The 56,400-nt window shown below is 73.1% G+C and carries 50 protein-coding genes and 1 pseudogene (1 of these 51 only partly in view); 29 read left to right on the top strand and 22 right to left on the bottom strand.

All coding sequences use genetic code 11. The annotated features are described in order from the left end of the window. From OTB16_RS02345 to OTB16_RS02330, 4 genes are all read left to right on the top strand, one after another. Positions 1-977: the 3' portion of an extracellular solute-binding protein gene (locus OTB16_RS02345; RefSeq protein WP_267717999.1), read on the top strand. The gene continues 307 nt to the left of window position 1, outside the view; the window shows 977 of its 1,284 coding nt (coding positions 308-1,284); its start codon lies beyond the left edge, outside the window; its stop codon occupies positions 975-977. A 127-nt stretch (positions 978-1,104) separates the two neighbouring features. Further along, entirely contained in the window at positions 1,105-2,127 is a 1,023-nt protein-coding gene (locus tag OTB16_RS02340) for a carbohydrate ABC transporter permease (protein ID WP_267717997.1), read from the top strand. Between the two features lie 92 nt (positions 2,128-2,219). Next, positions 2,220-3,023 carry a carbohydrate ABC transporter permease gene (locus tag OTB16_RS02335; RefSeq protein ID WP_267718381.1) on the top strand — a complete coding sequence of 268 codons (804 nt, stop codon included), beginning with the start codon at positions 2,220-2,222 and terminating at the stop codon, positions 3,021-3,023. Between the two features lie 8 nt (positions 3,024-3,031). Continuing rightward, positions 3,032-4,513, top strand: coding sequence for a glycoside hydrolase family 3 protein (locus tag OTB16_RS02330; RefSeq protein WP_267717995.1), 1,482 nt, complete (start codon positions 3,032-3,034; stop codon positions 4,511-4,513). A 217-nt stretch (positions 4,514-4,730) separates the two neighbouring features. Here the strand turns inward: OTB16_RS02330 and nagB are convergent, their stop codons facing one another. Next, positions 4,731-5,516, bottom strand: a complete 786-nt coding sequence (nagB, locus tag OTB16_RS02325) for a glucosamine-6-phosphate deaminase (RefSeq protein ID WP_267717993.1) — start codon at positions 5,514-5,516, stop codon at positions 4,731-4,733. A gap of 140 nt (positions 5,517-5,656) precedes the next feature. Continuing rightward, the gene (locus OTB16_RS02320; RefSeq protein ID WP_267717991.1) at positions 5,657-6,418 is read right to left on the bottom strand and encodes an SDR family oxidoreductase; all 762 of its coding nucleotides are present in this window, start codon (positions 6,416-6,418) and stop codon (positions 5,657-5,659) included. A gap of 84 nt (positions 6,419-6,502) precedes the next feature. Between OTB16_RS02320 and OTB16_RS02315 the strand changes: the two genes are divergently transcribed. Together OTB16_RS02315 and OTB16_RS02310 are read left to right on the top strand one after the other, a co-directional pair. Beyond that, complete coding sequence (locus OTB16_RS02315) at positions 6,503-7,099, top strand: TetR/AcrR family transcriptional regulator (RefSeq protein ID WP_267717989.1); 597 nt, start codon at positions 6,503-6,505, stop codon at positions 7,097-7,099. 374 nt (positions 7,100-7,473) lie between these two features. Continuing rightward, a complete protein-coding gene (locus tag OTB16_RS02310) occupies positions 7,474-8,943 on the top strand; it encodes a sensor histidine kinase (RefSeq protein ID WP_267718380.1) in 1,470 nt (489 codons plus the stop codon). Positions 8,944-9,095: 152 nt separating this feature from the next. Here the strand turns inward: OTB16_RS02310 and OTB16_RS02305 are convergent, their stop codons facing one another. Together OTB16_RS02305 and OTB16_RS02300 are read right to left on the bottom strand one after the other, a co-directional pair. Next, positions 9,096-9,353, bottom strand: a complete 258-nt coding sequence (locus OTB16_RS02305; protein ID WP_003953983.1) for a WhiB family transcriptional regulator — start codon at positions 9,351-9,353, stop codon at positions 9,096-9,098. Positions 9,354-9,669: 316 nt separating this feature from the next. After that, on the bottom strand, positions 9,670-10,635 hold the full coding sequence (locus OTB16_RS02300; RefSeq protein WP_267717915.1) for a diacylglycerol/lipid kinase family protein: 966 nt from the start codon (positions 10,633-10,635) through the stop codon (positions 9,670-9,672). Positions 10,636-10,719: 84 nt separating this feature from the next. Here OTB16_RS02300 and OTB16_RS02295 point away from each other — a divergent pair, with 84 nt between their 5' ends. Further along, positions 10,720-11,169, top strand: a complete 450-nt coding sequence (locus tag OTB16_RS02295; protein ID WP_267717914.1) for a hypothetical protein — start codon at positions 10,720-10,722, stop codon at positions 11,167-11,169. Positions 11,170-11,206: 37 nt separating this feature from the next. Here OTB16_RS02295 and OTB16_RS02290 read toward each other — a convergent pair whose 3' ends face one another. The 3 genes from OTB16_RS02290 to OTB16_RS02280 all read right to left on the bottom strand — a co-directional run bounded on the left by OTB16_RS02290 (position 11,207) and on the right by OTB16_RS02280 (position 13,110). Continuing rightward, a complete protein-coding gene (locus tag OTB16_RS02290; RefSeq protein WP_420717608.1) occupies positions 11,207-12,214 on the bottom strand; it encodes an RNA polymerase sigma factor SigF in 1,008 nt (335 codons plus the stop codon). Positions 12,215-12,231: 17 nt separating this feature from the next. Then, positions 12,232-12,645 (bottom strand): ATP-binding protein, encoded by a 414-nt coding sequence (locus tag OTB16_RS02285; protein WP_033218654.1) that lies wholly within the window; start codon positions 12,643-12,645, stop codon positions 12,232-12,234. 204 nt (positions 12,646-12,849) lie between these two features. Beyond that, a complete protein-coding gene (locus tag OTB16_RS02280; RefSeq protein ID WP_267717912.1) occupies positions 12,850-13,110 on the bottom strand; it encodes a UBP-type zinc finger domain-containing protein in 261 nt (86 codons plus the stop codon). Between the two features lie 65 nt (positions 13,111-13,175). On the opposite strand from OTB16_RS02280, the gene OTB16_RS02275 reads away from it, so the two are divergent. Further along, on the top strand, positions 13,176-14,759 hold the full coding sequence (locus OTB16_RS02275; RefSeq protein ID WP_267717911.1) for a Na+/H+ antiporter: 1,584 nt from the start codon (positions 13,176-13,178) through the stop codon (positions 14,757-14,759). A gap of 22 nt (positions 14,760-14,781) precedes the next feature. On the opposite strand, the gene OTB16_RS02270 is transcribed toward OTB16_RS02275, so the two are convergent. Both OTB16_RS02270 and OTB16_RS39810 read right to left on the bottom strand, forming a co-directional pair. After that, positions 14,782-15,732 (bottom strand): 1-aminocyclopropane-1-carboxylate deaminase/D-cysteine desulfhydrase, encoded by a 951-nt coding sequence (locus OTB16_RS02270; protein WP_267717910.1) that lies wholly within the window; start codon positions 15,730-15,732, stop codon positions 14,782-14,784. Between the two features lie 132 nt (positions 15,733-15,864). Beyond that, a pseudogene (locus tag OTB16_RS39810) lies at positions 15,865-15,981 on the bottom strand (DUF7848 domain-containing protein); the annotation flags it as partial. Between OTB16_RS39810 and OTB16_RS02265 the strand changes: the two are divergent. Continuing rightward, a complete protein-coding gene (locus tag OTB16_RS02265) occupies positions 15,937-16,509 on the top strand; it encodes a transcriptional regulator (protein ID WP_476470153.1) in 573 nt (190 codons plus the stop codon). The pseudogene OTB16_RS39810 and the gene OTB16_RS02265 overlap by 45 nt on opposite strands. 4 nt (positions 16,510-16,513) lie before the next feature. Beyond that, positions 16,514-16,984, top strand: a complete 471-nt coding sequence (locus OTB16_RS02260; RefSeq protein WP_267717907.1) for an NUDIX hydrolase — start codon at positions 16,514-16,516, stop codon at positions 16,982-16,984. 21 nt (positions 16,985-17,005) lie between these two features. On the opposite strand, the gene OTB16_RS02255 is transcribed toward OTB16_RS02260, so the two are convergent. The 3 genes from OTB16_RS02255 to OTB16_RS02245 form a co-directional block, all read right to left on the bottom strand. Then, positions 17,006-17,596, bottom strand: a complete 591-nt coding sequence (locus OTB16_RS02255; RefSeq protein WP_267717906.1) for an N-acetylmuramoyl-L-alanine amidase — start codon at positions 17,594-17,596, stop codon at positions 17,006-17,008. 178 nt (positions 17,597-17,774) lie between these two features. Beyond that, positions 17,775-18,971 (bottom strand): globin domain-containing protein, encoded by a 1,197-nt coding sequence (locus OTB16_RS02250; protein ID WP_267718379.1) that lies wholly within the window; start codon positions 18,969-18,971, stop codon positions 17,775-17,777. Positions 18,972-19,169: 198 nt separating this feature from the next. Beyond that, positions 19,170-19,625 carry an RrF2 family transcriptional regulator gene (locus OTB16_RS02245; protein ID WP_267717905.1) on the bottom strand — a complete coding sequence of 152 codons (456 nt, stop codon included), beginning with the start codon at positions 19,623-19,625 and terminating at the stop codon, positions 19,170-19,172. 223 nt (positions 19,626-19,848) lie between these two features. On the opposite strand from OTB16_RS02245, the gene OTB16_RS02240 reads away from it, so the two are divergent. From OTB16_RS02240 to OTB16_RS02225, 4 genes are all read left to right on the top strand, one after another. Next, positions 19,849-21,255 (top strand): family 2B encapsulin nanocompartment shell protein, encoded by a 1,407-nt coding sequence (locus OTB16_RS02240; RefSeq protein WP_267717904.1) that lies wholly within the window; start codon positions 19,849-19,851, stop codon positions 21,253-21,255. Next, positions 21,246-22,301 carry a family 2 encapsulin nanocompartment cargo protein polyprenyl transferase gene (locus OTB16_RS02235; RefSeq protein ID WP_267718378.1) on the top strand — a complete coding sequence of 352 codons (1,056 nt, stop codon included), beginning with the start codon at positions 21,246-21,248 and terminating at the stop codon, positions 22,299-22,301. The genes OTB16_RS02240 and OTB16_RS02235 overlap by 10 nt, the downstream gene beginning before the upstream one ends. 131 nt (positions 22,302-22,432) lie before the next feature. Then, a complete protein-coding gene (locus OTB16_RS02230) occupies positions 22,433-23,026 on the top strand; it encodes a GNAT family N-acetyltransferase (protein WP_267717903.1) in 594 nt (197 codons plus the stop codon). A gap of 151 nt (positions 23,027-23,177) precedes the next feature. After that, a complete protein-coding gene (locus OTB16_RS02225; protein ID WP_267717902.1) occupies positions 23,178-23,762 on the top strand; it encodes a dihydrofolate reductase family protein in 585 nt (194 codons plus the stop codon). Between the two features lie 142 nt (positions 23,763-23,904). Here the strand turns inward: OTB16_RS02225 and snpA are convergent, their stop codons facing one another. Then, positions 23,905-24,561 (bottom strand): snapalysin, encoded by a 657-nt coding sequence (gene snpA / locus OTB16_RS02220; RefSeq protein WP_267717901.1) that lies wholly within the window; start codon positions 24,559-24,561, stop codon positions 23,905-23,907. Between the two features lie 214 nt (positions 24,562-24,775). Here snpA and OTB16_RS02215 point away from each other — a divergent pair, with 214 nt between their 5' ends. Beyond that, the gene (locus OTB16_RS02215) at positions 24,776-25,711 is read left to right on the top strand and encodes a LysR family transcriptional regulator (protein ID WP_267717900.1); all 936 of its coding nucleotides are present in this window, start codon (positions 24,776-24,778) and stop codon (positions 25,709-25,711) included. A 96-nt stretch (positions 25,712-25,807) separates the two neighbouring features. On the opposite strand, the gene OTB16_RS02210 is transcribed toward OTB16_RS02215, so the two are convergent. Beyond that, positions 25,808-26,620 carry a hypothetical protein gene (locus tag OTB16_RS02210; protein WP_267717899.1) on the bottom strand — a complete coding sequence of 271 codons (813 nt, stop codon included), beginning with the start codon at positions 26,618-26,620 and terminating at the stop codon, positions 25,808-25,810. 150 nt (positions 26,621-26,770) lie between these two features. Between OTB16_RS02210 and OTB16_RS02205 the strand changes: the two genes are divergently transcribed. Both OTB16_RS02205 and OTB16_RS02200 read left to right on the top strand, forming a co-directional pair. Continuing rightward, positions 26,771-27,697 carry a DUF4097 family beta strand repeat-containing protein gene (locus OTB16_RS02205; protein WP_267717898.1) on the top strand — a complete coding sequence of 309 codons (927 nt, stop codon included), beginning with the start codon at positions 26,771-26,773 and terminating at the stop codon, positions 27,695-27,697. 1 nt (position 27,698) lies between these two features. After that, on the top strand, positions 27,699-28,637 hold the full coding sequence (locus OTB16_RS02200) for a PadR family transcriptional regulator (protein WP_267717897.1): 939 nt from the start codon (positions 27,699-27,701) through the stop codon (positions 28,635-28,637). 111 nt (positions 28,638-28,748) lie between these two features. On the opposite strand, the gene OTB16_RS02195 is transcribed toward OTB16_RS02200, so the two are convergent. The 4 genes from OTB16_RS02195 to OTB16_RS02180 form a co-directional block, all read right to left on the bottom strand. After that, a complete protein-coding gene (locus tag OTB16_RS02195) occupies positions 28,749-29,345 on the bottom strand; it encodes a Clp protease N-terminal domain-containing protein (RefSeq protein ID WP_267717896.1) in 597 nt (198 codons plus the stop codon). Further along, on the bottom strand, positions 29,345-29,554 hold the full coding sequence (locus tag OTB16_RS02190) for a helix-turn-helix domain-containing protein (protein ID WP_267717895.1): 210 nt from the start codon (positions 29,552-29,554) through the stop codon (positions 29,345-29,347). The genes OTB16_RS02195 and OTB16_RS02190 overlap by 1 nt, the downstream gene beginning before the upstream one ends. A gap of 92 nt (positions 29,555-29,646) precedes the next feature. Then, positions 29,647-30,609, bottom strand: a complete 963-nt coding sequence (locus tag OTB16_RS02185; protein WP_267717894.1) for a zinc-binding dehydrogenase — start codon at positions 30,607-30,609, stop codon at positions 29,647-29,649. 164 nt (positions 30,610-30,773) lie between these two features. Further along, entirely contained in the window at positions 30,774-31,976 is a 1,203-nt protein-coding gene (locus OTB16_RS02180) for an NAD(P)-dependent malic enzyme (protein ID WP_267717893.1), read from the bottom strand. Between the two features lie 524 nt (positions 31,977-32,500). On the opposite strand from OTB16_RS02180, the gene OTB16_RS02175 reads away from it, so the two are divergent. The 3 genes from OTB16_RS02175 to OTB16_RS02165 are packed head-to-tail and all read left to right on the top strand — an operon-like array spanning position 32,501 to position 35,205. Continuing rightward, positions 32,501-33,460, top strand: coding sequence for an ABC transporter substrate-binding protein (locus OTB16_RS02175; RefSeq protein ID WP_267717892.1), 960 nt, complete (start codon positions 32,501-32,503; stop codon positions 33,458-33,460). Between the two features lie 39 nt (positions 33,461-33,499). Further along, positions 33,500-34,441, top strand: a complete 942-nt coding sequence (locus tag OTB16_RS02170; protein WP_383911097.1) for an amino acid ABC transporter permease — start codon at positions 33,500-33,502, stop codon at positions 34,439-34,441. Beyond that, positions 34,441-35,205, top strand: a complete 765-nt coding sequence (locus tag OTB16_RS02165; protein WP_269289373.1) for an amino acid ABC transporter ATP-binding protein — start codon at positions 34,441-34,443, stop codon at positions 35,203-35,205. Before OTB16_RS02170 ends, OTB16_RS02165 begins: the two co-directional genes overlap by 1 nt. A 93-nt stretch (positions 35,206-35,298) precedes the next feature. Here the strand turns inward: OTB16_RS02165 and OTB16_RS02160 are convergent, their stop codons facing one another. Then, a complete protein-coding gene (locus OTB16_RS02160; RefSeq protein ID WP_267717891.1) occupies positions 35,299-36,066 on the bottom strand; it encodes a class I SAM-dependent methyltransferase in 768 nt (255 codons plus the stop codon). An 81-nt stretch (positions 36,067-36,147) separates the two neighbouring features. On the opposite strand from OTB16_RS02160, the gene OTB16_RS02155 reads away from it, so the two are divergent. Next, on the top strand, positions 36,148-36,777 hold the full coding sequence (locus tag OTB16_RS02155) for a CGNR zinc finger domain-containing protein (RefSeq protein ID WP_267717890.1): 630 nt from the start codon (positions 36,148-36,150) through the stop codon (positions 36,775-36,777). On the opposite strand, the gene sodX is transcribed toward OTB16_RS02155, so the two are convergent. After that, positions 36,681-37,106 (bottom strand): nickel-type superoxide dismutase maturation protease, encoded by a 426-nt coding sequence (gene sodX, locus OTB16_RS02150; RefSeq protein ID WP_267717889.1) that lies wholly within the window; start codon positions 37,104-37,106, stop codon positions 36,681-36,683. The two genes, OTB16_RS02155 and sodX, sit on opposite strands and share 97 nt — an antisense overlap. A gap of 171 nt (positions 37,107-37,277) precedes the next feature. On the opposite strand from sodX, the gene sodN reads away from it, so the two are divergent. After that, positions 37,278-37,673, top strand: a complete 396-nt coding sequence (gene sodN, locus OTB16_RS02145) for a superoxide dismutase, Ni (protein ID WP_267717888.1) — start codon at positions 37,278-37,280, stop codon at positions 37,671-37,673. A gap of 132 nt (positions 37,674-37,805) precedes the next feature. Here sodN and OTB16_RS02140 read toward each other — a convergent pair whose 3' ends face one another. After that, positions 37,806-37,994: a DUF6104 family protein gene (locus OTB16_RS02140; protein ID WP_267717887.1), complete on the bottom strand. Its 189-nt coding sequence runs from the start codon at positions 37,992-37,994 to the stop codon at positions 37,806-37,808. A 142-nt stretch (positions 37,995-38,136) separates the two neighbouring features. On the opposite strand from OTB16_RS02140, the gene OTB16_RS02135 reads away from it, so the two are divergent. The 7 genes from OTB16_RS02135 to fxsT all read left to right on the top strand — a co-directional run bounded on the left by OTB16_RS02135 (position 38,137) and on the right by fxsT (position 52,141). Continuing rightward, a complete protein-coding gene (locus OTB16_RS02135; protein WP_267717886.1) occupies positions 38,137-40,221 on the top strand; it encodes a VMAP-C domain-containing protein in 2,085 nt (694 codons plus the stop codon). Between the two features lie 22 nt (positions 40,222-40,243). Further along, positions 40,244-41,356 carry an AAA family ATPase gene (locus OTB16_RS02130; protein WP_267717885.1) on the top strand — a complete coding sequence of 371 codons (1,113 nt, stop codon included), beginning with the start codon at positions 40,244-40,246 and terminating at the stop codon, positions 41,354-41,356. Positions 41,357-41,362: 6 nt separating this feature from the next. Continuing rightward, positions 41,363-45,109, top strand: a complete 3,747-nt coding sequence (locus tag OTB16_RS02125) for an SAV_2336 N-terminal domain-related protein (protein ID WP_267717884.1) — start codon at positions 41,363-41,365, stop codon at positions 45,107-45,109. Between the two features lie 654 nt (positions 45,110-45,763). Beyond that, a complete protein-coding gene (gene fxsA, locus OTB16_RS02120; RefSeq protein WP_267717882.1) occupies positions 45,764-45,955 on the top strand; it encodes an FxSxx-COOH cyclophane-containing RiPP peptide in 192 nt (63 codons plus the stop codon). 192 nt (positions 45,956-46,147) lie between these two features. Beyond that, positions 46,148-47,689 (top strand): FxsB family cyclophane-forming radical SAM/SPASM peptide maturase, encoded by a 1,542-nt coding sequence (locus OTB16_RS02115; RefSeq protein ID WP_267717881.1) that lies wholly within the window; start codon positions 46,148-46,150, stop codon positions 47,687-47,689. Continuing rightward, the gene (locus OTB16_RS02110; RefSeq protein ID WP_267717880.1) at positions 47,686-48,951 is read left to right on the top strand and encodes an HEXXH motif domain-containing protein; all 1,266 of its coding nucleotides are present in this window, start codon (positions 47,686-47,688) and stop codon (positions 48,949-48,951) included. The genes OTB16_RS02115 and OTB16_RS02110 overlap by 4 nt, the downstream gene beginning before the upstream one ends. 64 nt (positions 48,952-49,015) lie before the next feature. Beyond that, complete coding sequence (gene fxsT, locus OTB16_RS02105) at positions 49,016-52,141, top strand: FxSxx-COOH system tetratricopeptide repeat protein (RefSeq protein WP_267717878.1); 3,126 nt, start codon at positions 49,016-49,018, stop codon at positions 52,139-52,141. 165 nt (positions 52,142-52,306) lie between these two features. On the opposite strand, the gene OTB16_RS02100 is transcribed toward fxsT, so the two are convergent. Next, positions 52,307-56,242 carry a multifunctional oxoglutarate decarboxylase/oxoglutarate dehydrogenase thiamine pyrophosphate-binding subunit/dihydrolipoyllysine-residue succinyltransferase subunit gene (locus OTB16_RS02100; RefSeq protein WP_267717877.1) on the bottom strand — a complete coding sequence of 1,312 codons (3,936 nt, stop codon included), beginning with the start codon at positions 56,240-56,242 and terminating at the stop codon, positions 52,307-52,309. Positions 56,243-56,400 lie beyond the last annotated feature (158 nt).

Here is a 56,400-nt window from a genome sequence, read left to right as displayed (position 1 = left end):
CCGCCGGTTACGCGGTCACCGGCGGGCTCGCCGACCTGTCCGGCGACAAGGCCAAGCTCGGCGCCGACGCCTGGCAGAAGAGCATGCTCTCCTCCGCCGAGGTCGACGGCAAGCTCTACTCCGCCCCGTGGTACGCCGCCAACCGCGTCGTCATCTACGACAAGAAGGCCTACGCCAAGGCCGGCATCACCCCGCCCACCACCCGCGACGAGTGGGTCGCCGGCCTGGAGAAGCTGAAGGCCTCGGACCCGGCCTCGCAGCCGATCTACCTCCCCGGCCAGAGCTGGTACGTCCTCGCGGGCTTCGTCTGGGACGAGGGCGCCGACCTCGCCGTCAAGGACGGCGACAAGTGGAAGGGTCAGCTGGGCACCCCGCAGGCCGCCTCCGCGATCGAGTTCTACAAGAAGATCCAGGCGTTCTCCACCGCGCCCAAGGACAAGGACGAGGCGAGCCCGCAGCAGTCCACCGACATCGTTCCCAAGGGCGGCGTCGCCTCCTGGATCGGTCTCGGCTGGGAGGCCGGCGGTGCCGAGAAGGCGCTGAAGGACGCGGGCAAGGAAGCCGACTTCGGCTACTTCCCGATCCCGGGCAAGACCGCCGACAAGTCCGGCACCGTCTTCCTCGGCGGCTCGAACCTCGCGGTCGCCGAGCGCTCCAAGAACAAGGAGCTCGCCAAGGAGTGGCTGGCCCTCGCCGCAGGCAAGGACCAGATGACCAAGTACGCCGCCGAGACCAAGGGCGCGCTGCTCCCGAACCAGGCCGGCGCCAACTTCGCCGCCCCGGCGGGCTCCTTCGCCGAGGCCATGGCCAAGGCCGGCCTCAACGGCAAGATCACCCCGGTCACGGCCGGCTGGGCGAACGTCGAGACCGAGCCGAACCCCATCAAGGAGTTCATGACCAAGGTCCTGAAGGGTGAGGACGCCGCCAAGGCGGGCGCGGAAGCGGACAAGGAAATCGCGAGCCGCATCAACAAGTAGTCCCACCCGGCAGTACCCGCACGATCCAGCAGTGTGAACGCACCGGGGGGTGCGGCAGGCGCCCGGGCGCCTGCCGTGCCCCCGGTCGCGCATTTGACTCCACAGTCAACCGCGAGGAAGCCAAGCCATGACCGTGCACTCCCAGGGAGCGACGACCAGCGCTCCACAGGACGCACCACCGAAGTCCGCCGGACGGCCGCCCAAGGTGCCCGCGACCGCACCCGGCTCCAGCCATACGTCTCCTCGCGGTGGCAGAAGGTCGCTCCCCACGGGGTGGCTGCCCTACCTGCTGGTCGGGCCCGCGGTGCTCAGCCTCGCGACGCTCCTGCTGTACCCGCTGATCAAGAACGTGATCCTGTCCTTCCAGGACATCAACAAGATCGAGTTCATCCAGCGGAAGTACCCGTTCGCGGGGTTCGGCAACTACACCGAGCTGCTCGGCGACACGACCTTCTGGACCGTCGTCGTCCGAAGCTTCGCCTTCACCTTCGCCAACGTCCTTCTGATCATGGTGTTCGGCAGCCTCATCGGCGTCCTGCTCAACCGCCTCGGCAAGTGGATGCGCCTGGTCCTGTCGATGGCACTGGTCATGGCCTGGGCCATGCCGATCGTCGCCTCCGTCCAGGTCTTCCAGTGGCTGTTCGACGAGCAGTTCGGCGTCATGAACTGGGTGATGCGCACCGCCGGCTTCTCCGGCTACGAGCAGCACAACTGGTTCGAGTCCGGCCTCTCCACCCTGACGATCGTCACGATCCTGGTGGTCTGGGGCTCCATCCCCTTCGTGGCCCTCAACATGTACGCCGGACTGACCACGGTCGGCGGCGAACTGTACGAGGCCGCCCGGATGGACGGCGCCAACGGCTGGCAGACCTTCTGGAAGATCGTCTTCCCGAACCTCAAGCCGTTCTTCCTCATCACCACGTTCCTCGAGGTGATCTGGGTGTTCAAGGCCTTCACCCAGGTGTACGCGATGAAGAAGGGCGGCCCGGACCGCGCGTCCGAGATCCTCCCGGTCTTCGCCTACGTCGAGGGCCAGAGCCAGGCCCACTACGGCCTCGCCGCCGCGATCTCCGTCCTGACGATCCTCATCCTCGTGATCGTCATGTCCTTCTACTTCCGCCTGATCCTGAAGCAGGAGGAGGAGCAGTGAGCACGACCACCGCCCCGAAGCCCGCGCCCGCGGCCCCGTCCCCGCAGCCCGCGCAGCGGCTCCGCACCCGCCGGCCGGTCCGCCCCGCAGCCGTGGCCAAGAACGCCGGCGCGCTGCTCCTGGCCCTCGTCTTCGTCTTCCCGGTCTACTGGATGTTCTCGTCGGCGCTCAAGCCCGCCGACCAGATGCTCACCAAGGACCCCGTCTTCTTCTTCGCCCCGACGATGGACAACTTCACCAAGGCCACCGGGGTCGAGAACTTCTGGACGTACGTCTCCAACAGCGTCCTGGTCACCGTCGGCGCCGTCCTGCTCTCCCTGCTCGTCGCCCTCGCCGCGAGCTTCGCGATCGCCCGGATGAAGTTCAAGGGCCGCAAGGGCCTCGTCCTCACCGTGATGATGGCGCAGATGGCCCCCTGGGAGGTCATGGTCATCGCGATGTACATGATCGCCCGCGACAGCGAGATGCTGAACAGCCTCCCGCTGCTCACCGCGATCTACTTCGTGATGATCCTCCCCTTCACCATCTGGACCCTGCGCGGCTTCATCGCCGCCGTCCCGGTGACGCTGGAGGAGGCCGCCCAGATCGACGGCTGCACCCGCGGCCAGGCCTTCCGCAAGGTGATCTTCCCGCTGCTGGCCCCCGGTCTGATGTCCACCTCGCTCTTCGGCTTCATCACCGCCTGGAACGAGTTCGCGATGGTCCTGATCCTCAACAAGGACAAGTCCGCGCAGACCCTGCCCCTGTGGCTGACCGAGTTCATGAGCGCCTTCGGCAACGACTGGGGCGCCACGATGGCCGCCTCCTCGCTCTTCGCGGTCCCGGTGCTCGTCATCTTCATCTTCCTCCAGCGCAAGGCCGTCGGCGGCATGACCGCCGGCGCCGTGAAGGGATAACGGCCGCCATGACTGTCCTTGCGCACCGCACCGATACGGTGACCCGCGACGCGCTCGCCGTCCTCCAGCCCGGCTTCGAGGGCACGACCGCCCCCGCCTGGCTGCTGCGCCAGGTCGCGGAAGGCCTCACCGCCGTCGGCCTCTTCGGCCGCAACATCACCTCGCCCGAGCAGCTGGCCGCGCTCACCGCCCAGCTGCGCGCCGAGCGCGGCGAGGTCCTGGTGGCCATCGACGAGGAGGGCGGCGACGTCACCCGCCTGGAGGCCCGCGGCGGCTCGTCCTTCCCCGGCAACCTGGCCCTCGGCGTCGTCGACGACACCGGCCTGACCCGCGCCGTCGCCCACGAGCTGGGTCTGCGGCTCGCCGAGTGCGGGGTCAACCTCAACTGGGCCCCGTCCGCGGACGTCAACTCCAACCCGGACAACCCGGTGATCGGCGTACGCTCCTTCGGCGCCGACACGCACCTCGCCGCCCGGCACACCGCCGCCTACGTCGAGGGCCTCCAGGCCGCCGGCGTCGCCGCCTGCACCAAGCACTTCCCGGGCCACGGCGACACCAACGTCGACTCGCACCACGCGCTGCCCCGCATCGACGTGGACCTGGGCACCCTCCAGGCCCGCGAGCTGGTCCCCTTCAAGGCGGCCGTCGCGGCCGGCACGAAGGCCGTGATGAGCGCGCACATCCTGGTGCCCGCCCTGGACCCGACCCGCCCGGCCACCCTCAGCCCGCAGATCCTGACCGGCCTGCTGCGCAAGGAGCTCGGCTACGAGGGCCTGATCGTCACCGACGGCATGGAGATGCACGCCATCGCCGGGACGTACGGCATCGAGCGCGGCTCGGTCCTGGCCATCGCGGCCGGCGCCGACGCCATCTGCGTGGGCGGGGGCCTGGCCGACGAGGCCACCGTGCTCCGGCTGCGCGACGCGCTGGTCGCCGCCGTGCGCGAGGGGACCCTCCCGGAGGAGCGGCTCGCCGACGCCGCAGCCCGGGTCCGCGCGCTGGCCGAATGGACCGGCGCGGCCCGTCCGGAAGCGCGGCCGGAGGGGAGCCGCGCGGCCGGTATCGGGCTCACGGCGGCCCGCCGCGCGGTGGCCGTCACCGGCTCGGCGGCCCCGCTCACGGCGCCGTACGTGGCCACGCTCGCGCCCGTCGCGAACATCGCGGTCGGCGACGAGACCCCGTGGGGCGTGGCCGCCGAACTGGCCGCGCTGCTCCCGGGAAGCGCCTGTGGCGTCTATCCGCAGGGGGCCACCGCCGCGGACGTCCTGGCGGCCGCGGGGGACCGTACGGTCGTCGCCGTGGTCCGCGACGCCCACCGCCACCCGTGGATGACCGAGGCCGTGGACGCCCTGGTCGCGGCCCGCCCCGACACGGTCGTCGTCGAGATGGGCCTGCCGCGGGCCGAGCCCCGCGGGGCCCTGTACATCGCGACGCACGGCGCCTCGCGCGTCTGCGGCCGTGCGGCGGCCGAGGTCATCGCCGGCGTGTAGCACCTCGTACGCGACGAAGCCGGGCAGCCCATTATGGGGGGTGCCCGGCTTCGCCGCTCTCCGCGCGGGGCGCGGGAGGCGTCCGCGGCCCGTTGGGGGACGGGAAGGGCCGTCGGGGGACGCCCAAGGCCCGCCAGGGGACGCGCAAGGCCCCCAGGGGACGCGAAAGGGCCGGGCGTCCCCTGGCGGGGGGCCCGGCCCTTGGGCGCCGTACGGGCTACAGGCCCTGCCAGGAGGGCTTGTTCGCGTACGTGTGGCGGAAGTAGTCCGCCAGCTTCAGCTTCGAGGCGGCGGCCTCGTCCACGACGACGGTGGCGTGCCGGTGCAGCTGCAGCGCGGAGGCCGGGACCAGCGCGGAGAGCGGGCCCTCCACCGTCTGCGCGACGGCCTCGGCCTTGCCCTCGCCGGTGGCCAGCAGCACCAGGTGGCGGGCGTCGAGGATGGTGCCGATGCCCTGGGTGATGACGTGGTGCGGCACCTGGTCTATGTCGTTGTCGAAGAAGCGCGCGTTGTCCACGCGGGTCTGCTCCGTCAGCGTCTTGATGCGGGTGCGGGAGGCCAGCGAGGAGCACGGCTCGTTGAAGCCGATGTGCCCGTCGGTGCCGATGCCCAGCAGCTGGAGGTCGACGCCGCCGGCCGCCGCCAGGGCCCGGTCGTAGGCCTCGCAGGCCCCGACGATGTCCTCGGCGGAGCCGTCCGGGCCGATGAAGGAGGACTCGGACAGGCCGAGCGGCTCCACGACCTCGCGCAGGACGACGGCGCGGTAGGACTCGGGGTGCCCGGCCGGCAGGCCCACGTACTCGTCGAGCTGGCAGATCCGGGCCTGGGAGGCGTCCACCCGGCCCGCCGTGACCTGGGCCGCGAGGGCCTCGTAGATCGGCAGCGGGGTGGAGCCGGTCGCCACGCCGAGCAGGGCGTCGGGCTTGCGGCGGACCAGTGCGGCCATGGCCTCCGCGATGAGCTCGCCGCCTGCCTTGGCGTCCGGGACGATGACAACTTCCACGCGGGGCCTGCCGATCTGAGAGGTGTGGGCGTGTTGTGGTATAGACCAATCTAGCAGAGCTGGGCCCCCCGTGTCCGGCTCCGCGCACTCCTCCCATGGTGGTCCGGAAGTCCGGCCGCGGCCTCCCGGAGTCCCGTCGTCTAGAGCAGCGCCAGCTGGAGGCCGCCGGTCGCGTCCAGGTGCTGGCCCGTCATCCAGCGGGAGTCCGGAGAGGCGAGGAACGCCACCACGTCGGCGACCTCCTCCACGGTGCCGACGCGGTCGAAGACCGAGCGGGAGGCCGCGTGGGCCCGGGCCGCCGGATCCGCCAGCCAGGCCGCGTTCAGGTCGGTCTCGGTGATGCCCGGGCCCACCGAGTTCACGGTGATCGCGCGCGGGGCGAGGGCCGCGGACAGGGACCGGGTCAGGGCGTTCACCGCGCCCTTGGCCATGACGGTGGCCAGGATCGCGGGCAGGGCGATGTCGGGCGTGCCGGTGACGTTCACGATCCGGCCCCCGTCGCGCAGCCGGTCCAGCCCGTGCTTGATCACGAAGAACGAGGCCTTGGCGTTCAGCGCGTGGATCTGGTCGTACGCCTCCTCGTCGGTCTCCTCGATGCCCGCGAAGGTGGCCGCCCCCGCGTTGTTCACCAGGATGTCGACCCCGTCGGTGTGCGCGGGATGGGCCTCGTACGCCGCCCAGAGTGCCCGCGCGTCCCCCGGCACCCCGAGCACCGCCCGGACCGCGAACGCCCGCCCGCCGGCCGCCTCGATCAGCTCCACCGTCTCCCGCGCCGCCGCCGCGTCGTGCCCGTAGTGCACGGCCACCAGCGCCCCGTCCCGTGCGAGGCGCCGGGCGACCGCCCGCCCGATGCCCCGGCTGCCGCCCGTGACCAGTGCCGTCTTCCCCTTGAGCACGCCCATGGCGCGCCCCCCTTCAGTAATCTTGAGTGGTCGCTACAGAAAGGAACGTACCAGATTCCCTAGCGGCCGCTATAGAATCAGCGCATGGTGACCGGACAGCGCGGCAGGCCCCGCTCCTTCGACCGCGACGCCGCCCTCGACAAGGCGATGCTCGCCTTCTGGGACCGCGGCTACGAGGCGACGTCCATCGCCGACCTGACCCGGGCCCTGGGCATCGGCGCGCCCAGCCTCTACGCGGCCTTCGGGGACAAGCGCAAGCTCTTCGACGAGGTCGTGGTGGTCTACGGCAGCCGGTACGCGGACTTCGCGGCCGTGGCGCTCGCCGAGGAGCCCACCGCCCGCGCGGCCGTCGGACGGGTCCTGCACGAGGCCGCCGAGGTCTACACCGACCCGGCCCACCCGCCCGGCTGCATGGTGATCAGCGCGGCGGTCAACACCACTTCCGACGAGGTCGCGCAGGCTCTGCGCGAGCGGCGCGACGCCAGCCTGGCGATGTTCGAGAGCCGTATCCGGGCCGATGTGGCCACCGGAGTCCTCCCCGCGGACACGGACGCGCGGGCGCTGGCCCGCTACGCGGGAGCCGTCCTCCAGGGGATGTCCCAGCAGTCGCGCGACGGGGCTACCCGGGAGGAGCTGGAGGCGGTGGCGGCACTGGCGCTGCGGGCCTGGCCCGAGGAGTAGCGCGGCGATGGCGCCGACGGTCTTGCCGGGGTTCCTCTGGGCCACGGTGCAGGACGGGACCCTCAGCCCATCCGGCACCGTAGCCCGGAGTACTTACGGCCGTCGGGTGTGCGGTTCCCGGCGGCCGGTGGGAGGAGCCTGCGCGGTCAGGGCAGAGCGCGCGGCTTACCTCGATCCGTCCTCCTGTGCGGGGAGGGCGGAAGCTTAAGTCAATTGTGGACTAGACCATTCTGTTCTGTCCATCCAATGACGGCACCCGAAATCCCGTCACTTCCTCCAACACTACGCCGCCGGGCCCTCTCCTGGGTACTCCTGCGTGATCCCGTGGGGAAAGTCATCGGCGATACCCGGGGTACGCTCGCCACGTGCCCTCCATGAACGACCTCGTACGCCAGCACACCGCTCTCAGTGAAACCGACCTGGAGTGGCTCCACCTGCTGGTCTCGGAGTGGCAACTGCTCTCCGACCTGTCCTTCGCCGACCTCGTGCTGTGGGTTCCCACCCTCGACGGCTCCCGGTACGTCTCGGTCGCCCAGATGCGCCCGAACACCGGTCCGACCTCGTACCAGGACGACATGGTCGGCCACCTGGTGCCGCGCGGCCGCCGCCCGCTGCTCGACGCCGCGCTCGACGAGGGCCGGATCGTGCGCGAGGGCGACCCGGAGTGGCGTGAGGAGGTACCGGTCCGTGTCGAGTCGATCCCGGTGCGCCGCGAGGGGCGGGTGCTGGGCGTCATCGCGCGCAACACCAACCTGCTCACCGTGCGTACACCGAGCCGGCTGGAGCTGACCTACCTCCAGTCCGCCTCCGACCTGGCCCAGATGATCGCGGCGGGCTCCTTCCCGTTCCCCGGCCAGCAGGTCGACATGGACGCCTCCCCCCGGGTCGGCGACGGCCTGATCCGCGTCGACATCGACGGCGTGGTGACCTACGCGTCCCCGAACGCCCTGTCCGCCTACCACCGGCTCGGCCTCGCCTCCGACCTCGTCGGCCAGCACCTCGGCGACACGACCACCGAACTGGCCCCCTCCCGCGGCCCCGTCGACGAGGCCCTGGTCAAACTCGCCAGCGGCTGGGCGCCCCGGGAGACCGAGGTCGAGGGCAACGGCGGGGTCATCCAGCTGCGCGCGATCCCGCTGAAGCCGAAGGGCACCCGCATCGGCTCGCTGGTGCTCTGCCGCGACGTCACGGAACTGCGGCGTCGCGAACGCGAATTGATCACCAAGGACGCGACCATCCGGGAGATCCACCACCGGGTGAAGAACAACCTCCAGACCGTGGCCGCGCTCTTGCGGCTCCAGGCCCGCCGCATGGATTCGCCGCAAGGCCGCGAAGCGCTCAACGAGGCGGTGCGCCGCGTCGGTTCGATCGCGATCGTGCACGAGACGCTGTCTCAGAACCTGGACGAGCGGGTGGAGTTCGACGAGATCGCCGACCGGGTCATCGCCATGGTCTCGGAGATCTCCCCGGGCCGGGTCGACTGCCGGCGCACCGGGCGGTTCGGCATCCTGGACGCGGAGGTCGCCACCCCGCTGTCGATGGTGCTGGCCGAGGTCGTGCAGAACGCCCTGGAACACGCCTTCACCCAGGGGGAGGGCGGCACCGTGGAGGTGTCCGCGACCCGTACCGGCGTGGGCCGCACGGACGGGCGGCTGCTGATCACGGTGCTCGACGACGGTTGCGGCCTGCCCGAGGGGTTCGACCCCCAGCGGGCCGGCAACCTCGGGCTCCAGATCGTACGGACCCTGGTGGAGGGGGAGCTCGGCGGCACGTTCGACATGCTCCGGGCCGAGCCGCGCGGCACCAAGGTCGTGCTCGACATACCGTCCAGCCCGCAGAAGTAGCCGCGGGAGCGTCACTCAGGGTGACGGCTCGGCCCGCGCCCCGGACAGCACTGAGCCCCGGACCGAATCTTCCCGGTCCGGGGCTCAAGAGCACGTTGCTAAGCGCTTGTGGCAGGTACTACGCGCTGCGCGTCGAGGCTCGAAAGTCGTTGTCAGGCGCTTGCGTTGCGCGCCCGGTTGCGAGCGGCGCGGCGCTTCATCGCGCGGCGCTCGTCCTCGCTCAGACCGCCCCAGACACCGGAGTCCTGACCGGACTCGAGTGCCCACTGCAGGCACTGCTCCATGACGGGGCAGCGGCGGCAGACGGCCTTGGCTTCCTCGATCTGCAGCAGCGCAGGACCGGTGTTGCCGATGGGGAAGAAGAGTTCCGGGTCTTCCTCACGACAAACGGCGTTGTGACGCCAGTCCATGGCTGCTCCATCTCCTTGTATTGCGAACAGGTTGCTTGTGAATGTGAACGCTTTCACGAATCCCCCCGTGAGGGAAGGTCGACCGCCCGGTTGCCCGGAGTCAAGGATTCGTGGAGGGGTTCTGGCGGTCTGTGTGGGTGCCGGGTTGTGCGGGCTGTCCCAACCGCCATGTAGAGATTCGCAAACCTCGGACGGGGATACAACCCCTTCCGGAAAGTTTTTTTTGATTCGTCGGTGTCTACTAGGTCACAGCCCTAGTTCCTAGGGGTGGACTGGCGTGTAAACGTTCGAGTGAAAGGACTTTCGGCCCTTCTACTCACACAATCACACGCAGTGCGCGGCGTACGCCTGTGAACTGAACGCTGGTCCGCAGGCCGAGGTGGTCTCCGTCCATCTGGAACGGAAGTGGCACCTTGGATTGCAAGGTGAAGTCCGTCAGATCGTGCAGAGACACCGCGTGCTTGCCGTGCGGACCCCTCTCAGGAGTCGAGGTCAGGAGCTGCGTGGCGTACCGGGCGACCGCCGGAGTTGACAAACGATTGAGTGCCAATACGTCAAGCGCGGTATCGAACGACGCCTCCGGTGAGGCGTAAAGCGGACGATTGCCCAGATACGTCCACGGGGAGGTGTTGCACACTATCGACAGCACCAGGTCCGGCACCGGAGCCGCGCCGGGGCGCTCCAGGGTGACCGTGCCGTGCCGCCGGTTCGGTTCCTCCAGGTACTGGCGCAGCAGCTGTCGTACGTACAGGGCGTGCGTCGAACGCTTGCCCCGCTCCCGCTGCTGCTCGACCCGGCCCACGACGCCCGCGTCGAAGCCGAAGCCCGCGCAGAACGTGAACCAGCGCGCAGGGACGGACTCGTCCTCGGTGCCCGGGGTGCCGGCCGCCAGGCCCAGGCCCACCGTCCGCTCGCGCTGCTCGCGCAGCGCGTCCAGCAGGGCGCCGGTCGCCTCGACCGCGTCGTTGGGCAGCCCGAGGGCGCGGGCGAACACGTTGGTGGAACCGCCGGGGACCACCGCCAGCCGGGGCAGCCGCTCCGGGTCGGGCCCGTTGTGCAGGAGCCCGTTGACGACCTCGTTGACCGTGCCGTCGCCGCCCAGGGCGACGACGAGGTCCAAGCCGCTTTCGGCCGCCCTGCGGCCCAGGTCCCGGGCGTGACCCCGGTACTCGGTCGTCACCGCCTCCAGCTTCATCTCGCTGGCCAGGGCGTGGGTCAGGACGTCACGCGTGCGCGCACTGGTCGTCGTCGCTGCTGGGTTGGCCACGAGAAGTGCACGCATGAGCGCCAGACTACCCACCCCTTCATATGCCGACCCTACTGGCCGTCCCCTCCGGGCCCGCGGGCACGCCGCTACGCTGCTGGGGTGAGTACGAAGCAGCCCCAGAGCGCCCCCGCCACCACCGCCGCCGAGACCCCCGCGCCGCCCGGCCGGCTGACCGCCGCCGCCGCGCTCACCGCCGCGGAGGGCCTGGCCCTGGCGGGCCTCGGCGTCTACATGCTGTTCGTGGGCATCGCGGGCGACCCCGACTCCCCGCAGCAGGCCGAGACGGGCGGGATCACCCTGCTCGCCCTCGCCGCGCTGCCGCTGGTCGCGGCCCGCGGGCTGCGGCTGGGCCGCCGCTGGAGCCGCGGCCCGGCACTGATCACCCAGCTGCTGGCGTTCCCGGTGGCCTGGACCCTCTACGGCGCCGGCGGCGCGATGGTCGCCGCCGCGGCCGCCCTGGCGGTGGCCGCCGTGGCCGTCGTCGCGCTGCTGGTGAACCCGACGGCCACGCGGGCCCTCGGAATCGGGCCCCGGGAAGAGGCCCGATAACCCGTACGGCCAACCCGTACGACACCGGTGGCGCGCGTCACTCCTCGACGAGGAGCTTCTCCCGCAGCTGGGCCAGGGTGCGGGCCAGCAGCCGGGAGACGTGCATCTGGGAGATGCCGACCTCCAGGGCGATCTGCGACTGGGTCATGTTGCCGAAGAACCGCAGCAGCAGGATCCGCTTCTCCCTCGGCGGCAGCCCCTCCAGCAGGGGCTTGAGGGACTCCCGGTACTCGACCCCCTCCAGCGCCTCGTCCTCCGAGCCCAGGGTGTCCGCGACCGCCGGCGACTCGTCGTCGGTGTCCGGGACGTCCAGGGAGAGCGTGCTGTAGGCATTGGCCGATTCCAGTCCCTCCAGCACCTCCTCCTCGGAGATCCCCAGCCGCTCGGCCAGTTCGTGCACCGTGGGGGAGCGGCCGTGCTGCTGCGACAGCTCGGCCGTGGCGGTCGTCAGCGAGAGCCGCAGCTCCTGCAGGCGCCGCGGCACCCGTACCGCCCAGCCCTTGTCACGGAAGTGGCGCTTGATCTCGCCGACCACCGTGGGCGTGGCGTACGTGGAGAACTCGACGCCGCGGTCCGGGTCGAACCGGTCCACCGACTTGATCAGGCCGATCGTCGCCACCTGCGTCAGGTCGTCGAGCGGCTCACCGCGGTTGCGGAAGCGCCGCGCGAGGTGCTCGACCAGCGGCAGGTGCATCCGCACCAGGCGGTTGCGCAGCTCCGCCTTCTCCACCGACCCGTCGGGCAGCGCCCGCAGTTCGATGAACAGGGCCCGCGCGCCGCTGCGGTCGCGCGGGTCCGGCAGAGCCGGTGTCGTGTGGAACACCGGTGCCGGAGGGGCCTCCGGGGCCGTGGCAGCGGCCTCGGGTGGCTGTGATGGCTGTGGTTCTTCGTGCTGGTTGTCGCTCATAGGGCCCGCCCGTCGCTCCGCCGAGTCCAAAAAGCCGTCTTCCGCATCCGTCTCAGCCGGGTGCGGCCGGGCGTGCTGCTGTTCCGGGATGCCGCCGTCGACCTCGTGTCGTACCCGGGGCCGATCCCCGCCCCGCACCGGGATCTCCCCGCCGCTCACGCCGGTCCTGGTCCCGCGCCGCGTTGTTTGTAGAGGCTGATGCTCACTGTCTTGTTCTCCTCGACCGTGGCCTCGACCTTGCCGGCCAGGGCCGACAGGACCGTCCACGCGAACGTGTCGCGCTCGGGAGCGCGCCCGTCCGTCGTGGGTGCCGAAACGGTCACTTCCAGCGAATCGTCGATCAGCCGGAAGACGCAGCTGAGGACGGAGCCGGGCACGGCCTGCTGGAGCAGGATCGCGCAGGCTTCGTCCACCGCGATGCGGAGGTCCTCGATCTCGTCGAGGGTGAAGTCCAAACGTGCCGCGAGGCCGGCCGTGGCCGTTCGCAGCACCGACAGGTAGGCACCCGCAGCGGGCAGCCGGACTTCCACGAAGTCCTGGGTCCCGGGCTCGCCTGCGATCTGGGACACCCTCACCTCCAAGGTGGTACGAGCTCTGTTCGCCGGTGACGCTATCGCGATCCGGGCGATCGTGTCGCGGCACCCCTCGCGGCGCCCGCTGAGAGCACCCTCCTGCACGTCCAGTGACTGATGGTAAGCCCATGGGTACGCACAGTGGCTAGGGGTCTGCGGGGTCAAATCGGGGGAACCGGCGGAGGGTTGACCTACCCCACCTCAGACGATCGAACCGTCGACAAAACACCAGCGCCACGTCTCGCCCGGTTCGAAGCTCCGCATCACGGGATGCCCGCTCTCCCGGTGGTGCGCCGAGGCGTGCCGGAACGGGGAGGAATCGCAACAAGCCACGTGGCCGCACCCGAGACACATCCGCAACTGCACGGGATGGCTGCCGACCGCCAGACATTCGGGGCAGGTCTGGGCAGAGGGGATGGGCTCGGGGCGCGGCAGTTCGGCAACGTGGGTGCACTCGCTCATGATGGCCAGCGTACGACCAGGGCGGGCGCGCGCGACGGATCGCGACGGATGAGGATGGATCTTCCATGGAGGTATTGCCGCTGGTGGCGCTGGTCGCCGGTAGTGCGGTCGTGGCGGGTCTGGCCCGCCGGACCCCGGTTCCGGCGCCGCTGCTGCTGGTCGCCGCCGGACTGGTCGCCGCGTACGTTCCGGGCGTACCGGCGTACGTCCTGGACCCGCACATCGTGCTGCCGCTGCTGCTCCCGCCGCTGCTGCACACGGCCGCCGTGGACAGCTCGTACCTGGACCTGAGGGCGAACATCCGGCCCATCGGGCTGCTCTCGGTCGGGTACGTGCTCTTCGCGACGCTCGCCGTCGGCTACGCGGCCTACCTGCTGGTCCCGGGCCTGTCGCTGCCGGTGGCACTGGTGCTCGGCGCGGTCATCGCCCCGCCGGACGCCGTCGCCGCCACCGCCATCGCGCGCAAACTCGGGCTGCCGCACCGGATCACGACCATCCTCCAGGGCGAGTCCCTCGTCAACGACGCCACCGCCATCACCGCCTACAAGGTGGCACTCGCCGCGGCGGTCGGAGTGAGCGCCGGCTGGGCGGGCGGCATCGCCGAGTTCCTGCTGGCCTCGGTGGGCGGGGTCGGCGTCGGGCTGCTGCTGATGGTCCCGATCCACCACCTCCGCACCCGGCTCAAGGAGCCGCTGCTGCAGAACACCCTCTCGCTGCTGATCCCCTTCGTGGCGTACGCGGCGGCCGAGCGGGTCCACGCGTCCGGGGTCCTCGCGGTGGTCGTGGTGGCCCTGTACCTCGGCCACCGGAACTGGCAGGTCGACTTCGCCACCCGGCTCCAGGAGGAGGCGGTGTGGAAGGTGATCTCCTTCGTCCTGGAATCGGTGGTCTTCGCGCTGATCGGACTCCAGCTGCCGGTGGTCCTCAAGGGCCTCGGCGAGTACGAGGGCCCGGCCCTGGTCGGGTACGCGCTCTTCGTGTTCCTCGCGGTGGTCGTGGCGCGCTTCGTGTGGGTGTTCCCGGCGACGTTCCTCCCGAGGTGGCTGTCGGAGCGGGTGCGCAGGCGGGAGCCGGACACCACCTGGAAGGCGCCGCTGATCGTGGGCTGGGCGGGGATGCGCGGCGTGGTCTCCCTGGCCATCGCGTTCTCCATCCCGCTGGGCGTCCCGCACCGCAACCTCATCCTCTTCCTGACATTCACCACGGTCATCGGCACGCTGGTCGTGCAGGGGCTGACGCTGCCGCCGCTGATCCGGCTGCTGCGGCTGCCGCCCCGGGACCTGCACGCGGAGACGCTGGCGGAGGCGCAGGCGCAGAGCGAGGCCTCGCGGGCGGCGGAGGAACGGCTGCGGGAGCTGCTGGAGGAACCGGAGAACCAGACCCTGCCGCCGCCGCTGGCCGACCGGCTGCGTACGGTCCTGGAACGGCGCCGCAACGCGGTGTGGGAGCGGCTCGGCGAGGTCAACGCGGAGACGGGCGAGTCGGCGGACGACGTCTACCGGCGCCTCGCCCGGGACATGATCGAGGCCGAGCGGGAGGTGTTCGTGGCCCTGCGCGACCAGCGCCGCATCGACGACGAGATGCTCCGGGTACTGCTGCGCCGCCTGGACCTGGAGGAGGCGGCGGCCTACCGCGAGGAGGCGGGGTGAGGCCCGACACCCCCTGGAGCGTCTAGGGTCGGCCGGTGACCACCGCGGCCAGGGTGGTGCCGGGGGCGAAGGCGCCGGCGGCGGTGAGCTCCGTCAGGGCCCAGAGGAGCTTGGCCACGTAGACCCGTTCGACGGGTACCCCGTGGCGGGTCCCGAAGTCGGCGGCGAAGGCCTCCAGGGCGGCCGGTACGCGGGCGTAGCCGCCGTGGTGGAAGTCCTCGGCCAGGGTCCAGTCGCCGGCCTGGGCGCCGAAGGCGCCCTCCTGGAGGGAACGTATCTCCGCCTCCAGGAAGCCGCCCGCCAGGACCGGTACGCCCAGCGCCCGCTGCCCGGGCGCCAGCCCGGCGGCCAGGCCCGCGAGCGTGCCGCCGGTACCGCAGGCCACCGCGACCACGTCCGCCGCGCCCCGGAGCTCGCGGCCGAGCTCCGCGCAGCCCCGGAGGGCGAGGGCGTTGCTGCCGCCCTCGGGGATCACGTACGCGCCGGTGGCTCCGGCCGCGTCCAGCAGGCGGGCCTGCGTCGGGGGTTCGGCCTTGCGCCGGTAGTCGGCGCGGGAGGCGAAGTGCAGCCGCATGCCGTCCGCCGCGCAGCGGGCGAGGGAGTCGTTCAGCGGCCGGGCGGCGAGTTCGTCGCCGCGTACGACGCCGACGGTCTCCAGCCCCAGCAGCCGCCCGGCGGCCGCGGTGGCGCGCAGGTGGTTCGAGTAGGCCCCGCCGAAGGTCACCAGGGACCCGCACCCGGCCGCCAGCGCCGCCCGCAGATTGGGCGCGAGCTTGCGCCACTTGTTGCCGGGAGGGTACAGGTCCACTGGTCCAAGTACGTCCGTGTCCCACGCGATGGTGCTGTGGATCAGGTCGTCCCGCTTCAGCAGCAATCGCACGCCGTGCCGGTCGAACCGCTCGTCGCGGATCTCCTGCACTGGGGACGGTGGGCGTGGCTGCAAGAGCACGTCAACGTTCGCGGGGCGATTCACCCGTCCATTGTGGGCCGCTCCTGCCCGTGCCGTCGCACGTCAGAGCCCCGCTCACACCATTCGGGTGGTGTGAGCGGGGCCGAAGCCGGCGCGCTGGACTGTCCTGATCGCCGTCGCCCAGCGGGCCGGGGTCTACGTCTCGCGGGTGACGCGCGCGTGATCCGTGAACACCCGCCTGAACAGGTCGTGCCCGGTCCGCCCGGTGTGCCGGAGCGCCAAGTCCTGCGCGTCCGCCTGTTCTTCGTGAGCGCCGGACTCGGCTCCACAGCCGTCGGCGACGCAGAACGCCTCGTAGGTCACCCCGCCTTCCGGGGCGATCTCCTCGCGGTGGCGCGCGAGCGCATCGACGTCCTGGTCTACGCGGCGGTGTTCTTGCACGAGGCGTATCCCCGGCTGAACGATCTCCTGCGGGAGCGTGCTGCCGACGGGTGCGCGGTACGCATCGCAGTCGGCGACGCGGACAGTGAGAACGTCCAGCAGCGAGGACAGGAAGAGAAGTTCGGGCACGGCATCGAGTCCCGCTGTCGCCTCGCTCTCTTGCACTACCGGCCGTTGGCGAGCGTGCCGGGCATCGAGCTTCGGACACACGGCACGACGCTCTACAACAGCTTGTACCGGGCTGATGATCAGGTGTTGGTCAATGCCCACGCCTGGGGTGTGAACGCGTACGGTGCGCCCGTGTGGCACCTTCGCCGCCACGAATCCGGCGGCATGTTCGACACCTACGCGGACAGCTTCGATGCCGTGTGGGAGACAGCCCACCCTGTGGAGGCATGACCGGATGGCCCGGACCGAGTATTACGACGATCCTCACGCGCCGGAGCCGAACAGCATGGTCGTGGCCGCCTCGGCGGTGATCACCGACGGCGAGGACCGCATCCTGCTGCAACGGCGCACGGACAACGACCTGTGGGCGCTGCCCGGCGGAGGGATGGACCTGGGCGACTCACTGCCCGGCACGGCTGTCCGCGAGGTCAAGGAGGAGACCGGGCTCGACGTGGAGATCACGGGACTGGTCGGCACGTACACGGACCCCCGGCACATCATCGAGTACAGCGACGCCGAGATCAGGCGACAGTTCAACGTCTGCTTCACCGCCCGGATCACGGGCGGTGAGCTGTCGTTGTCCGAGGAGAGCACGGCACTGCGCTTCGTGGCGCCGGCCGATCTCGACGCGCTGCCCATGCACCACACGCAGCGCCTTCGTCTCCACCACTTCCTGGAGCGCCGTTCCGTGCCGTACCTCGGGTGAGGGGGTGGCCGGTTCCGGGGGCTACTTCAGGCGTTCCGCGACGCGGGTGCGCATCGCGGACATGGTGAAGCCTCTGGGGTCGACCTTGCCCGGTTGCCATTCCAGGTGGCCGATGACCGAGCGGGCCGTCCAGCCGTGGAAGCGGCAGATGGCCGCCGCCGTGCGGGCGATGGCGTCGAGCTGGACCGCCGGCCAGGGGTCCTGGCCGTCGCCGAGGTTCTCGCACTCGAAGCCGTAGAAGTGGCGGTTCCCGTCGGTGTTCGCGTCGTGGTCGGCAGGAAGGCGCTTCTCCGCGATCACCGCCGCCAGGACGTCGGAGTCGCCGGAGCCCGCGTGGTTGGCGCGGCCGTAGCCGACGAGGTGGACCCGGCCGTCCTTGGCGATCACGCCGTGGCAGAGCGGGCCGGGGAGGTCGGAGCGGCCTTCGCGGCAGAGCCGGACGGTGGACGCGGTGCCGCGGGTGACGGTGTGGTGGACCATCACGCCGTGCACCGGCCCCCAGGGGCCCTTGTGGTTGCGGTTGTGGGTGCGCCAGGCGCCGACCTCGACGACGGTCAGGCCCTCGGCGCGCAGGACTGTGAGGAATCGGTCCGCGGACATGGGTGCGGCCATGGCCGCCTCCTTCCTTGCGGTGCGGAATGCCCACCCTCTGTGTTCATCCCGTCACCCTCCGGTTTAGCGGAGGTGTTCCGTCCGCGGCTAGGGCCTTCGTACGGTGTGCGAGCCGATCCGGCCACCGTCCGGATCGGCTCCCCGTGCGTGTCCGGGTGCCTCCGCGCGTCCCCGGGGGTCAGGCGGAGGCGAGCCACAGGTCGGGGCCGAACACCTCGTAGTGGATGTCGGCGGCCGCGACGCCCTTGGCGAGCAGCTGCTCGCGCACCGACCGCATGAAGGGGAGCGGCCCGCAGAGGTAGGCCGTGGTGCCGGCCGCGACCGGGACGCCGTCGAGGTCCAGGCGGCCTTCGCCGTCGTCCGGCCCGGCCGACTCCTCGTACCAGAAGCGGGCCGAGGAGTCGGTCAGCTTGTGGGTCAGTGCCCGGTGGTCGTCGCGCAGCGGGTGGTCGGCCGGACTGCGGTCTGCGTGCAGGACGGTGACGGGGGCGGTGTGCCCGGTGTCGGCGAGGTGCTCCAGCAGCGAGAGCATCGGGGTGCAGCCGATGCCGGCGGAGGCGAGCAGCACCGGGCCGGCGGAGTCCCGCAGGACCAGGTCGCCGTACGGGGCGGACACGCGCAGGGTGTCGCCGGCGCGGACGCGGGCGTGCAGGTGGTGGGAGACCTCGCCGTCGGGTCCGCCCGCGGCGGGGCCGTGGACCCGCTTGACGGTGATCGCCCGGGTCTGTGAGCCGGGGTCGCCGTGCAGGCTGTACTGGCGGATCTGGCGTGCGCCGTCCGGGAGTTCGACCTGTACGGAGACGTACTGGCCGGGCAGGTGCGCGGGCGCCGGGGCGCCGTCCGCGGGGGCGATGCGGAAGGTGGCGCAGTCCGCGGTCTCCTCGGTCCGGCCGGTGACCGTCCACTCCCGCCAGACGTCGCCCGCGGCGACCTGACTGCCTGCGTAGAGCCGCTCCTCGATGGCGGCGAGGGCGTTCGCCATCAGCCAGTAGACCTCGTCCCAGGCCGCGGCGACCTCGGGGGTGACGGCGTCCCCGAGCACCTCGGCGATCGCCGCGAAGAGGTGCTCGTGGACGACCGGGTACTGCTCGCGGGTCACGCCGAGGGAAGCGTGCTTGTGGGCGATGCGGTTCAGCATCACGTCGGGGCGCTGGTCGGGATGCGCGACGAGGTGCGTCGCGAAGGCGGCGATCGAGCCCGCGAGGGCCTGCTTCTGGAGGCCGGCGGCCTGGTTGCCGCGGTTGAAGAGGTCGCGCAGGAGTTCCGGGTGGGCCGCGAACAGCTTCGTGTAGAAGAGCTCCGTGATGTCGCCGATCGCCGCCCCGACGGTGGGCAGGGTGGCGCGTACGGTCGCGGTCGACTTCTCGGACAGCATGGCGTGCTCCTCGGTTAATTGGTATAGCAGATGCATATTTTTGGGCGTGAAGGGTGGGCGCGGGTGTGAGGCGTGGGGCGGGCGTGAGGTGTGGGACCCGCAGGCCCCTCCGGGGATTCGGACTTCTGTTCCCGTCGGCCGCGCGGTGCGGTACGGGTGGATCCGTCCCCGGTGGAAACCGGCCATCCGCCCCCCGGGTCAGGGTCCGCCCGTCCGGGGCCCGGAACCTCCCGAAATCCCCAGCAGGACCGGGCCGGTCGGGGCCGCCACCAGCTCGTTCATCGTCAGCGGGTCCAGCGAGGCGAAGAACGCCTCCTGGGCCCGGCGCAGCGCGCCGCGCAGGATGCACGCGCTCCGGAGCGGGCACGGGGTGCTCCCCTCGCACTCCACGACGTCGCCCGCGCCCTCCAGCTCCCGCACCAGCCCGCCCACCGAGGCCGTGCGGCCGGCGGGGGTCAGGGCGAGCCCGCCGCCGCGGCCGCGACGCGCCTCGACCAGGCCGAGGTGCTGCAGTCTGGCCACCACCTTGGCGGTGTGGGTGTACGGGACCTCCATGGTCGCCGCCACGTCCCGGGTGGTCGGGAGGTCCGCGTCCGTGACGGCCAGGCGCATCAGGACGCGCAGTGCCAGATCGGTGAACCGGGTCAGCCTCATGGGTCCACCGTAGATAAGTTGCATCTCGTGTGCAAATTAAAAGAACGGTCGGAGCGGTCGTGGCTGAAACCGTGGGATTCCGGGGCGGGGGGTGAAGAGTTGAGCCCGAGAGGGTGCCCCGCACTCGGACGGAGTAGTCCCACCCTTTTGTGTAATGGTCTCACCACGTTCCGTACGGAAGGCTGCATCCCGCAGATCCATGGAGTGATCGAAAGGGAAATACATGTCGGTCCAGGCAGGTTCCGAATCCGAGACCCAGGCACCGCAGCGCAGTCTTGGGACATCGGCCGCGCGGAACTTGGCAACCACGACCAAGTCCGCGCCGCAGATGCAGGAGATCACCTCGCGGTGGCTCCTCAAGATGCTCCCGTGGGTGTCGGTGCAGGGCGGCACGTACCGCGTCAACCGCCGCCTGAGCTACTCGGTCGGTGACGGACGCGTCGAGTTCATCAAGACCGGGACCCAGGTCCAGGTCATTCCCGCCGAGCTCGGCGAGCTCCCGCTGCTGCGCGACTACGAGGACCTCGACGTGCTGGGCGAACTCGCCCAGCGCTGCCAGCAGATCGACTTCGAGGCCGGCCAGGAGCTGACCTCCTTCGGCAACGCCTCCGACCGGGTGTTCCTGCTCGCCCACGGCCGCATCGACCAGGTCGGCCCGGGCCCCTACGGCGAGGATGCCGTCCTGCGGACCGTCGCCGACGGCGCCTACTTCGGCGAGGACTCCCTCGTCGACGAGGAGGCCATCTGGGAGTACACCGCCCGCGCCGCGACCTCCGGCACCGCGCTCGTTCTGTCCCGGCAGGACTTTCAGCTCCTCGCCGACCGGGTCGACTCGCTGCGCGCGCACGTCGACGACGTACGGACGCAGCCCGCGCAGCGGACCAACAAGTACGGCGAGGCCGCGATCGACCTCTCGGCCGGCCACCAGGGCGAGGCCGTCCTCCCCGGCACGTTCGTGGACTACGACGCCCACCCGCGCGAGTACGAGCTCTCCATCGCCCAAACGGTTCTGCGGGTCCACACGCGCGTCGCCGACCTGTACAACCAGCCGATGAACCAGACCGAGCAGCAGTTGCGGCTCACGGTCGAGGCGCTGCGCGAGCGCCAGGAGCACGAGATGCTCAACAACCGCGACTTCGGCCTGCTCCACAACGCCGACTACGACCAGCGCATCCAGCCGCACGACGGCGCCCCCGGCCCCGACGACATGGACCAGCTGCTCAGCATGCGGCGCGGCTCCAAGTTCTTCCTCGCGCACCCCAAGGCCATCGCCGCCTTCGGCCGCGAGTGCAACCGGCGCGGCCTGTACCCGGAGTCGGTGGACATCGGCGGCAACCGGGTGCCGGCCTGGCGCGGGGTGCCGATGTTCCCGAGCAACAAGATCCCGATCAGCGACGCCCGCACCACCTCGATCCTGTGCATGCGTACGGGCGAGGACGAGCAGGGCGTGGTCGGCCTGCACCAGCCGGGCATCCCGGACGAGATCGAGCCGAGCACGTCGGTCCGCTTCATGGGGATCAGCGAGCAGGCGATCATCTCGTACCTGGTCACCGCCTACTTCTCCGCCGCGGTGCTCGTCCCGGACGCGCTCGGCGTGCTGGAGAACGTCGAGATCGGCCGCTGGCGCTGAGCGCGGTGAACGCCGTCGCGACCGGCGAGGGCCAGGAGGCCGCGGTCCTCCTGGATCGGGCGAGAGAAACGGTCAACCCGGAACTGCGCCGGACCATCGAGGGCCTGCCCGGCGCGATGCGGCGCGTGGCGATGTACCACTTCGGCTGGGAGCACGCGGACGGCACCCCGGCCGCGGGCAACGCCGGCAAGGCCATCCGGCCCGCGCTGGTGCTGGCCTCCGCCCAGGCCCTGCGGGGCCTGGGCGGAGAGGCGGACGACGCCGTACGGGCGGCGGTCGCCGTGGAGCTGGCGCACAACTTCACACTGCTGCACGACGACGTCATCGACAAGGACGTCCGGCGCCGCGGCCGGGCCACGGCCTGGACCGTCTTCGGGACACCGGACGCCATCATCGCGGGCGACGCGATGATGGCGCTCGCGCTGCGGCTGCTCGCCGAGGACCCGCACCCGGCCTCGGCGGCGGCATCGGCCCGGCTCGCGTCCTGCGTCATCGAACTGTGCGCCGGCCAGCAGGCGGACTGTGCCTTCGAGCAGCGGCCGCACGTCTCGCTCGACGAGTGCCTGACCATGGCCACGGCCAAGACCGGCGCCCTGCTGGGCTGCGCGTGCGCGCTGGGCGCGCTGTACGCGGGGGCCGGGCCGGACGAGGTCGACGCCATGGATGCCTTCGGCCGGGAGGCCGGGCTGGCCTTCCAGCTGATCGACGACCTGATCGGCATCTGGGGGGACCCGGGGCACACCGGCAAGCCCGCCGGGGCCGATCTCATCGCCCGCAAGAAGTCCCTCCCGGTCGTGGCCGCCCTCACCTCGGGCACCGCGGCGGGGGAGGAGCTGGCCGCCCTGTACGCGGGTCCCATGACCGGGGACGACGTGCACAGGGCGGCCGCCGCGGTCGACCGGGCGGGTGGGCGCGACTGGGCGCAGGCGCACGCCGCCGACCGGATGGGCCGGGCGGTGCAGCAGCTGTCCCGGGCGGTTCCGGACCTGGGGGCGGCCGACGGGCTGCTGGCGCTGGCGGAGTTCGTCACGCGCCGTACGCGCTGACCCCGTGGGGAAGCGGCTTCGGGGGAGAGGCCTGTTCCGGCACCGGATGGTGCCGGAACAGGCCTTTCCGCATGTGGGGGCCAACTCTAGGATCGCCCAAGGTTGTTGAGCTCGGGCGAAGGGTGTGACCAGTGGTACTGGAGATACGTCAAGCGGAGCAGTCGGACCGGGACGCGGTGGCGCGCCTCCTCGATGAGGCCTTCCGTACCGACCCGGTGAGCAGCTGGGTCTTCCCGGACCCGGCGCACCGGGCCGCGGTGCACGCGAAGTTCCTCGGCGTCTTCGTCGACGTGGCGCTGGCCGAGGGCCGGATCGACTACGCGGCGGACGGCTCCGCCGCCGCCCTGTGGCTGCGGATCCCGGCGGGCGAGCCGGAGGGGGAGGACGAGATCCCGGCGAAGATGCGGGCGGTGGCCGACCCGGACAACGAGCGGTGCGAGCTGGTGGGCCGGCTCACGGGCGCGGTGCACCCGACGTCCGAGGAGCACGAGTACCTGCTGATGATCGCCGTCGCCCCGGGCCGCCAGGGCGAGGGGCTGGGCGGCGAGCTGATCCGCCCGGTGCTGGAACGCTGCGACCGCGAGGGCGTGCCGGCGTACCTGGAGGCGAGCAGCGAGCGCAGCATGCGCCTGTACGAACGCCTGGGCTGGGAGCTGACCGGCGAGGCGGTCCGGCTGCCCGACGGGCCCCTGATGTGGCCGATGTGGCGCAAGCCGCGGGGGTGAGACACGGGGGCGAGGGGCGGGGGTGAACGGGGGCCGCGAACGAGGGCCGCGAACGGGGCGGGGCGCAAAAGGGCTTGGCGAACCACTGCAAGTGAAGTAGTTTACCTGGCGTGCCCCGGTGCGGCGGCACTGTCCGACGGAAGAGACCCGCTTGCGCAAGCTCACGTACTTCATCGCCACGACGGTCGACGGCTTCATCGGTGCGCCCGACGGCGACGGCGACTTCCTCTACGCCTTCCTGGACCCGGAGTTCATCGGCCACCTGACGGCCGAGTACCCGGAGACGATCTCCTCCCCGGGCCGCAGGCAGCTCGGGATCGAGGACCTGGCCCCGAAGCGCTTCGACACCGTCCTCATGGGCCGCCGAACCTACGAGCCGGGCCTGAAGGCCGGCGTCACCAGCCCCTACGGCCACCTGCGCGAGCAGTACGTCGTCTCGCGGTCCCTGACCGCGGCGCCCGACCCCGCGGTCAAGGTGATCGGCGGGGACGTGGCCGCGGCGGTCCGCGGGCTCAAGGCGCGCGAAGGCCTCGGCATCTGGCTCTGCGGCGGCGCCGACCTCGCGGCGCAGCTGGCCGACGAGATCGACGAGTACATCGTCAAGACGTACCCGGTCGCCGTGGGGACCGGCATGCCGATGTCCCGGGCGGGCTTTGGGGTGCGTCCGCTGGAGCTGACCGGCTGTACCGCCCTCGGCGGCGGCCAGGTCGTCACCTCGTACGACGTCATGCGCTGACCCCGCCGGACCGCGCGGAACAGGCCTGCCGTGGGGCGCCGGTCTGCGGGCAGGGTGGCGGGCAGGGCGGCGGCAGGCGGCGGGCAGGGCGGCGGGGAGAGGCCCGGACGGCCGGGGGACCGGCCGGCCGGGCCGACGGGGACTAGCCCTTCGCGTCCAGACCCGAGGCGACCAGGCCGTTCGCCCACAGCTGGTTCACGCGGGCGCGCTCGGTCGCGTTCGGGGTGGCGTTCTGGCACGACGTGCCCGGGCCGCCGCCCGACATCAGCTCGCTGCACGGGCCGGAGTAGCGGTCCGGAAGACCCAGCACGTGCCCGGTCTCGTGCGACGTCACGCGGGTGGAGTTGTACTGCTGGTTCTGCCGGTAGTCCAGGAAGATGTAGCCGCGGCCGTGGCCGTCCGTGCTCGCGTACGAGCCGCGGGAGTCGTTGCCCTCGCGGTAGGAGAAGTTCCCGCCGGAGGACACCTCCTGGAGCTTCACGTTCGTCACCGAGCTGTTCCAGATCCGGGTGGAACTGGCTATCTGCGTACGGAAGCTGGGCGCGCTGCGGGTGTTGTACGTGACGGTCACGGCGAGGGCGCCCGGGTTCGCGGCGCGCTGTTCGGTGACCGAGCGCTGCACGGCCTCGAAGAACGCCTTGGTGGCGGCCTGGTTCTCCTGGGAACGCTCGTACGCGGCGAAGGTGGCGGAGTTGCCGACGGGGGCGGGCGCGGCGGCCGCGGGGGCGACGCCGCCGAGGGTGGCGGCGAGGCCGAGGCCGATGCCGGCGGACAGCATGGCCTTACGGGAGTGGCGCATGTGGGGGAGCTCCTACTCGTCCGGTGGTGCTGTGGGGGGTGGGTCGTTCGGTACCGGAGTCTGGGGGAGCGGAAGGGGCCGGGGGATGATGTCACTCCCCGATAGCCCGGCCCTATCGGGGAGTTTTCGGTTGCCCAACAGGGTTAAGAATGGCGGGATTCGGGGGGCTATCGGCGGCTGGTGCGGTCTACCCGGCCCGGCCTACTCTCGGGGCATGGAGCTTGAGGTCAGGCACCTGCGCGCCCTGTGCGCCATCGCCGACGCCGGAAGCCTGCACAAGGCGGCCCGGCAGCTCGGCGTGAGCCAGCCCTCCCTGACGACCCAGCTGCGCCGGATCGAACGGGCCCTGGACGGAGAGCTGTTCCTGCGCGAGCGGACCGGATGCCGGCCCACGCCGTTCGGGCGCACCGTCCTGGGCCGGGCGCGTCCGCTGCTGGCCGAGATGGCCGCCCTGGTGGCGGAGGCGCACGCACTGGCGCACGGGCCGAGGCTGCGGATCGGCTCCACGGCCAGCCGGGCACTGCCGGGGTGGCTGCGACGGCTGCACCGGAGGCTGCCGGACACGGAGACCTCGCTGGTGGTGGACGTCTCGGCCAACGCCCTTCTGCGGATGGTGGGTTCGGGGCAGCTCGACGTGGCGTTCGTGCACGAGGTCGAGGGCAGCCCGCTGCGGATGCCACCCGGGCTGGAGGTGCACGTGCTGATGGAGCGGGAGCCTCAGTTCGTGTCGATGTCGCGGGACCACCCGGCCGCGCGGCAGTCGGTGGTGTCCTTACGGGACCTGGCCGCCGACCGCTGGACGGTCGATCCGTCGGTCGACGGGGAGTGGGACGGGCTGCGCCGCGTCTTCGCCGGGGCGGGGCTCGATCCGCCGGTACTGCACGCCGATTACCACACGGCCACCTCGCTGATCGTGTCCGGCGAGGCGGTGGCCCCGTGCCAGCCGACCTCCGGGCCGCGCGACGACATGGCGATCCGGCCGCTGTGCGGGGACCCCCTCGCCGTACGGCTGCTGCTGGCCACCCCGCCGGGGGCGCACGCGGAGGTCTACGCGGACCTCCGGGCCGCCTACCGCGAGGCGGCCATGCGGACGCCGCCGTACCGGGCGTGGCTGCGGCACCACGCCAGCCCGCTGCTGGAGGTGGCGTAACGATTCACCGCGGGGGACCGGGCGCGGGTGGCGGCCGGCCCGGGGGCTGGGGCGCCCGACGCGCGCGGCCGGGGCCCGGGGGAGGCCCGACGTGTCTCAGCCGCGCCGCGTCCGGGCGCGGTCGTACGCCAGGGCCAGGGCGCCGTGCGCCGTCAGGACGGCGCCGGCCGTCATCCGGCCCGGGCTGCGCCGACGGGCACCCCAGAGCAGCAGGGGCGCGCCCGCCGCCAGCTCGGCCGTGCCCAGCAGGCGGGCCTTCGGCCCGAGCACCCAGGGCCCCAGCGGGCCGTCCTCCACCGCGTCGAGCTCCGCCCGTACCGCCTCGCGCCAGCCGGACCACTCCACCGTCTCGGCGCCGGGCGCGTACCGGGCCGCCTCCCGGAGCCGGTCGGCCGGTTCCCCCGGGGTGAGCCCCGGGGGCAGGGCCAGTCCCGCGCGGGACAGCAGGGCGATGAGCCCGAGCAGCCTGGAGTACCCGTCGGCCTCCGCGTCGGGGCGGGTCAGGCGCTCCAGCTCCTCCAGGTCGAGTACGGGGTCCAGGCCCAGCCGGGCCGCGAGGGTCCGTACGGCCTCCGGTTCGCCGTCCGGGGTCCCGTCCGCCGCCCACCCGTAGACCGCCGCGCGGCGGAACCCGCCGGCCAGGGAGAAGCCGGTCCGGCCGTCCTCCCACCACAGGCTCAGCACCGGCCGGCCGACGCCGATCGCGATGGCCGAGCCCCAGCCGGCGAGCACCTCTGCCACGCTGTCCTCGCCGTCCAGCCACGGCTCTCCCCCGGGGACGATGGCGGTCCAACCGCCTGCCGGGGCCAGTAGCAGGCGTACGCGCGGCAGGTGCGCGGCGGGGCGGGCGGCGAGGGGCTCGGCGCGGCAGAGCAGGAGGCCGCCTGCGGTGCTCGGGGGGATCGGCATGCCCACACGCTAAGGCAAATCACCTCATATCGATGATTCGGGCAGCGCGCTTGACTTCCCCCGACCGCGATATATCGTGTTATGGAGAAGACGCGATATGTTGCGTGCGTCGAGACCTGTGTCCGTGAACGCACGAGGAGGATCAGCACCATGGCAGAGCAGGCGTCACAGTCGACGTGGCACATCGCCGAACCGCAGAAGCTCACCTTCGAGCAGCCGGTCACCGAGCTCCGCGTGCGCCTCGTGAGCGGCACGGTCAACGTGGTCGCCGCCGAGGAGGGCCCCGCCCGCCTGGAGGCGTCCGCCATCGACGGGCCCCCGCTGTACGTGGTCCAAGAGGGCGGCGTCCTCACCGTCTCCTACGAGGACCTGCCCTGGAACGGCTCCCAGGGGTTCAAGGCGTGGTTCGAGGCCAAGCCGTGGAAGGCCTGGTCCGGCTCCGCCTCCGAGGGCCGCAAGGCATGGGAGCGCAGCGCCGCCGTCACCCTCACCGTCCCCGCCGCCACGCGGGTCCACGTCGGCGTCGTCGGCGCCACCGCCTTCGTTTCCGGCATCTCCGGCGGCACCGACGTCAACGGCGTCTCCGGCGACGCCACCCTGGTGGGGCTCTCCGGCCGGGTCAAGACGCACACCGTCTCCGGCAGCGTCGAGGCCCAGTCCGTCACCGGCGACCTCGGCTTCCACTCGGTGTCCGGAGGCCTGACGGTGGTCGACGGCGCGGGCGTGTCCGTACGGGCCGACTCGGTCAGCGGCGACATGCTCATCGACCTGGACCTCGACCCGGCGGCCGCCCGCCCGGTGGACATCGCCCTGAACTCCGTGTCCGGCCAGGTCGCCATCCGCCTGCCGCACCCCGCCGACGCCCGCGTGGAGGCCAACACCGCCACCGGCGGCGTCTCCAACGCCTTCGAGGACCTGCGGGTCTCCGGCCAGCTGGGCACCAAGCGGATCACCGGCACCCTCGGTGCCGGCACCGGCACCCTGCGGGCCACCACCGTCTCGGGCGGGATCGCGCTGCTGCGCCGCCCGCAGGCCGACGCCGACGCCCCCCTCACGCTCGACAAGAAGGTGCTCTGACATGCCGCCCGTCTTCGCCCACGGCCGCCTCCGCCTCTACCTGCTCAAGCTGCTGGACGAGGCCCCGCGCCACGGCTACGAGGTGATCCGGCTGCTGGAGGAGCGCTTCGAAGGCCTGTACGCGCCCTCCGCCGGCACCGTGTACCCGCGGCTGGCCAAGCTGGAGGCCGAGGGCCTGGTCACGCACGCCACCGAGGGCGGGCGCAAGGTGTACTCCATCACCGAGGCGGGCCGTGCCGAACTGGCCGACCGCAGCGGCGAGCTGGCCGACCTGGAACTGGAGATCCGGGACTCGGTCACCGAACTGGCCGCCGAGATCCGCGACGACGTCCGCGGAGCCGCGGGCGACCTGCGGCGCGAGATGCGGGCCGCGGCCTCCGCGTCGGCGACCCAGGTCCAGGACGAGTCCTGGCAGGCGGCCAAGGAAGAGCTGCGCAAGGCGCGGCAGGACTGGAAGGAGCAGGCCCGCCGGGCGAAGGACGAGAGTCGCCGGGCCCGCGAGGAGGCCCAGCAGGCCCGCCGCCAGGCGAAGGAGGCCCAGGAACGGGCCCGCGAGGAGGTCCAGCGCATCGCCGGCCAGTTGCAGGACCAGCTCGCCAAGTCGGGCGGGGTGCTGAGCAGCCTGGCCGGAGCCTGGCTCGGCGGCACCGGCACCGGCACCGGCACCGGCGGTTCCGCGGCCGGGCAGGGCGGCCCGTCCGGCCCGTCGGCCGGGTCCGCGCCCTCCGCCGCGGCCCCGTCGCCCGGCACCGACTGGGCCGGGGACCTGGAGCCCACCGCCGATCCGGCGCGCGACCTGGACCGGCTGCTGGACCGCTTCCGCGACGAGGTGCGGGACGCGGCCCGCGACCACGGCGTGACCCCGGCCCGGCTGGCCGAGGCCCGCGCCCACCTGGCGGCGGCGGCCTCCCGGCTCACCGGGGCGCTGAGCACGCCGTAGGCGCCCGGCCGGCCCGCACGCCAGTCCGGTACGGCGCCCGGCCCGCACGCCAGTCCGGTACGGCGCCCGGCTCGCAGGCGGGGCGCCGTACCGGACGGGCACGGCGACGGCTCAGGCCGCCAGGCCCGATTCGGCCGTGCCGTACGTGACTCCGTGGTCCGCCAGGACCTCGGAGACCGTGCCCGGGCGGGAGAGCAGCGCCAGCAGCAGGTGCAGGCTGCCGATGTGCTTGTCGCGGCGGCCCAGGGCGATGCGCAGGGACTGCTCCAGCACCTTCTTGGAGCCCTCGGTGAAGGGGACGTGGCGGCTGCCGCCGACGCGGCCCCCGGAACCGCCGCCGCCCTCCTCGGGCCCGGAGCGGCCCAGGGCCGCGCGGACGGATCCCCCCAGGGTGCGCCGACGGGGTGCCGGGGCGGCCAGGGCGCCCTCGCCGTGGGCCTCCTCGACGCGGGTGACGATCTCGGTGAGGTCGATGCCGAGTCCGGCCAGCGCCTCCTCGTCGGCCCGGGACATGCCGCCCCGGCGGCGGGCCGCCGCGAGGTCGGCCGTAACGGACTCGCGGTCCACGCCCAGCGGGTCCAGGACCCCCAGGGCCAGGAGCGAGAGCAGCAGGTGCTCCTCGCAGACCGAGGCGGCGCCGGCCCGCTGGGCTTCGGTGACCGCGCCCGTCACGGTGGAGCGGGCGTCCCGGGTGAAGCGTTCGAACATCAGAGGCTCCCGTGTTTCTTGTGCGCGGCCTGTCGGCTGACGCCGAGCTCGGCCGCGATCTCCTGCCAGGACCAGCCCTGGGCGCGGGCGCTGCGCACCTGTACGGCCTCCAGCTGCTCCAGCAGCCTGCGGAGGGCGGCCACGGCACGCAGGCCCACGCGGGGGTCACGGTCACCGGCCCGTTCGGCGAGATCAGTGGCTTCCGTCATGCATGTCAATCTAGGTTGACGCGGGAGGTGGTGTCAACCCCAATTGACGACGGTGCCGGTCGGTCGCCGGCGGCCGGGGGTGCTCAGGGGGCTCAGGGAGTGAGGACGACCTTTCCGAACAGGTCGCCCGACTGGAGCTTCTCGAAGCCCTCCCGCGCCCGGTCCAGCGGAAGCACCTCGTCGATGACCGGCCGCAGGCCCGTCGTCTCGCAGAACGACAGCAGGTCCTCCAGCTCGTCCTTGGTGCCCATGGTCGAGCCGACCACCTTCAGCTCCAGGAAGAAGATCCGGGTCAGCTCGGCGTGCGCCGGGCGGTCGCCGCTCGTGGCGCCGGAGATGACCAGCGTGCCGCCCGGGCGCAGGGACTTCACCGAGTGGGACCAGGTGGCCGCGCCCACCGTCTCGATGACCGCGTCGACCCGCTGCGGCAGCCGCGCGCCCGGCTCGTACGCCTCCAGGGCGCCCAGCTCCACGGCCCGCTCGCGCTTGGCCTCGTCCCGGCTGGTGGCGAAGACGCGCAGGCCGGCGGCCTTGCCGAGGGCGATCGCGGCGGTCGCGACCCCGCCGCCGGCGCCCTGTACGAGGACGGAGTCGCCGGGCCGCACCCCGGCGTTGGTGAACAGCATCCGGTACGCCGTCAGCCAGGCGGTCGGCAGGCAGGCGGCCTCCTCGAACGACAGCCCGGCGGGCTTGCGCAGGACGTTCCAGGCGGGGACGGTCACCTGCTCGGCGAAGGTGCCCTGGTAGCGCTCGGTCAGGATCGAGCGCGGCTCGTCGGGGCCGACCCCGTGGCCGCTCTGGCCGATCACGGAGTGCAGGACGACCTCGTTGCCGTCCTCGTCCGTCCCGGCGGCGTCGCAGCCGAGGATCATCGGCAGTTTGTCCTCGCCGAGGCCGACCCCGCGCAGCGACCACAGGTCGTGGTGGTTGAGGGAGGCGGCCCGGACGTTGACGGTCACCCAGCCGGGTCGGGCCACGGGGGCCGGGCGGTCGCCCAGCACGAGGCCGTTCAGCGGCTGGTCTCGGTCGATTCTGGCGGCGTAGGCAGCGAACATGCCGCGACGCTACCGCTCGGTAGGTACGGGTTCCAGCCCCTCCGGCCCCCCGGAAGTGAGGTCTTCGCCGCACTGCCGGGCCGCGCGCCCGCGCCGCCCGGACACGGAGAGGCCCGGACGGATCGCTCCGGCCGGGCCTCTTCGCGTACCGCTGGGTGTGACGGTCAGGCCAGGCGGGCCACTCCGTCGGCCTTCGCCGCCGCGGCGACCGCGGCCGAGACGGCCTCGGCGACGCGCTCGTCGAACGGCGAGGGGATCACGTAGTCCGCCGCGAGCTCGTCGCCCACGACGCCGGCGATGGCGTCGGCGGCGGCGATCTTCATACCCTCGGTGATCCGGGTGGCCCGGACCTTGAGGGCGCCCGCGAAGATGCCCGGGAAGGCCAGCACGTTGTTGATCTGGTTCGGGAAGTCCGAACGCCCGGTCGCCACGACGGCCGCGTACTTGTGCGCGACGTCGGGGTGCACCTCCGGGTTGGGGTTGGCCATGGCGAAGACGAAGCAGTCCTTCGCCATCGTCGCCACCGCGGCCTCGGGAACCGTACCGCCGGAGACGCCGATGAAGACGTCCGCGCCCGCGAGGGCGTTCTCCAGGGAACCGGTCTGCCCCGTCTTGTTGGTCAGGCCCGCGATCTCCGCCTTGACGTCCGTCAGGTCGGAGCGGTCCGCGGACACGACGCCCTTGCGGTCGGTGACGCAGACGTCGCCGATGCCCGCGTCCACGAGGATCTTGGCGATGGCGATGCCCGCCGCGCCCGCGCCCGAGATCACCGCACGCAGGTCGCCGAGGGTGCGACCCGTGAGCTTCGCGGCGTTGCGCAGCGCGGCCAGCGAGACGATGGCCGTGCCGTGCTGGTCGTCGTGGAAGATCGGGATGTCCAGGGCTTCCTGGAGCCTGCGCTCGATCTCGAAGCAGCGGGGGGCGGAGATGTCCTCCAGGTTCACCCCGCCGAAGGACGGGGCGAGACGGATGACCGTCTCGATGATCTCGTCCGTGTCCTTGGTGGCGAGCGCGATCGGAACCGCGTCCACGCCACCGAACTGCTTGAAGAGAATGGCCTTGCCCTCCATGACGGGGAGGGAGGCCTCGGGGCCGATGTCACCGAGGCCGAGCACGGCCGTGCCGTCGGTGACGACGGCGACCACGTTCGACTTCCAGGTGTACTCGTTCACCAGGTCCGGCTGCTCGGCGATGGCGCTGCACACCTTCGCCACGCCGGGGGTGTACGCGAGGGACAGGTCGTCCTTGTCGTGGACGGGCACCGTGGCCACGATGGCCATCTTGCCGCCCCGGTGCAGTGCGAACACCGCGTCGGGGTTGTTGTCCGTCGCACTGTCACTGCGAGGGTTGACGATCTCCGCTGCCACTTTGTGTGACCCCTTAAGTCCTTTGAATCGTTGAGGGTGGCCACTCCTGGTTAAGGGGTGGGCGGGCACCGCGTCCGTGCTCCGCATCGACGGTTGGCCCGTCTCCGCGGAGGGGAGGTTCGTACGCGCGGGCGCGCCGCACGCGCGCCCTGAGCCCCGGATGAGGGGTGTAAGGATCTGTTCTACCGGAAGAACACTCGCCCAGACGAGTCGATTCCAGCTCGACCATAAGCCTCTTGTCCTGGTTTTGGTGAAAAGTCCAAGAGGCTGAGCCCGGTAGGTGAGACGGACCGCAAATAGTCCGCCAAACAGGGGATGTGGCGGCGCATCGTGCGGCGGCGAGGGGTCCTGCCCGCAGTCCTGTTCGGTGCCGGGGGGCGCCCGTTATGCGATTTTGACCTGATGGGCAGCCTGAATGCGCCAGTCCGAATGGCAAGATGCCGTAATCACACAAGGTCGCGACACTCGATGGTGCGTGCCCGACCGTTTTCGGATGCTTTTCCACCTGCCGGAGGAACCAGCTCATGACCGCTAGCACCACTCGTCGTACGACCGCCGCCCGGTCCCGGATCGCGGCGGTCGGCGCCATCGCGGTTGCCGGCGCCCTGATCCTCACCGGGTGTGGCGACCAGACGGACAAGGGCTCCACCGCGACCCCGTCGGGCAAGGAGAACAGCGCCCCGCTGTTCTCCAAGCTGCCGAAGAAGATCCAGGACGCGGGTGTGATCAAGGTCGGCACGGACGCCACCTACGCGCCGATGGAGTTCACCGAGGGCGGCAAGATCGTCGGTGTCGACCCCGACATCGCCGCGGCCCTCGGCAAGCAGCTCGGCGTGAAGTTCGAGTTCACCTCCGGCACCTTCGACACCCTCCTCGGCGGCCTGCCCACCGGTCGCACCGACGTGGTCATGTCCTCCCTGACCGACACCAAGGCGCGCCAGGAGGGTCTGGACGACAAGGGTGCCAAGACCGGCACCGGCGTCGACTTCGTCGACTACTTCTCCGCCTCGACCGGCATCCTGGTCAAGAAGGGCAACCCGGAGGGCGTCAAGACCCTCGACGACCTCTGTGGCAAGAAGGTCGCCGTCCAGCGCGGCACGACGTACGAGCAGTCCGCCAAGGACCAGTCCGAGAAGTGCAAGACGGCCGGCAAGGGCGAGATCTCCATCGAGTCCTTCCCGACCGACGCCGAGGCCCAGACCCGCGTGAAGGCCGGCGGCGCCGTCGCCGACCTGAACGACTCCCCGGTCGCCGCGTACATCGCGCAGACCGCGGGCGGCGGCAACGACTTCGAGGCCATCGCCAACCCGGGTGACGCCGGCCTCTTCGGCATCGCCGTCGACAAGAAGAACACCGAGCTGCGCGACGCGCTCAAGGCCGCGCTCGACGCGACCATCAAGGACGGCACCTACAAGGCCGCCCTGGACAAGTGGAACGCGGGCTCCGGCGCCGTGACCGAGGCCAAGACCAACGCAGGTCAGTGATTCCCGCGCGACACCGCAGCACTCTGAAGGGCAGTCACTGTGACTGACAAGCTCGACAAGGTCCCCGGGCCGGCGGCAACCCCGCCGGCCGGGGGCCTCCCCCCCGAGGCCATCCGCGCCATCCCGGTCCGCCACTACGGCCGCTGGGTCAGCGGGATCGTCGTCATCGGCCTGGTCGTGGCCCTCGCGTTCGCCTTCTCGCAGGGCAACGTCCGCTGGCAGACCATCCCGGACAAGCTGTTCGACAGCAGCATCATCAGCGGCATGCTGAGCACGGTCTGGATCAGCGTCTGCTCGATGCTCCTGGGCCTGGTCCTCGGCGTGCTCTTCGCCGTGATGCGGCTCTCGAAGAACCCGGTGACCAGCACCATCGCCTGGTTCTACATCTGGTTCTTCCGGGGGACCCCGGTCTACGTACAGCTCCTCATCTGGTTCAACCTCGCCCTGATCTTCCCGCTCCTGAACCTCGGGTTCTACAAGGACGAGATGACCCAGGTCATGACGCCGTTCCTGGCGGCGCTGCTGGGTCTGGGCCTCAACGAGGGCGCCTACATGGCGGAGATCGTCCGCGCCGGCATCCAGTCCGTCGACGAGGGCCAGAGCGAGGCGTCCCACGCCCTCGGCATGACCCAGACGAAGACGATGCGCCGGATCGTGCTCCCGCAGGCGATGCGCGTGATCGTCCCGCCGACGGGCAACGAGTTCATCAACATGCTCAAGACGTCGTCGCTGGTGGTCGCCGTCCAGTACGCCGACCTGCTGCGCGCCGCGCAGGACATCGCCGCCACGTCCTTCGCGGTGATGGAGATGTTCATCGTCGCGTCGATCTGGTACCTCGCCCTGACCAGCGTCTTCAGCGTCGGCCAGTACTACCTGGAGCGCCGCTACGCACGCGGCTCGCTGCGATCCCTGCCGCCCACCCCGCTGCAGAAGATCAAGGCGAATCTCTCCCGCTTCTCGAACCGCAAGGCGGTGGCCTGATGACGACCCCCATGGTGAAGGCCGAGGGCGTCCACAAGTCCTACGGCGCCGCCCACATCCTCAAGGGCATCGACCTGGAGGTCGCGCCGCGTGAGGTGTTCTGCCTGGTCGGCCCGTCCGGCTCCGGCAAGTCCACCTTCCTGCGGTGCATCAACCACCTGGAGCAGATCAACGCCGGACGGCTCTCCGTCGACGGCCGGCTCGTCGGCTACCGCCAGAAGGGCGACAAGCTGTACGAGCTCAAGGACAGCGAGGTCGCGGCGCAGCGCAAGGACATCGGCATGGTGTTCCAGCGCTTCAACCTCTTCCCGCACATGACGGCCATAGAGAACGTCATGGAAGCCCCCGTCATGGTCAAGCGGGAGAGCAAGGCCGTCGCCCGGGCGCGCGCCGTCAAGCTGCTCGACCGGGTCGGCCTCGGCGACAAGGGCGGGAACTACCCCGCGCAGCTCTCCGGCGGCCAGCAGCAGCGCGTGGCGATCGCCCGCGCGCTCGCCATGGAGCCGAAGCTGATGCTCTTCGACGAGCCGACGTCGGCGCTCGACCCGGAGCTGGTGGGTGACGTCCTGGACGTCATGCGCGGTCTGGCCGAGGACGGCATGACCATGATCGTGGTCACGCACGAGATGGGATTCGCCCGCGAGGTCGGCGACAACCTCGTCTTCATGGACGGCGGCGTGGTCGTCGAGTCGGGCCACCCGCGCGACGTCCTGGGCAACCCCCAGCACGACCGCACGAAGGCGTTCCTGTCCAAGGTGCTGTAGGCCGCACCGGCGGGCGGGCGGGTGAGGGGCGGTACGGGATTCCCGTACCGCCCCTCCGTCATGCCGCGCCCTGCGCGCCCGGGCTCCGGGCCGTCACTTCAGGCCCAGGACCAGCGCGTCCGAGGGGGAGCGCCAGACCGTGCGGGCCTCGGCGAAGCCGGCGTCGAGGAGGGTGCGGGCGTGCCAGGCCTCGGTCGGGGTGTCGCCGTCGGCGTGCTCCCCGTAGAGGGCGAACCGCTCCTTCACCGGCCCGGCCAGCTCCGGGTCCGCGGCCGCCAGGGCCCACCACTCGCGCCAGTCGGGCACCCCGGACGCGGCCCGGACCCGGTCCATCCCGGCGTGCCGGTGGGCGTGCTCGGCGGCGTCGATGCGCGGGGTGGCGGGGTCGGGCATGTGGTCGGCGTTCATGAACACCCCGCCCGGGCGGACCAGGGGCGCCAGCTGCCCGTACAGGACGGTGAGGTCCCGGCTGGGCAGCCAGTGCAGGGCCGTCGCCGTGAGGACCGCGTCGTACGCGTCGTGCGGCAGGGCCGCGCGCCAGTCGGGGTCCTTGAGGTCGGCGGTGACGAAGGAGACCCGCGCGTCCCCCGCGAAGTGGCCGCGGGCGATCGCCAGCAGCGCCGGATCGAGATCGACACCCGTACTGGTGGCTTCCGGGAACCGCTTGAGGAGCCGGTCCGTGATACTTCCCGTACCGCACGCGAGGTCCAGCACCCGGGGAGCCGGCCCCACGACCGCCTCGACCATGTCCAGCATCACCCGGAACCGCTCCTCGCGGTCGGGCATGTACCACTCCTGCTGCCGGTCCCAGCTGTCCTGCCAGGCCTGCCAGTCGGTACCGCTCCTCGTCGTTCCAGCCATCAGGAACCCCTCCGCACGTAATACCCTCGTATGTATCTCAGCTGTTACCGAGACGATAATCCGCAGCCGTAAGGACTACAAGTGGAACTGGCCCATTACTCGGACTACGCCGTGCGCCTGGTCAACACCGAGGAGCCGGCCCGCAACAAGGACGCGCTCACCTCGGTGGACGCCGTCCGCGCCCTGTTCGGCCCGAGCGTGCAGATGGCGCGCCGCGTCACGGACACCGACGTCACCCGCTTCCGCAACGTCCGCGGCCGGCTGCGCTCCGTCTTCGAGGCCGCCGACGGCGGCGACCACGTGCTCGCCGTCGACCTGCTGAACTCGCTGCTCATGGAGTTCCCGGTCAGCCCGCAGGTCTCCGGCCACGAGACCCTCGGCGACGACGGCGCCCCCGACTGGCACATCCACCTCGCCGAGCACCCCTCGAACGCCTCCGCGGGCTACGCCGCCATGGCCGCCATGGGCCTGGCCTTCCACCTCACCGAGCACGGCCCCGACCGCCTCGGCCTGTGCCAGGCGCCGCCCTGCCGCAACGCCTACCTCGACACCTCCACCAACCGCTCCCGGCGCTACTGCTCCGACCGGTGCGCCACCCGCGCCAACGTGGCCGCCTACCGGGCCCGCAAGCGGCTGGAGGCCGAGGCGTCCGCCCACAGCGGCCGCACCGCCGAGAGCGCCCAGGAGAGCCGCGCCCTCAGCGAGCGCTGACCCTCCTCGCGTGGCCGCACGCGCAGCACCGCCGTCGCGAGCACCAGCTCGCCGGGGACCGGGCCGAAGACGGTGCTGTCGCCGGGAGCCTCGTTGAACGGGTTGTCGCCGAGCACCCACCAGCCGCCGCCCGGCCGGCGCTCCACCGCCCGCTTGATCACGAGCAGGTCCTGCTGGAACGGGTGGCGCAGCACCACCACGGCACCCGGGCGGACGGCCGCCCCGTACCGGACCACGACCTGGTCGCCGTGGGCCAGGGTGGGGGCCATCGACGGCCCCGACACCTCCACCAGACCGAACCGCTTCAGCGGGCTCCGGCTCTCCACCATGAGCGACCTCCTCGTCACCTGCGCATGCTGCCGTACGGGCCCGTACATTCGCTCACCGGTCCGGCCGGGACCCTGGACTTTTGTCCTAAGCCCATGGGGGCAGCCGCGAAATACCGATCTCCAGCGAGTAACCTCGCCCTTGAGAAGACGATCACGAGGAGGACACACCCCATGCTTTCCCGCCTCTTCGCCCCCAAGGCGAAGGCCTCCGCCCACTGCGACCTGCCGTGCGGCGTGTACGACCCTGCCCAGGCCCGCATCGAGGCCGAGTCCGTCAAGGCCGTGCAGGAGAAGTACCAGGCCAACGACGACGCCGACTTCCGCGCGCGCGCCATCACCATCAAGGAGCAGCGCGCCGAGCTCGCGAAGCACCACGTCTCGGTGCTGTGGAGCGACTACTTCAAGCCGCCGCACTTCGAGAAGTACCCGCAGCTGCACGGCCTGGTCAACGACACCCTGAAGGCCCTCTCGGCCGCCAAGGCGTCGAACGACCCGGCCACCGGCCAGAAGGCGCTCGACCTCATCGCCGAGATCGACCGCATCTTCTGGGAGACCAAGGCCGCCTGACCGGCGCCCGGTCCCCCTGCTCGCACGGCCCCACCGGCCGCCCGCGACGACGAGAACGGCCCGACCGCGTCACGCGGCCGGGCCGTTCTCGTACGTCCGGTGACGGACGGACCCGCCCCGGGGTCCGTCCGCTCACTCGTCGGGGTCGTCCTCGTCGTCGTCCAGCCGGGCCAGCCACGTGGCCAGGCGTTCCACCGGGACCTCGAAGTCCGGGTTCAGGTCGACGAACGTCCGCAGCTGCTCGGCGAGCCACTCGAAGGTGACCTCCTCCTCGCCGCGCCGCTTCTGGAGCTCCTCGATGCCGCGATCGGTGAAGTACAAGTCTGGCTCCGTGCCGTGATGGGGGTGTTTCCCGCCAGGATAATCCGCGACGCGGCGACACCTCCCGTCGTATCGCCCCCCGGCGCTAGCCTGGACGTCTCACCAGACGTCTCACCAGACGTCTCACCAGCGGGGGGCGCGGATGACCGACGGGCGCACGGCCGGCTCCGCGCGCGCCTTCGAGCTCCTCGAACCCCTCGTCCAGGCGGCGACCGTACGCGTCCACGCGCCGCCGGGCGGGTATGAACCCCACGGCGGCCCATCCGGACCCACCTGGGGGAGCGGGTTCTTCATCGCCCCCGGCTGGGTCCTGACGTGCGCGCACGTGGTCGGCGAGGGGGGTGCTGGGGTGCGTCTGACGGGACGCGAGGTCGGCATCACCTTCTCCTCCGGCGGCTCCGCCCGCCACGGAGCGGCGACCGGGACCGTCGCCGGCCGCGTGGAGTGCGTCCTGCCCGAGCGGCTCGACGAGCGCCGCCCCGGCCGCCGCGCCCTGTGGGACCTCCCCGACCTGGCGCTGATCCGGGTCCTCGCCCCCGTCTCGCACGCCTGCGTCTGGCTGACCGACCGCTCCCGGCCCCGCTTCGACGAGGTCGCGTACTTCGGCTGCACCGAGGACCTCGGCACCCCCGAGATCACCGGCCGCACCACCCGGCTGCGCGGCACCGCCGGCAACGGCGCCGCCATCCGGCTCGGCGGCGACGACGAGATCGACCCCGGCATGTCCGGCGGCCCCGTCGTGGACCTCGGCCGCGGCGAGGTCGTCGGCGTCGTCAAAGCCAGACGCCACACGGGCGGCGGCGGGCTGGCCGTGTCCGTGGTCCAGCTGCGCACCCTGCCGATGCCCCCGCGGGGCCAGATCGGGCTCTACCGGCGGGTCATGCAGGCCCACGACCTCCACCACTACGACCAGCACGTCAGCGACCTCGACACCCGCCGGACCTGGACGGACGTGCACGGCGAGCTGCCCGGACCCGAGGACGGCGGCCCGCAGGGACGAGGCCGGCTCACCCCCGGCGAGCGCACCACCCTGTGCGGGCTCCTCGCCGAACTGCCCCCGCCCGGCTCCTCCGAGGTCGTACGGGCGCTGGCCGAGGCGGCGCGCGGCGAGGAACCGGACCCGCAGCCGCCCGCCCCGCTGAGCTGGCGCGACGGGCTGGGGCTGCTCCACGACCCGCCGGGCGGCGCCGGGGAGGCCGCCGCGATGCTGCGGTACGCGACGGACGTCAGCGTGGCCGACTACCGCGAACCGCCGGCGCCGGGCGCGGACGAGGAGCTGTGGGACTGGGTACGGGCCACGGCCGAGCGGCTGTGGCGGCCGCTGCGCCGGGAGCTCGGCGAGCGCCACGAGCGCGGGCTGGCCGAGCGGGAGCAGCGCCGGCGGGCCCGCGCCGAACGGGGGTCCCACGGCCCGGCCCGGCAGGCCGGCGGGGTGCACTCCGGGGCGTCGGTGCTGCTGGAGGCCTGGGCGCACGGCTGGGAGGACGTCTACGACTGGCGGGTGTCGGTGCTCGCCGGACCGGCGCACCCCGGCCGGGTGACCCCGGTGGAGTCGGGCGTACGGGCCACCCTGGCGGGCCTGCCGGAGGCACTGCGGGCCCCGCTCGCCGAGGCCTTCCGGCGGTGCGACACCCACGAGGCGGCTGCCCTGCTCGAAGTGGCCGTCGAACCGGCGCTGTTCGGGCTGGCGGTGGACGAATGGACGCTGGTGGGCGGGACCCCGCTGGGGGTGCAGCGCCCGGTGGTGCTGCGCCACCCCGGCGGCCCCCCGCCCGCGCCCGAGCGCGCCGCCGACCGGTGGGCGCGGGTCCAGCCGGGCCCGCTGCTGGACGCGCGCATCGACTGCGCGCGGGGGCGCCCCCGCGCCGCCGATCCGGACCGGCTCGCGGCGCAGCCCGACCACACGGTGGCCGTGCACTGCCGGGCGGCCGCGGAGGAACCCACCCTGGGCTCGCTGCACGCGGTACGGGAGGCCGGGTACGGGGTGGTGGCCGGCCGCCGGCCCCCCGCCGACCCGGGGGTCTCCTGCGCGCCGTTCCACCGCGCGCTGCGGGAGGAACTGGCCGAGGCGGGCGGGGCGCGGGCCCTGCCGCTGCGGTTGCAGGCGCTGCGGGGGCGCGCGTACGGGGCGGACCCGGACGCGTACTGGGCGGCGGGGGCCGTCCTCGTCTGGGACGACCCCGCCCGCGCCCTGCCCGAGGACGAGCCGCTCCAGGGGGACCTGTGACCGGCAGGAGGGAGCAGTTGCCATGAACGACGAGTGGCTCATCTACCGCGGAGTCGGGGAGCCCCACGACGGGATCGACACCCTGCCCGACCCGCCGCCCTGGCGGGACTTCGACGGCGGGCCGACCGCCGCGTCCGGCGGACCGGCGGCGGCCGACGGGAACGTGGCCCGGCGGCTCGGCGCGCACCGGCAGGCCGCCGAGCTGCACCGGCCCGAGCCGGAGGAGCTGGAGGCGATCAACGCCGCGCTGTACCTGCGGCGGCCGCTGCTCGTCACCGGCTTCCCCGGGACGGGGAAGTCCACCCTCGCGCACGCCGTGGCCCACGAGCTGAAGCTCGGCCGGGTGCTGCGCTGGCCGGTGGTCTCGCGGACCGTGCTCCAGGACGGGCTGTACCGGTACGACGCGATCGCCCGGCTCCAGGACGTGCAGCTGGCGGCGGGCGGCCGGTTCGGCGGCGGCCAGGGCGGCGGGGCGGGCGCCGGGGCGGACGCTGCGGGCGGGGCCGGCGGTGCGGTTGGTGCGGGTGCTGCGGGTGGCGCGGGCGCCGGTGGGGAGGGCGGCGGGGTGCCCGGCATCGGGAAGTACATCCGGCTCGGGCCCCTCGGAACGGCGCTGCTGCCCACCGAACGGCCGCGGGTGCTGCTGATCGACGAGCTCGACAAGAGCGACATCGACCTCCCCAACGACCTGCTGAACGTGCTGGAGGAAGGGGAGTTCGCGCTCCCCGAGCTGGAGCGGGTGGCCGACACCGAGCCCGAGGTGCGGGTGCTCACCGACGACGGGTCCAAGGCGGTGGTCCGCGACGGGCGGGTCCGCTGCCGGGCCTTCCCCTTCATCATCCTGACCAGCAACGGGGAACGGGACTTCCCGGCCGCCCTGTTGCGGCGCTGCATCCAGCTCAAGCTGGGGCAGCCGGGGGAGAAGCGGCTCGCCACCATGGTCCGCGCGCACCTCGGCGAGGAGGCGGCCCGGCTCGGGGCCGACCTGATCCGGGAGTTCCTCACCCGCTCCCAGTCGGAGCTGGTCGCCGCCGACCAGCTGCTGAACGCGATCTACCTCACGCATCACGCCGCCCCGCCGACGCGCGAGGACCTGGCGGACCTGCTGATCCAGCGTCTCGACCGTCCGAGGTGACGGGCCGTGCTCCCCGCCGAACCGCCCGCTGAGCCAACCGCCGAACCGCCCGCCGAACCGCCCGCCGAACCGCCCGCCGAGCCGCCCGCCGAGCCGACTGCCGGTCTTGCTCCCGGGGGCGCCGCCCCCGGGCCGTCCCCCGCAGGGCCGTCCGCCGCCGAGCCCGACATCCGGGTGCTGGCCGGGCTGTTGCGCGCCGCCGGGCTCGATCCGTCCGCCGAGGAGCTGGCCGACGCGCTCTGGCTCGCCGGGCGCACCCGGATGCGCGCCGCCGGGGCGCCACCCGCCGGGGAGGCGCCGGCCGGCGGGCGGGCGGGCGGTGCGGGCGCCGGTGAGCGGGGCGGGCCGGGCGGTCCGGTGCCGGGCGCGGGGGAGCCCGTACCGGGGGAGCCCGTACCGGCGGATGCGGAGGCCGAGGATCCGGTCGGGCTGTACGTGCCGGGGGTCCGGAGGGACGCCGGAGCGGAACCGGACGCGGAGGTCCCGGCCGGGGAGGCCGTGCCCGTACGGGTGCCGGGGGCGGCCGCGCTGCCGCGGATCCTGGACGTGCAGCGGGCCCTGCGCGCCCTCCAGCGGCACCGGCCGGCCGCTCCGCCCGGCCGGATGGTGCTCGACGAGGCGGCCACCGCCGAGGCCGGCGCCCGGGCCCTCGGGCTGGTCGTCCCGGTGCTCCGGCCGGAGAGCCGGCGCGAGGCGACCGTACGGCTGGTGATGGACGCGTCGCCGTCGATGGCGGTGTGGCAGGACATGTTCGAGGAGCTGCGGACGGTGTGCGAGCGGCTCGGCGCCTTCCGGGACGTGCAGGTGCACCACCTGCACCGGCTTCCGGACGGCACGCCGGCCCTCGGGCGCGACCCCGTGCCCGGCGGCGGCATGCGCTCCGGCGACCAGCTGCGCGACCCGACCGGGCGGGCCCTGACCATGGTGGTCTCCGACTGCACCGGGCCGCTGTGGCGGGAGGGTTCGGCGCAGCGGCTGCTGCACCGGTGGGCCGAGTGCACCCCGTGCGTGGTCGTGCAGCCGCTGCCGCAGCGGCTGTGGGGGCGCAGCTGGCTGCCGACCGAGCGGGGCACGCTGGCCCGGACCGGAGGAGCGGGCCTGAAGCTGACGTTCCGGCCGGACCGGCCCCCGCTGCCGGGGCGGCCCACGGGAGGCCTGACCGTGCCGGTGCTGCCGCCGAGCGCGACCGCGCTCGGGGCGTGGGCCCGGCTCGTCGCGGGGCTGGGCGCCGGGCCGGTACCGGCCGAGGTCGGCCGGGTGCTGGCGGACCACCGGGCCGCGGCCGCGCCGCCGCCGAGGGCGGTACGGCCGCCGCGCGAGCTGGTGGGGCGGTTCCGTTCCTCGGCGGCGCCCCGGGCCGTGCAGCTGGCGGTGTACCTGTCGGCGGCGCCGCTGGCACTGCCCGTCATGCGGCTGGTGCAGCGCACGATGCTCCCGGACTCGGAGCCGTCCGACCTGGCGGAGGTGCTGCTGAGCGGCCTGCTGCGGCGCAGCGGGCCGCCGCCGGGGCAGTGGTACGAGTTCGTGCCGGGGGTGCAGGACGTGCTGTTGGGGCCGCTGGGGCGGGACGAGGCCGCGCTGGTGCTCAAGCACTGCTCGGAGTACGTGCTCGCGCACTTCGGGCGGGGCGTACGGAACTTCCCCGCGCTCGCCGTCACCCAGCTGACGGGGGCGCCGCCGCCGGTGCCCGGCCCCGGACCGCGCGAGACCGCCGGCCGGGTGCCCGCGGGACGGCTCCCGCAGGCCTTCGCGCAGGTCTCGGCGAAGGTCGTACGGCGGTACCTGCCGGGGCCGCCGGGCGCGGCCGGCCCGGGAAGCCCGGCGGCCGACGGGGCCGCGCCCCCGCCCGCGGGACGGGCCCGGGCGGTACGGGCCGCGCGGGACCGGCTCGCGGACGGGGGCGGCGAAGCGCGGGCGCTGTACGAGGCGGTGGCGGTGCTGCGGCGGGCCGTGGCGGTCCCGGCGGGGCCCGGAGACCCGCCGGAGGAGGCGGAGACGGAGCTGGCGGGGGCGCTGCTGCGGCTGTGGGCGGACCAGCGCGACCCCGAACTCCTCGCCGAGGCGGAGCGGGCCGTGACCGGCCTGGCGACGGCCCCGGCGCGGGCGGCGCTGGGCCGGGTGCTGTACGAGCGGGCCCTGGCGGGCGTACGGCCCGCCGCGGAGCTGCTGGCCGCGGCGGAGCGGGAGTTCGCGTCGGCGGGAGCCGTGCCGGGCGCGGACCGGCGGCTGCGGCGGGACTGCGCGGTGCGGCGGGCGGAGGCCCTGATCCGCCTGAGCGAGGTGCGCGACGACCCGGCGGCCCTCCGGGAGGCCCGCGCCGCCCTGGAACCCCTGACGGGCCCGCCGCCCCCGCTGGCCCCGGACCTGGCGCCCGGGTCGGCGCCCGGCCTGTCCCCTGGTCTGGCCCCTGGCCTGGCCCCGGCTCCGACCCCGGATACGGGTGGGGGCGGTGGACCCGGTGCGGACCCCGAGGGCCGGGACGCCGGCTGTGGGGGCGACGGCGGTGGGGACGCCGGTGGTGGGGACGCCGGTGGGGGCGACGGTCCGGCCGTCGACACCCCGGGCAGCAGTCCCGGCGCCCGGCCCGACCCGGCTGCGCGCTCCGCCGACGGCCCGGAGCGGGACTCCGGTGGCGGATCCGGCCGGGCCCCGGGGCGGGCGGCCGGATCCGGAGCCGGCGGCGCCGAGGGGCTGGACCGGCATCCCGCGCTGCAACTCGCGCTGGGGCGCGTCCTGCTGGCGCTGTTGCCCCGCACCCCGGACCCCGCCGAGCGGAGCGCGCTGGCCGAGGAGGCCGCCGCCCGGCTGGCCTCGGCGCTGGACGCCCTGCCCGCGGAGGCCCTGCCGCGCGGCGCCGGGCCGCGGCCCCGGCGGACCGCCGGGGTACGGGTGGAGCTGGCCGGGGCGCTGCGGTACCTGCCCGGGCGGCTGGAGCAGGCCGCCGCCCAGCTCGGCGCCGCCCTCGCGGAGGCGGGCGGGGACGCGGAGCTGCGGGTAGCGGCCCTGGTGTGCCTGGCCCGCGTCCACCGGGCCAGGTACGCCCGGGACTCCCGCCCGGGGGCGCTGGAGGACGCGGCAGAGGCCTACGGCCGCGCCCGGCGGCTGATCCCCCGGGACGCCGAGGCCTACGCGGAGCTGCTGCCCGAGTGGGGCGACGTCCTCCTGGACCGTGCGCGGGCGGCCGACGGGCGGCCGTTCACCGGTACCGCCGTACGCGTGCTGCGCGAGAGCCGGGCCGCGGTCGCGCAGTCCGACCCGGGGGCGGCGCACCGGCTGGTGCGGCTGGCCACCGGGCTGCGGCTGCGGCACGCGTACGAGGGCGACCCGGTGGACCTGCGGGAGGCCGAGTACCTGCTCGAGCTGGCCGTACGGCACAGCCGCGGCCCGCTGGAGGAGGCCCGCGCCTGGCGGGACCACGGCGACGTACAGCAGGAGATCCACGGTCACACCCGCGCGGCCGAACGCCTCGACCGGGCCGCCGACTCCTACCGGCGGGCCTGGCGGGCCGCCCTGGAGGCCGAGCGTGAGGAGCGCGGGGACACCGCCGTGCGGCTGGCGGCCCGCGTGCAGGAGTTGCGGGGGGCGGTGCTGGAGCGCCTGGCGCGGCCCCGCGCGGCCCTGGACGCCTACCGGGCCGCCCTGGAGCTCTGGCAGCGCCTCGGCGACACCGACACCGGCGCGGCCGCCGATGATGACGGCCGCCGGACGGAAGCGCTCCGTGCCCGGGTACGCGCACTGGAGACGGGCCCATAGGGGCGCAGCCCGCGCGGGACCGCCGCGCCCGCTCCCGTGCCGCGCCGGGCCGCCGGGCCGGGCCGGGCCGCTGGGCCGGGCTCCCGTGCCGGGCCGGGCCGCCCTGCCGTGCCGCCGCCGTGCCGGGCTGCCGCCCTGCCGTGCCGCCGCCGTGCCGGGCTGCCGCGCCGCTGGGCCGGGGGCTGCGCCCGGGGGCTGCCACCGCCCGGCACCGGCCGGGTGCGGACGCCACCGGGTTCCGGACCGGGGAGCGCCCCCGGCGCCGTTCCCGACGCCGGGGGCCGCCCTGCCGGGCTGCCGGGCCGTGCCGCGGGCGGGACTGCCGGGCCGCCCTGCCGTGCCGCCGCCGTGCCGGGCTGCCGCGCCGCTGGGCCGGGGGCTGCGCCCGGGGGCTGGCACCGCCCGGCACCGGCCGGGTGCGGACGCCGCCGGGTTCTGGACCGGGGAGCCCCCGGTGTCGTTTCCGACGCCGCCCCTTGACACACCGGCCCCCGCCCCCGGGAGCCGCGCCGCGCCGCCCGGGCGGCGTGTTCCGGGTCCGGTGGTGGCGGCCGGGCCGCCGTGCGCCCCGGTGGCGCCCGTTTCCGTGCGCCGGGGGAGGGGAAAGGGCAGGGCACCGCCGTACGTCCGAGGCAACAGGGGGAAACCCGGCCCATGGTGACTCAACGTCAGGAAGCCCCCGCGGCCCGCGCGTGTCCCGGTCGGCTCCCGGACCTCTCGGGGCTCGATCTGGCCGCGCTGCGGGGCATCGACCATCCGGTGCTCGCCGCGGTCATCGAAGGCATGGTGGAGCGGGTAACCCACCCGGCCGAGGTCCTCAACGCCTTCGACTCCGGAGTGGTGTGACACCCGGCGCCGTGAACGCCGCCGCCCCGGCCCCGGCCCGGGCCCCGGCCGCGGTCGCCGCCGTCCCGCCGCCCGCCCAGCCGCCCCGCCCCGTCACCCCGCGTACCCGTCGCCGCAGTTGACCACTTTCCGCCGTTAGCCGGGACCCTCCGAAGGGCAGGGATGGACCGTGCGCAGCGGGAGGTACAGGCGATGAGGCAAACGATCACGAGCGACGCGCTGCCGCCCCCACACCGGAACCAGGCCCTCCAGGCCTTCCAAGCCCTCACCGCCCTCCACGCGCGCCACACCCGTCACGCACCCTGGCCCTACGCCCGCCTCGACGTCCCCGCCCTGCGCGCCGCCGGCCACCGCCCTTACCCGATCCGCCAGTTCGTGCTCAAGACCCGCAGCCGCTGCAACCTCGCCTGCACCTACTGCTACGTCTACGAGATGGCCGACCAGGGCTGGCGCGGCCAGCCCGCCGTCATGGCCCCGGCCACCACCGCCCGCGCCGCCGAGCGGATCGCCGAGCACGCCGCCGCCCACGGCCTGGCCCACGTCGACCTCGTCCTGCACGGCGGCGAACCGCTGCTCACCTCGCCCGCCCGGCTGGCCGAGCCCGTCGACGCCGTACGGGCGGCCGTGGCCCGCAGCTCCCCGTGCACCCGGGTCACCGCCACCGTCCAGACCAACGGCACGCTCCTCACCCGCGGCCGGCTCGCCGCCCTGGCCGCCGCGGGCATCCGGGTCGGCGTCAGCCTCGACGGGGGGCTGCCCGCCCACAACGCCCGGCGCGTGGACCGCGCGGGACGGCCCGGCTTCGCCGCCGCGACCCGCGGGCTGCGGCTGCTGTCCCGGCACCCCGACAGCTACGCGGGGGTGCTCTGCGTCGTCGACCTCGCCCAGGACCCCGTGGAGACGTACGAGTCGCTGCTCGGCTACGCCCCGCCCGCCCTCGGACTGCTGCTCCCGCTCGCCCACCACAGCTCCCCGCCGCCGGGCCGGAGCCCCGGCCGCACCCCGTACGCCGACTGGCTGCTCGCCGTCTTCGAGCGCTGGTGGCACGACGGGGAGCGGCGGACCCGGATCCGGATCTTCGAGGAGGTCATCGCCCTCCTCCTCGGCCTGCCCGCGGCCACCGAGACGCTCGGGCTCGCGCCCGCCACCACCGCCGTCATCGAGACCGACGGCTCCATCGAACAGGCCGACTCGCTGAAATCCGCCTACGAGGGCGCCGCCGCCACCGGGATGACCCTCGACACGCACAGCTTCGACCAGCTCCTCGACCACCCCGGGCTCGCCGCCCGCCAGCTCGGGCGGGAGGCGCTCGCCGCCGGATGCCGTTCCTGCGAGCTGGTGGAGGTGTGCGGCGGCGGGCACTACCCGCACCGCTACCTGGCGGGCGAGGGCTTCCGGCAGCCGTCCGTGTACTGCGCCGACCTCAAGGTCCTGATCCGGCACGTCGCCGCCGCCCTCGGCGCCGCGACCGCCCGGCCGCCGGCCCGCCCCGGGCCGCCGTCCGCCTCCGGTACGGCGCCGTCCGCCTCCGGTACGGCGCCAGCCGCTTCCCGTACGGGACCAGCCGCCCCCCATACGGCGGCCGTTCCGCCTCCCGCCGCCCCCGGCGCCGCGACCGCCCGGTCCGCGGCCGACCCCCGCCCGGCGGTGACGCGGCCGGGCCCGTTCCCCGCGCCCGCCGCCCTCCCGCCGCCGCCACCCGCCGCCGATCCCCGGCAGGCGGCCGCGTCGTGAACGACCCCCTCGCCCCGTTCGCCCCGTTCGAGGTCCCGTCCCACACCCTGCGCGCCCTCGCGTCGACCGAGCCCTCCACGGAGGGCACCCGCCTGATCCGCGACATCCGCCGCTCCAAGCGCCTCGTCCTGCTGCGCGCCGTCCTCGACGCCGCCCCCGGCGGGCGGGCCGGGGAGGCCGCCGACCACTGGGCCCTGCTGGAGGAGGCCGAGCGCAAGGACCCGGGCGCCGCGCGGGACGTCGTGCACTACCCGGCCACCGGGGTGTGGGCCGAGGAGACCCTGCGCCGCCTGCACGACCCGTACGGGCCCGCCGCCGACCTCGGCCACCTCGGCGCCCTCGCCGCCGCCGCGGCCCTGCGGGCCGGGGTCGCCTTCGCCACCACCCTGCGGCCCGTGCACGGCCGCCTCGTGCTGCCGACCCTCGGCCTGCTGCGCCCGTCCCACCCCGGCCCGCTCACCCTCACTGAAGGCTCCTGGGACCCCTCGGACCCCGGCACCCTGCCCCTGCACACGCTGCCCGGCGGCGGCACCGCCCTCGACGACCTCGACCCCTACCGGGCGCCGGGCCCCGAGCACCCGGCGCCCGTGCGCGCCGCCCGGCGGCTCACCCCCAAGGGGCACAAGCGCTGGGACACCCAGTGGTCCGGCGCCCTCACCCTGCTCCACCGGTACGACACCCTCCGCGCGGGGGAGACCGTCCAGCTGCTGCGCTCCGTCGTCCCGCTGGCCGGCGGCTCGCGCTCCAGCGGCGCCACCCTCCCCGCGGCCGCGGGATCCGTACTGGCGCGGGCGCAGGCCCCGCCCGCGCTGGCCGCCACCCTCGTCCACGAGGTGCAGCACGGGAAGCTCACCGCGCTCGCCGACGTGCTGACCCTGCACACCGCCGACCGCACGCCCCGGCACTGGGCCCCCTGGCGGTCCGACCCCCGGCCGCTGGAGGGGCTCCTGCACGGGGCGTACGCCCACCTGGCCCTGGCCGGGTACTGGCAGCGCGCCGCCCTCTACGGCGCCCGCGGCGCCTGGGCCCAGCACGCCCGGATCCGGGCACAGGTCGCCGCCGTCCTGCCCGTCCTCCGGGCGCACCCGCAACTCACCTCCACCGGGCGGGAGTTCACCGAGGCGATGGACGACGCCGAGCGGGCCATGGACGAACTGCCGCCGCCCGGGGACCAGCACGCCACCGCCCGCCGGGCCGTCGACCGCGAGCGCAGCACCTGGTGCGCGGAACACCCCGAACTCGCCCCGTTCGCACGAGGCTGACGAATCGTCCGCTGCGGTACCGTTTCAACCCCGTCCACTGCCCGGATTCCAGGGAGACGGCCGTATGACCACCGGTAGCCGGCAGGATCGCGACGCGGCAGCGCAGCAGCAGCAACACCCGCACCAGAATCCCCACCAGAGCCTGCAGCAGGGCCAGCAGCAGAACCCTGACCCGAGCCAGCATCCGACCGCGCATCCGGCCGGGCATCCGATCGCGTACCCGGGCCAGCCGCAGCGCTTCGTCATCAGCTTCGCCGGCTTCAACCGCCCCTGGGCCGTGTGGATCGCCCACCGCCTGGAGGAGCACGGCCACCGCGTCGCCCTCCAGCGCTGGGACCCCCAGAACAGCCCCGGCCTCGCCCCCGCGCTCGACGACCTCGCCCGCTCCGGCAGCCGGGTCCTCCTCGTCCTCAGCGAACGCTACTTCTCCGCCGGCACCCACGCCGACGAGGAGTGGAACACCGCCCTGCGCGCCGTCACCGACCGCCACCCCGACCGGTTCGCCGCCGTCTGCCTCACCGACGCCCCGCTGCCCAGCGCCGTCGCCGTCCTGGAGAAGACCGACCTGTGGGGCCTGGACGCGTACGAGGCCGAGTACCGCGTCCTGCGCCGCCTGGAGCTGCCCACCGACCGCATCGGCACCGAGACCGGCCGCCGCGGCCCCCGCTTCCCCAACGACCCGCCCGAGATCTGGGGCCGGATCCCGCGCCGCAACCCCCGCTTCACCGGCCGCAACGACGTCATCGGCACCCTGCGCGCGGCCCTCACCGAAGCCCCGCCCGGCGCCTCCACCGTCACCCTGCTGGGACTGTCCGGGGTCGGCAAGACGCAGGTCGCCACCGAGTACGCCTACCGCTTCGCCTCCGAGTACGACGTCGTCTGGTGGGTCCCCGCCGAGGACCGGCCCACCCTGCGCGAGCGCCTCGCCGACCTGGCCCCGGCCCTCGGGCTGCCGCGCGGCGCCGGCAGCTACGGCGAGCAGATCCGGGCCGTCCTCGAAGCACTGCGCCGCGGAAGCCCGTACCACCGCTGGCTGCTCGTCTTCGATGGCTGCGACAACCCCGACGACCTCACCGACCTGCTGCCCTCCGGCGCGGGCGACGTCATCATCACCTCCCGCAACCGGGAATGGGCGACCCGGCACACCAGCCTCGTCGAAGTCCCGCTCTACGCCCGGCCCGAGTCCATCACCTTCATCCGGCGCCGGGCCCTGCGGCTCACCGCCCAGGAGGCCGACCAGCTCGCCGAGGCCCTGGAGGACTACCCCCTCGCCCTCGACCAGACCGCCGGCTGGCTCGCCGACTCCCCGCTGACCGTGGGCGACTACCTGGACCTGCTCCAGCGCCGGCTGGACTCCCGCGAGGCCGTCCTCGTCTCCGACGACTACCCGCTGCCCTTCCCGACCGCGCTGGCGATACTCCTCAACAACGTCCGGGAGAACTTCCCCGACGCCCTCGCCCTGCTCCGGCTGTTCGTGTTCTTCGCCCCCGGCCCGGTACCGCTGCGGCTGCTCCGCGAGTTCCCCGTCGAGAACGTCCCCGAACAGCTCGCGGGGCTCATCAACGACCAGATCCGCTGGAACGCCGCCCTCAACAAGCTCGTCCAGTTCTCCGTCGTCCGCCTCGAGTACTCCGACCTGCCCGTGGAGGAGGGAGGCGGCGGCCTGGAGACCGTACAGCTGCACCGCATGGTCCACGGCATCGTCCGCGCCAACCTCTCCGAGGACGAGGCCGAACCCCTCGCCCGCGCCGTCCGCCAGGTCCTCGCCGCCGCCGACCCGGGCCGCCCCTCCGACTCCCGGCTCTGGCCCCGCTACGCCGAACTCGTCCCGCACCTGTCCACCTCCGGCGTGCTCACCAGCAGCAACCCGCGCATCCAGAACTTCCTGCTGCACTGCCTGCGCTACCTGCTCCTCGCCGGGGAGTACCGCACCTGCCTGCGGCTGTCCGAGGAGACCGACCGGGCCTGGCGCGCCCAGCTCGGCGAGGACCACCCCAAGGTCCGCGAGCTCAGCTACCAGTACGGCGGAGCCCTGCGCAACCTCGGCCTGTTCCGCCGCGCCGAGACCCTCACCAAAGCCGTCGCCGACCGGCTCACCGAGGAGCGCGGCGAACGCGACCTGGAGACCCTGCGCGCCGTCAGCGCGTACGGCGGCGTCCTGCTGTGCATCGCCAAGTTCGAACCGGCCCGGCAGATCTTCGAGCACTGCCTCGCCACCTACCGCGAGCTGCTCGGCGAGGACGACTCCACCACCCTCGGCGCCCAGAACAACCTGGCCGCCACCTACCGGCTGCTGGGCCGCTACCAGGACGCGTACGACCTCGACCTGGACACCCTGCGCCGCCGCGAGCGCATCCTGCGGCCCCAGCACATCTCCACCCTGTCCTCCGGGATCGCCTGCGCGATGGGCCTGCGCCTCATGGGCCGCTACCGGGAGGCGCAGACCCGGCAGGAACAGGGGGTCAAGCTCAACACCCAGGTCCTCGGCCTCGGCCACCCGCAGACCCTGCGCGCAGAACACAACCTCGGCATGTGCCTGCGCCGCTCCGGCGACATCACCGGCGCCGGGCTGCGGCTGAGGACCGTGTGGGAGCGGGCGACGCGCGTCTTCGGCGTCGACTACCCGTGGACGCTGATGGTGGCCTCCGACTACGCCACCTACCTCCGGGAGTACGGGGACATCGGCGAAGCCCGCCGGATCTCCGAGGACGTCGTGCGCGGCTACCAGACGCAGCTCGGCCTCGCCCACCCGTACAGCATCGGCACCGTCGGCAACCTCGGCCTCGTCCTGCGCGCGCAGGGCGAGCGCGCCGAGGCCCTGAACCTCGCCGAGCAGGCCCTCGCCGGGATGCGGGGGGCGCTCGGCGACCGCCACCCCTGGACCCTGGGCTGCGCCCTCAACGCCACCGGGCACCGCAACATCACCGGCCGCCTGGAGGACGCGCTCGACCTCAGCCGGCAGACGCTGCGGACCGCCGAACGGGTCCTGGGCCCCGACCACCCCATGACGCTGAGCGCGCAGATCGCCCTGGCGGCGGACCTGCGGTCGGTACGGGAGGACGTCGAGGCCGGCAAGCACGAGGAGGCGGGCATCCGGTCGCTGACCCGCGTGCTCGGGCCGCAGCACGTCCACACGGTGTCCGCGAAGCAACAGACCCGCCCCTACTGGGACTTCGAACCCCAGCCGTAGCTCCCCGGGGCTCCGCCCCAGACCCCGCGCCTCAAACGCCGGCGAGGCTGGATGTGCCCCGGCTGAGCCGGATGTGGCCGGGCGAGGCTGGATGTGCCCCGGAAGGGGGAAGGCCCGGTCTCCCTGAGGGGGCCGGGCCTTCCGTACCGCTGAGCCGCGCAGTGGCTAGGCCTCGAAGACCTCGTTCAGCAGCAGCTGCTGCTCCGCCTGGTGCCGCTTGGCCGAGCCCACCGCCGGGGACGAGCCGTGCGGGCGCGAGATGCGCCGCAGGCGCTCGCCCGCCGGGACGTCCGCGCCGACCGCCAGGTCGAGGTGGTCGATCAGGTTCAGCGCGATGAACGGCCACGCACCCTGGTTCGCCGGCTCCTCCTGCGCCCAGATGTACTTCGCCGCGTTCGGGAACTTGGCGATCTCCGCCTGGAGCTCCGCACCCGCCAGCGGGTACAGCCGCTCGATGCGGATGATCGCCGTGTCCGTGATGCCGCGCTTCTCCCGCTCGGCCTCCAGGTCGTAGTAGACCTTGCCGGCGCAGAAGACGACCTTGCGCACCGCGTTCGGGTCCACGGTGGCGTCACCGATGACCGGACGGAACGAACCGGTCGTGAACTCCTCCGCCTTCGACGCCGCCGCCTTCAGACGCAGCATCGACTTCGGGGTGAAGACGATGAGCGGCTTGTGGTGCGGGTTGTGGACCTGCCAGCGCAGCAGGTGGAAGTAGTTCGACGGCAGGGTCGGCATCGCGACCGTCATGTTGTCCTGCGCGCACATCTGGAGGAAGCGCTCGGGGCGCGCGGACGAGTGGTCCGGGCCCTGGCCCTCGTAGCCGTGCGGCAGCAGCAGCGTGACGCCGGACGTCTGGCCCCACTTCTGCTCGGCCGAGGAGATGAACTCGTCGACGACGGTCTGCGCGCCGTTGACGAAGTCACCGAACTGGGCCTCCCAGAGGACCAGCGCCTCGGGGCGGGCCAGCGAGTAGCCGTACTCGAAGCCCATGGCCGCGTACTCGGAGAGCAGCGAGTCGTAGACGTTGTAGCGCGCCTGGTCGTCCGCCAGGTACTGCAGCGGGGTGTAGTCCTCGCCGGTCTCCCGGTCGATCAGGACCGCGTGGCGCTGGCCGAACGTGCCGCGGCGGGAGTCCTGGCCCGACAGCCGGACCGGAGTGCCCTCCATCAGCAGCGAACCGAAGGCCAGGGTCTCGCCCATGCCCCAGTCGATGGTCCCCTCGTCGATCATCGACGCGCGACGCTGCAGCTGCGGCAGCAGACGCGGGTGCACGGTGACGTGCTCCGGGATGTTGACCTGCGACTCGGCGATCCGCTTGACCGCCTCCTGCGAGATCGCGGTGTTCACGACCACCGGGAACTGCGGCTGCGCCACCGGGACCGGCGCGCTGACCGCGGGCTGCGTGGCGGCCTCGCGGACCTCCGCGAAGACCTTCTCCAGCTGGCCCTGGAAGTCCTGGAGGGCCTGCTCGGCCTCTTCCAGGGTGATGTCGCCGCGACCGATGAGGGACTCGGTGTACAGCTTGCGCACCGAGCGCTTCTTGTCGATCAGGTCGTACATCAGCGGCTGCGTGAACGCCGGGTTGTCAGACTCGTTGTGCCCGCGGCGGCGGTAGCAGATGAGGTCGATGACCACGTCCTTGTTGAACGCCTGACGGAACTCGAAGGCGAGCCGCGCGATGCGGACCACGGCCTCCGGGTCGTCGCCGTTCACGTGGAAGATCGGCGCCTCGATCATGCGGGCCACGTCGGTCGCGTACATCGAGGAACGCGAGGACTCCGGGGCGGCGGTGAACCCGACCTGGTTGTTGATGACCACGTGCACGGTGCCGCCGGTGCGGTAGCCGCGCAGCTGCGACATGTTCAGCGTCTCGGCGACCACACCCTGGCCCGCGAAGGCCGCGTCGCCGTGCAGGGCGACGGGCAGGACCGTGAAGTCCGTGCCGCCCTTGTTGATGATGTCCTGCTTGGCGCGGACCACGCCCTCCAGGACCGGGTCCACCGCCTCCAGGTGCGAGGGGTTCGCGACGAGCGAGACCTTGATCTGCTCGCCGTCCAGGCCCGTGAACGTGCCGTTCGCGCCCAGGTGGTACTTGACGTCGCCGGAGCCGTGCATGGACTTCGGGTCGAGGTTGCCCTCGAACTCGCGGAAGATCTGCGCGTACGACTTGCCGACGATGTTCGCCAGGACGTTCAGGCGGCCGCGGTGGGCCATGCCGATCGCGACCTCTTCGAGGCGGGCCTCGGCGGCCGAGTCGATGACGGCGTCGAGCAGCGGGATGACGGACTCGCCGCCCTCCAGGGAGAACCGCTTCTGGCCGACGTACTTCGTCTGCAGGAACGTCTCGAAGGCCTCGGCGGCGTTCAGCCGGCGCAGGATGCGCAGCTGCTCCTCGCGCTCCGGCTTGGAGTGCGGACGCTCGATGCGGTCCTGGATCCAGCGGCGCTGCTTCGGGTCCTGGATGTGCATGAACTCGACGCCGGTGGTGCGGCAGTACGAGTCGCGCAGGACGCCGAGGATGTCGCGGAGCTTCATCATCGACTTGCCGGAGAAGCCGCCGACCGCGAACTCGCGCTCCAGGTCCCACAGGGTGAGGCCGTGCTCGGTGATGTCGAGGTCGGGGTGCTTGCGCTGCTTGTACTCCAGCGGGTCGGTGTCGGCCATGACGTGGCCGCGGACCCGGTAGGAGTGGATCAGCTCGAAGACGCGGGCGGCCTTCGTGACGTCGTCGTCGTGCGAGGCGTCGATGTCCCTGAGCCAGCGGACCGGCTCGTACGGGATGCGCAGCGCCTCGAAGACGTCGTCGTAGAAGCCGCTCTCGCCGAGCAGCATGTTCGCGACGACGCGCAGGAACTCGCCGGAGGCCGCGCCCTGGATGACCCGGTGGTCGTAGGTCGAGGTCAGGGTCATGACCTTGGAGATGCCCAGCTTGTTCAGGGTGTCCTGCGAGGTGCCCTGGAACTCGGCGGGGTAGTCCATGGAGCCGACGCCCATGATGACCGACTGTCCGGGCATCAGGCGGGGCACGGAGTGCACGGTGCCCAGGCCGCCGGGGTTGGTCAGCGAGACGGTGACGCCCGTGAAGTCGTCCATCGTCAGCTTGCCGACGCGGGCGCGGCGGACGATGTCCTCGTACGCCTGCCAGAACTCGAAGAAGTTGAGCGTCTCGGCCTTCTTGATGCCGGCGACGACGAGCTGGCGGTCGCCGTTCGGCTTCACCAGGTCGATCGCCAGGCCGAAGTTGATGTGCTCCGGCTTGACCAGGGTCGGCTTGCCGTCCTTCTCCGTGAAGGAGTAGTTCATCGACGGCATGGCCTTGATGGCCTGCACCATCGCGTAGCCGATGAGGTGGGTGAAGGAGATCTTCCCGCCCCGGGCGCGCTTCAGGTGGTTGTTGATGACGATGCGGTTGTCGAAGAGCAGCTTCACCGGGACGGCGCGGACGGACGTGGCCGTCGGCACCTCCAGGGAGGCGTTCATGTTCTTGACGACGGCAGCGGACGGGCCGCGGAGCGTCACCAGCTCGGGGCCCGCGGGGGCCCCAGTGGCGGGCGCGGCGTCAGCCGCTCCGGTGGAGCCGGTGCTCGCACCGGGGGCTGCCTTGGGGGCTGCGGAGGAGGGAGCGGCCGCGGCCGGAGCCGGTGCCGGGGAGGAGGACGCGGCCGGTGCGGCGGCCGGAGCCTGGGAGGTGACAGTCACAGCAGGGGCACCAGAGGGGGTGGCAGGAGCAGGGGCAGGAACTGGCACGGCCGTGGGCGCGGAGGCTGAGGTCGGCGCGGCGGCGGCGGGCGCCGCCCCCGTGGCGGCATCGGCGGTCCGCGGGGCCGCGGCGACGGCGGGGGCGGCCTGTGCGGAGGCGCCGTCCGTCGTCGGGGAACTCTTCGGCTCTTCGGCCTTCACGGGCGCGACGGCGCCTCCGGGCTTGTAGTCCGCGAAGAAGTCCCACCAGGCCCGGTCGACCGAGTTCGGGTCCTGGAGGTACTGCTGATAGATCTCGTCGACGAGCCACTCATTTGCACCGAAGCTCGTGGCAGGGGTCTTCCCGCCCTCTGCTGCTTCGGTCGTGGTGCTCGAGTTACTGGGGGACTGTGGCGACACGGCGGCAACCGCCCTCTTCCGCTTCACAAGGTATGGACAGCGGGAATAAAGGCTACGCCTCCTGGGGGGCGACATGCAGACCGGGCGGGACATCCGTCGCGTAGGTCACATCGAACGGCGGGTTTCGCCGCCCTGAATGGCGGGAAACAAGCGTGGTT

The sequence above is a fragment of the Streptomyces antarcticus genome, from assembly GCF_026627255.1.
Taxonomy (GTDB): domain Bacteria; phylum Actinomycetota; class Actinomycetes; order Streptomycetales; family Streptomycetaceae; genus Streptomyces; species Streptomyces antarcticus.
The sequence above is the reverse complement of the archived record's forward strand: the minus strand, read 5'-3'. Positions and strand labels throughout refer to the sequence as shown.

Bases quoted from the DNA above. Each gene is read 5' to 3' on its own strand.
- OTB16_RS02255 (WP_267717906.1), bottom strand. From the start codon at position 17,596: ATGGCCGCACCCATGTCCGCGGACCGATTCCTCACAGTCCTGCGCGCC.
- OTB16_RS02205 (WP_267717898.1), top strand. From the start codon at position 26,771: ATGGCAGAGCAGGCGTCACAGTCGACGTGGCACATCGCCGAACCGCAG.
- OTB16_RS02275 (WP_267717911.1), top strand. From the start codon at position 13,176: ATGGAGGTATTGCCGCTGGTGGCGCTGGTCGCCGGTAGTGCGGTCGTG.
- OTB16_RS02240 (WP_267717904.1), top strand. From the start codon at position 19,849: ATGTCGGTCCAGGCAGGTTCCGAATCCGAGACCCAGGCACCGCAGCGC.
- OTB16_RS02175 (WP_267717892.1), top strand. From the start codon at position 32,501: ATGACCGCTAGCACCACTCGTCGTACGACCGCCGCCCGGTCCCGGATC.
- OTB16_RS02260 (WP_267717907.1), top strand. From the start codon at position 16,514: ATGGCCCGGACCGAGTATTACGACGATCCTCACGCGCCGGAGCCGAAC.
- OTB16_RS02245 (WP_267717905.1), bottom strand. From the start codon at position 19,625: ATGAGGCTGACCCGGTTCACCGATCTGGCACTGCGCGTCCTGATGCGC.
- snpA (WP_267717901.1), bottom strand. From the start codon at position 24,561: ATGCGCCACTCCCGTAAGGCCATGCTGTCCGCCGGCATCGGCCTCGGC.
- OTB16_RS02315 (WP_267717989.1), top strand. From the start codon at position 6,503: ATGGTGACCGGACAGCGCGGCAGGCCCCGCTCCTTCGACCGCGACGCC.
- fxsT (WP_267717878.1), top strand. From the start codon at position 49,016: ATGACCACCGGTAGCCGGCAGGATCGCGACGCGGCAGCGCAGCAGCAG.
- OTB16_RS02320 (WP_267717991.1), bottom strand. From the start codon at position 6,418: ATGGGCGTGCTCAAGGGGAAGACGGCACTGGTCACGGGCGGCAGCCGG.
- OTB16_RS02300 (WP_267717915.1), bottom strand. From the start codon at position 10,635: ATGCGTGCACTTCTCGTGGCCAACCCAGCAGCGACGACGACCAGTGCG.
- OTB16_RS02310 (WP_267718380.1), top strand. From the start codon at position 7,474: ATGAACGACCTCGTACGCCAGCACACCGCTCTCAGTGAAACCGACCTG.
- OTB16_RS02115 (WP_267717881.1), top strand. From the start codon at position 46,148: ATGAGGCAAACGATCACGAGCGACGCGCTGCCGCCCCCACACCGGAAC.
- OTB16_RS02215 (WP_267717900.1), top strand. From the start codon at position 24,776: ATGGAGCTTGAGGTCAGGCACCTGCGCGCCCTGTGCGCCATCGCCGAC.
- sodN (WP_267717888.1), top strand. From the start codon at position 37,278: ATGCTTTCCCGCCTCTTCGCCCCCAAGGCGAAGGCCTCCGCCCACTGC.
- OTB16_RS02200 (WP_267717897.1), top strand. From the start codon at position 27,699: ATGCCGCCCGTCTTCGCCCACGGCCGCCTCCGCCTCTACCTGCTCAAG.
- OTB16_RS02210 (WP_267717899.1), bottom strand. From the start codon at position 26,620: ATGCCGATCCCCCCGAGCACCGCAGGCGGCCTCCTGCTCTGCCGCGCC.
- OTB16_RS02185 (WP_267717894.1), bottom strand. From the start codon at position 30,609: ATGTTCGCTGCCTACGCCGCCAGAATCGACCGAGACCAGCCGCTGAAC.
- sodX (WP_267717889.1), bottom strand. From the start codon at position 37,106: ATGGTGGAGAGCCGGAGCCCGCTGAAGCGGTTCGGTCTGGTGGAGGTG.
- OTB16_RS02250 (WP_267718379.1), bottom strand. From the start codon at position 18,971: ATGCTGTCCGAGAAGTCGACCGCGACCGTACGCGCCACCCTGCCCACC.
- OTB16_RS02195 (WP_267717896.1), bottom strand. From the start codon at position 29,345: ATGTTCGAACGCTTCACCCGGGACGCCCGCTCCACCGTGACGGGCGCG.
- OTB16_RS02130 (WP_267717885.1), top strand. From the start codon at position 40,244: ATGAACGACGAGTGGCTCATCTACCGCGGAGTCGGGGAGCCCCACGAC.
- OTB16_RS02340 (WP_267717997.1), top strand. From the start codon at position 1,105: ATGACCGTGCACTCCCAGGGAGCGACGACCAGCGCTCCACAGGACGCA.
- OTB16_RS02165 (WP_269289373.1), top strand. From the start codon at position 34,441: ATGACGACCCCCATGGTGAAGGCCGAGGGCGTCCACAAGTCCTACGGC.
- OTB16_RS02135 (WP_267717886.1), top strand. From the start codon at position 38,137: ATGACCGACGGGCGCACGGCCGGCTCCGCGCGCGCCTTCGAGCTCCTC.
- OTB16_RS02190 (WP_267717895.1), bottom strand. From the start codon at position 29,554: ATGACGGAAGCCACTGATCTCGCCGAACGGGCCGGTGACCGTGACCCC.
- OTB16_RS02160 (WP_267717891.1), bottom strand. From the start codon at position 36,066: ATGGCTGGAACGACGAGGAGCGGTACCGACTGGCAGGCCTGGCAGGAC.
- OTB16_RS02280 (WP_267717912.1), bottom strand. From the start codon at position 13,110: ATGAGCGAGTGCACCCACGTTGCCGAACTGCCGCGCCCCGAGCCCATC.
- OTB16_RS02305 (WP_003953983.1), bottom strand. From the start codon at position 9,353: ATGGACTGGCGTCACAACGCCGTTTGTCGTGAGGAAGACCCGGAACTC.
- fxsA (WP_267717882.1), top strand. From the start codon at position 45,764: ATGGTGACTCAACGTCAGGAAGCCCCCGCGGCCCGCGCGTGTCCCGGT.
- OTB16_RS02330 (WP_267717995.1), top strand. From the start codon at position 3,032: ATGACTGTCCTTGCGCACCGCACCGATACGGTGACCCGCGACGCGCTC.